Annotated in this window: 61 protein-coding genes, 1 pseudogene, 1 riboswitch and 1 other annotated feature (2 of these 64 cut by a window edge); of the genes and pseudogenes, 18 read left to right on the forward strand and 44 right to left on the reverse strand. The window is 38.1% G+C overall.

Annotated elements, in window-relative coordinates; genetic code table 11:
• Positions 1 to 579, forward strand: the 3' portion of a protein-coding gene (locus CBM15_RS11235; protein WP_087617581.1) for a Dph6-related ATP pyrophosphatase. The gene continues 120 nt to the left of window position 1, outside the view; the window shows 579 of its 699 coding nt (coding positions 121–699); its start codon lies off the left edge, out of view; it ends in the stop codon at positions 577 to 579.
• Between the two features lie 153 nt (positions 580 to 732).
• Positions 733 to 1,571 (forward strand): annotated as a pseudogene (locus tag CBM15_RS11240) (YitT family protein).
• A gap of 359 nt (positions 1,572 to 1,930) precedes the next feature.
• Here the strand turns inward: CBM15_RS11240 and CBM15_RS11245 are convergent.
• Positions 1,931 to 2,872 (reverse strand): MBL fold metallo-hydrolase, encoded by a 942-nt coding sequence (locus CBM15_RS11245; RefSeq protein WP_087617582.1) that lies wholly within the window; start codon positions 2,870 to 2,872, stop codon positions 1,931 to 1,933.
• A gap of 128 nt (positions 2,873 to 3,000) precedes the next feature.
• Positions 3,001 to 3,212, forward strand: a binding site (T-box leader).
• A gap of 71 nt (positions 3,213 to 3,283) precedes the next feature.
• On the opposite strand from CBM15_RS11245, the gene proC reads away from it, so the two are divergent.
• Positions 3,284 to 4,090 (forward strand): pyrroline-5-carboxylate reductase, encoded by an 807-nt coding sequence (gene proC / locus CBM15_RS11250; protein ID WP_008407861.1) that lies wholly within the window; start codon positions 3,284 to 3,286, stop codon positions 4,088 to 4,090.
• 98 nt (positions 4,091 to 4,188) lie between these two features.
• Here the strand turns inward: proC and CBM15_RS11255 are convergent, their stop codons facing one another.
• Positions 4,189 to 4,476, reverse strand: a complete 288-nt coding sequence (locus tag CBM15_RS11255; protein ID WP_087617583.1) for a 3-isopropylmalate dehydrogenase — start codon at positions 4,474 to 4,476, stop codon at positions 4,189 to 4,191.
• Between the two features lie 197 nt (positions 4,477 to 4,673).
• Here CBM15_RS11255 and CBM15_RS11260 point away from each other — a divergent pair, with 197 nt between their 5' ends.
• Together CBM15_RS11260 and CBM15_RS11265 are read left to right on the forward strand one after the other, a co-directional pair.
• Positions 4,674 to 5,228, forward strand: a complete 555-nt coding sequence (locus CBM15_RS11260; protein ID WP_087617584.1) for a nucleotidyltransferase family protein — start codon at positions 4,674 to 4,676, stop codon at positions 5,226 to 5,228.
• A gap of 265 nt (positions 5,229 to 5,493) precedes the next feature.
• Positions 5,494 to 5,979 (forward strand): cohesin, encoded by a 486-nt coding sequence (locus CBM15_RS11265; RefSeq protein ID WP_087617585.1) that lies wholly within the window; start codon positions 5,494 to 5,496, stop codon positions 5,977 to 5,979.
• Positions 5,980 to 6,212: 233 nt separating this feature from the next.
• On the opposite strand, the gene CBM15_RS11270 is transcribed toward CBM15_RS11265, so the two are convergent.
• The 25 genes from CBM15_RS11270 to CBM15_RS11395 all read right to left on the reverse strand — a co-directional run bounded on the left by CBM15_RS11270 (position 6,213) and on the right by CBM15_RS11395 (position 30,138).
• Positions 6,213 to 8,300 carry a transglycosylase domain-containing protein gene (locus tag CBM15_RS11270; protein WP_087617586.1) on the reverse strand — a complete coding sequence of 696 codons (2,088 nt, stop codon included), beginning with the start codon at positions 8,298 to 8,300 and terminating at the stop codon, positions 6,213 to 6,215.
• A 292-nt stretch (positions 8,301 to 8,592) separates the two neighbouring features.
• Entirely contained in the window at positions 8,593 to 8,970 is a 378-nt protein-coding gene (locus CBM15_RS11275; RefSeq protein ID WP_087617587.1) for a hypothetical protein, read from the reverse strand.
• 144 nt (positions 8,971 to 9,114) lie between these two features.
• Positions 9,115 to 9,276: a tRNA U-34 5-methylaminomethyl-2-thiouridine biosynthesis protein gene (locus tag CBM15_RS11280; RefSeq protein WP_087617588.1), complete on the reverse strand. Its 162-nt coding sequence runs from the start codon at positions 9,274 to 9,276 to the stop codon at positions 9,115 to 9,117.
• A 92-nt stretch (positions 9,277 to 9,368) separates the two neighbouring features.
• Positions 9,369 to 10,337, reverse strand: coding sequence for a hypothetical protein (locus CBM15_RS11285; RefSeq protein ID WP_087617589.1), 969 nt, complete (start codon positions 10,335 to 10,337; stop codon positions 9,369 to 9,371).
• Positions 10,338 to 10,418: 81 nt separating this feature from the next.
• Positions 10,419 to 10,742, reverse strand: coding sequence for a cupin domain-containing protein (locus tag CBM15_RS11290; RefSeq protein WP_239534807.1), 324 nt, complete (start codon positions 10,740 to 10,742; stop codon positions 10,419 to 10,421).
• Between the two features lie 377 nt (positions 10,743 to 11,119).
• Positions 11,120 to 11,815, reverse strand: a complete 696-nt coding sequence (locus CBM15_RS11295; protein WP_087617590.1) for an MraY family glycosyltransferase — start codon at positions 11,813 to 11,815, stop codon at positions 11,120 to 11,122.
• Positions 11,816 to 11,933: 118 nt separating this feature from the next.
• Entirely contained in the window at positions 11,934 to 12,215 is a 282-nt protein-coding gene (locus CBM15_RS11300) for a hypothetical protein (protein ID WP_087617591.1), read from the reverse strand.
• Between the two features lie 134 nt (positions 12,216 to 12,349).
• Positions 12,350 to 13,114, reverse strand: a complete 765-nt coding sequence (locus tag CBM15_RS11305; protein ID WP_239534806.1) for a hypothetical protein — start codon at positions 13,112 to 13,114, stop codon at positions 12,350 to 12,352.
• A 13-nt stretch (positions 13,115 to 13,127) separates the two neighbouring features.
• Complete coding sequence (locus tag CBM15_RS11310) at positions 13,128 to 13,457, reverse strand: histidine kinase (protein ID WP_087617593.1); 330 nt, start codon at positions 13,455 to 13,457, stop codon at positions 13,128 to 13,130.
• A 61-nt stretch (positions 13,458 to 13,518) separates the two neighbouring features.
• Positions 13,519 to 13,851, reverse strand: a complete 333-nt coding sequence (locus CBM15_RS11315) for a nitrite reductase (RefSeq protein ID WP_087617594.1) — start codon at positions 13,849 to 13,851, stop codon at positions 13,519 to 13,521.
• Positions 13,852 to 14,070: 219 nt separating this feature from the next.
• Positions 14,071 to 14,301 carry an acyl-phosphate glycerol 3-phosphate acyltransferase gene (locus CBM15_RS11320; RefSeq protein WP_087617595.1) on the reverse strand — a complete coding sequence of 77 codons (231 nt, stop codon included), beginning with the start codon at positions 14,299 to 14,301 and terminating at the stop codon, positions 14,071 to 14,073.
• 124 nt (positions 14,302 to 14,425) lie between these two features.
• The gene (gene rnz / locus CBM15_RS11325) at positions 14,426 to 15,367 is read right to left on the reverse strand and encodes a ribonuclease Z (RefSeq protein WP_087617596.1); all 942 of its coding nucleotides are present in this window, start codon (positions 15,365 to 15,367) and stop codon (positions 14,426 to 14,428) included.
• 253 nt (positions 15,368 to 15,620) lie between these two features.
• Positions 15,621 to 16,223 (reverse strand): alpha/beta hydrolase, encoded by a 603-nt coding sequence (locus tag CBM15_RS11330; RefSeq protein WP_087617597.1) that lies wholly within the window; start codon positions 16,221 to 16,223, stop codon positions 15,621 to 15,623.
• Between the two features lie 33 nt (positions 16,224 to 16,256).
• Complete coding sequence (locus CBM15_RS11335) at positions 16,257 to 17,240, reverse strand: ring-cleaving dioxygenase (protein ID WP_087617598.1); 984 nt, start codon at positions 17,238 to 17,240, stop codon at positions 16,257 to 16,259.
• Positions 17,241 to 17,316: 76 nt separating this feature from the next.
• Entirely contained in the window at positions 17,317 to 17,751 is a 435-nt protein-coding gene (locus tag CBM15_RS11340; protein WP_087617599.1) for a MarR family winged helix-turn-helix transcriptional regulator, read from the reverse strand.
• Positions 17,752 to 17,878: 127 nt separating this feature from the next.
• Positions 17,879 to 18,817: a TRM11 family SAM-dependent methyltransferase gene (locus CBM15_RS11345; RefSeq protein WP_087617600.1), complete on the reverse strand. Its 939-nt coding sequence runs from the start codon at positions 18,815 to 18,817 to the stop codon at positions 17,879 to 17,881.
• The gene (locus CBM15_RS11350) at positions 18,818 to 19,267 is read right to left on the reverse strand and encodes a protoporphyrinogen oxidase (RefSeq protein ID WP_087617601.1); all 450 of its coding nucleotides are present in this window, start codon (positions 19,265 to 19,267) and stop codon (positions 18,818 to 18,820) included.
• A gap of 118 nt (positions 19,268 to 19,385) precedes the next feature.
• Positions 19,386 to 20,870: an MFS transporter gene (locus CBM15_RS11355; protein WP_087617602.1), complete on the reverse strand. Its 1,485-nt coding sequence runs from the start codon at positions 20,868 to 20,870 to the stop codon at positions 19,386 to 19,388.
• Between the two features lie 156 nt (positions 20,871 to 21,026).
• Positions 21,027 to 22,259 (reverse strand): DNA polymerase IV, encoded by a 1,233-nt coding sequence (locus CBM15_RS11360; protein ID WP_087617603.1) that lies wholly within the window; start codon positions 22,257 to 22,259, stop codon positions 21,027 to 21,029.
• 29 nt (positions 22,260 to 22,288) lie between these two features.
• Positions 22,289 to 25,105, reverse strand: coding sequence for an ATP-binding protein (locus CBM15_RS11365; protein ID WP_087617604.1), 2,817 nt, complete (start codon positions 25,103 to 25,105; stop codon positions 22,289 to 22,291).
• On the reverse strand, positions 25,080 to 25,460 hold the full coding sequence (locus CBM15_RS11370; RefSeq protein WP_008407909.1) for a response regulator transcription factor: 381 nt from the start codon (positions 25,458 to 25,460) through the stop codon (positions 25,080 to 25,082). Before CBM15_RS11370 ends, CBM15_RS11365 begins: the two co-directional genes overlap by 26 nt.
• Before the next feature lie 17 nt (positions 25,461 to 25,477).
• Positions 25,478 to 27,115, reverse strand: coding sequence for a diguanylate cyclase (locus tag CBM15_RS11375; RefSeq protein ID WP_087617605.1), 1,638 nt, complete (start codon positions 27,113 to 27,115; stop codon positions 25,478 to 25,480).
• A 444-nt stretch (positions 27,116 to 27,559) separates the two neighbouring features.
• Positions 27,560 to 28,498 carry an ABC transporter permease gene (locus CBM15_RS11385; RefSeq protein ID WP_087617606.1) on the reverse strand — a complete coding sequence of 313 codons (939 nt, stop codon included), beginning with the start codon at positions 28,496 to 28,498 and terminating at the stop codon, positions 27,560 to 27,562.
• A complete protein-coding gene (locus CBM15_RS11390; protein WP_087617607.1) occupies positions 28,485 to 29,390 on the reverse strand; it encodes an ABC transporter ATP-binding protein in 906 nt (301 codons plus the stop codon). The genes CBM15_RS11385 and CBM15_RS11390 overlap by 14 nt, the downstream gene beginning before the upstream one ends.
• 196 nt (positions 29,391 to 29,586) lie before the next feature.
• The gene (locus CBM15_RS11395; RefSeq protein WP_008407924.1) at positions 29,587 to 30,138 is read right to left on the reverse strand and encodes a GNAT family N-acetyltransferase; all 552 of its coding nucleotides are present in this window, start codon (positions 30,136 to 30,138) and stop codon (positions 29,587 to 29,589) included.
• A gap of 214 nt (positions 30,139 to 30,352) precedes the next feature.
• Here CBM15_RS11395 and CBM15_RS11400 point away from each other — a divergent pair, with 214 nt between their 5' ends.
• Both CBM15_RS11400 and CBM15_RS11405 read left to right on the forward strand, forming a co-directional pair.
• The gene (locus tag CBM15_RS11400; RefSeq protein WP_087617608.1) at positions 30,353 to 31,624 is read left to right on the forward strand and encodes a helix-turn-helix domain-containing protein; all 1,272 of its coding nucleotides are present in this window, start codon (positions 30,353 to 30,355) and stop codon (positions 31,622 to 31,624) included.
• A gap of 11 nt (positions 31,625 to 31,635) precedes the next feature.
• Positions 31,636 to 32,844, forward strand: coding sequence for an MFS transporter (locus CBM15_RS11405; RefSeq protein ID WP_087617609.1), 1,209 nt, complete (start codon positions 31,636 to 31,638; stop codon positions 32,842 to 32,844).
• 212 nt (positions 32,845 to 33,056) lie between these two features.
• Here CBM15_RS11405 and CBM15_RS11410 read toward each other — a convergent pair whose 3' ends face one another.
• Together CBM15_RS11410 and CBM15_RS11415 are read right to left on the reverse strand one after the other, a co-directional pair.
• On the reverse strand, positions 33,057 to 34,394 hold the full coding sequence (locus tag CBM15_RS11410; protein WP_087617610.1) for an amino acid permease: 1,338 nt from the start codon (positions 34,392 to 34,394) through the stop codon (positions 33,057 to 33,059).
• A gap of 260 nt (positions 34,395 to 34,654) precedes the next feature.
• Positions 34,655 to 34,733: riboswitch (glycine riboswitch) on the reverse strand.
• 322 nt (positions 34,734 to 35,055) lie between these two features.
• Positions 35,056 to 35,580, reverse strand: coding sequence for a dehydrogenase (locus tag CBM15_RS11415; protein WP_087617611.1), 525 nt, complete (start codon positions 35,578 to 35,580; stop codon positions 35,056 to 35,058).
• A 212-nt stretch (positions 35,581 to 35,792) separates the two neighbouring features.
• Here CBM15_RS11415 and aspA point away from each other — a divergent pair, with 212 nt between their 5' ends.
• On the forward strand, positions 35,793 to 37,208 hold the full coding sequence (gene aspA / locus CBM15_RS11420) for an aspartate ammonia-lyase (protein ID WP_008406686.1): 1,416 nt from the start codon (positions 35,793 to 35,795) through the stop codon (positions 37,206 to 37,208).
• A gap of 48 nt (positions 37,209 to 37,256) precedes the next feature.
• Here the strand turns inward: aspA and CBM15_RS11425 are convergent, their stop codons facing one another.
• Genes CBM15_RS11425 through CBM15_RS11435 form a run of 3 tightly spaced genes read right to left on the reverse strand, consistent with a single transcriptional unit; the run spans position 37,257 to position 38,770 of the window.
• The gene (locus CBM15_RS11425; RefSeq protein WP_008406683.1) at positions 37,257 to 37,559 is read right to left on the reverse strand and encodes a hypothetical protein; all 303 of its coding nucleotides are present in this window, start codon (positions 37,557 to 37,559) and stop codon (positions 37,257 to 37,259) included.
• A gap of 17 nt (positions 37,560 to 37,576) precedes the next feature.
• Positions 37,577 to 38,248 carry a DUF771 domain-containing protein gene (locus CBM15_RS11430; RefSeq protein WP_087617612.1) on the reverse strand — a complete coding sequence of 224 codons (672 nt, stop codon included), beginning with the start codon at positions 38,246 to 38,248 and terminating at the stop codon, positions 37,577 to 37,579.
• Between the two features lie 54 nt (positions 38,249 to 38,302).
• Positions 38,303 to 38,770, reverse strand: a complete 468-nt coding sequence (locus tag CBM15_RS11435; protein ID WP_239534805.1) for an ATPase — start codon at positions 38,768 to 38,770, stop codon at positions 38,303 to 38,305.
• Between the two features lie 88 nt (positions 38,771 to 38,858).
• On the opposite strand from CBM15_RS11435, the gene pgeF reads away from it, so the two are divergent.
• Positions 38,859 to 39,620: a peptidoglycan editing factor PgeF gene (pgeF, locus tag CBM15_RS11440; protein ID WP_065216197.1), complete on the forward strand. Its 762-nt coding sequence runs from the start codon at positions 38,859 to 38,861 to the stop codon at positions 39,618 to 39,620.
• Between the two features lie 80 nt (positions 39,621 to 39,700).
• Here pgeF and CBM15_RS11445 read toward each other — a convergent pair whose 3' ends face one another.
• Complete coding sequence (locus tag CBM15_RS11445) at positions 39,701 to 40,096, reverse strand: VOC family protein (RefSeq protein WP_087617613.1); 396 nt, start codon at positions 40,094 to 40,096, stop codon at positions 39,701 to 39,703.
• 294 nt (positions 40,097 to 40,390) lie between these two features.
• On the opposite strand from CBM15_RS11445, the gene CBM15_RS11450 reads away from it, so the two are divergent.
• Genes CBM15_RS11450 through CBM15_RS11460 form a run of 3 tightly spaced genes read left to right on the forward strand, consistent with a single transcriptional unit; the run spans position 40,391 to position 41,637 of the window.
• Positions 40,391 to 40,726, forward strand: coding sequence for a PadR family transcriptional regulator (locus CBM15_RS11450; protein ID WP_087617614.1), 336 nt, complete (start codon positions 40,391 to 40,393; stop codon positions 40,724 to 40,726).
• Complete coding sequence (locus tag CBM15_RS11455) at positions 40,713 to 41,339, forward strand: permease prefix domain 1-containing protein (RefSeq protein ID WP_087617615.1); 627 nt, start codon at positions 40,713 to 40,715, stop codon at positions 41,337 to 41,339. The genes CBM15_RS11450 and CBM15_RS11455 overlap by 14 nt, the downstream gene beginning before the upstream one ends.
• A 7-nt stretch (positions 41,340 to 41,346) precedes the next feature.
• Positions 41,347 to 41,637: a hypothetical protein gene (locus CBM15_RS11460; RefSeq protein ID WP_087617616.1), complete on the forward strand. Its 291-nt coding sequence runs from the start codon at positions 41,347 to 41,349 to the stop codon at positions 41,635 to 41,637.
• 36 nt (positions 41,638 to 41,673) lie between these two features.
• Here CBM15_RS11460 and CBM15_RS11465 read toward each other — a convergent pair whose 3' ends face one another.
• The 5 genes from CBM15_RS11465 to CBM15_RS11480 form a co-directional block, all read right to left on the reverse strand.
• A complete protein-coding gene (locus tag CBM15_RS11465) occupies positions 41,674 to 42,480 on the reverse strand; it encodes an aldo/keto reductase (protein ID WP_087617617.1) in 807 nt (268 codons plus the stop codon).
• 179 nt (positions 42,481 to 42,659) lie between these two features.
• Positions 42,660 to 43,448, reverse strand: coding sequence for a GerAB/ArcD/ProY family transporter (locus CBM15_RS11470; RefSeq protein ID WP_239534804.1), 789 nt, complete (start codon positions 43,446 to 43,448; stop codon positions 42,660 to 42,662).
• Positions 43,409 to 43,612 carry a GerAB/ArcD/ProY family transporter gene (locus CBM15_RS19555; protein WP_239534803.1) on the reverse strand — a complete coding sequence of 68 codons (204 nt, stop codon included), beginning with the start codon at positions 43,610 to 43,612 and terminating at the stop codon, positions 43,409 to 43,411. The genes CBM15_RS11470 and CBM15_RS19555 overlap by 40 nt, the downstream gene beginning before the upstream one ends.
• Before the next feature lie 78 nt (positions 43,613 to 43,690).
• Complete coding sequence (locus CBM15_RS11475) at positions 43,691 to 44,887, reverse strand: Ger(x)C family spore germination protein (protein WP_239835836.1); 1,197 nt, start codon at positions 44,885 to 44,887, stop codon at positions 43,691 to 43,693.
• 11 nt (positions 44,888 to 44,898) lie between these two features.
• Positions 44,899 to 46,506 carry a spore germination protein gene (locus tag CBM15_RS11480; RefSeq protein WP_087617618.1) on the reverse strand — a complete coding sequence of 536 codons (1,608 nt, stop codon included), beginning with the start codon at positions 46,504 to 46,506 and terminating at the stop codon, positions 44,899 to 44,901.
• Positions 46,507 to 46,821: 315 nt separating this feature from the next.
• Here CBM15_RS11480 and CBM15_RS11485 point away from each other — a divergent pair, with 315 nt between their 5' ends.
• The 4 genes from CBM15_RS11485 to CBM15_RS11500 all read left to right on the forward strand — a co-directional run bounded on the left by CBM15_RS11485 (position 46,822) and on the right by CBM15_RS11500 (position 50,715).
• Positions 46,822 to 47,856, forward strand: a complete 1,035-nt coding sequence (locus CBM15_RS11485; RefSeq protein ID WP_087617619.1) for an ABC transporter permease — start codon at positions 46,822 to 46,824, stop codon at positions 47,854 to 47,856.
• 1 nt (position 47,857) lies between these two features.
• The gene (locus CBM15_RS11490) at positions 47,858 to 48,544 is read left to right on the forward strand and encodes an ABC transporter ATP-binding protein (protein ID WP_087617620.1); all 687 of its coding nucleotides are present in this window, start codon (positions 47,858 to 47,860) and stop codon (positions 48,542 to 48,544) included.
• Positions 48,545 to 48,658: 114 nt separating this feature from the next.
• Positions 48,659 to 49,339, forward strand: a complete 681-nt coding sequence (locus tag CBM15_RS11495; RefSeq protein ID WP_087617621.1) for a response regulator transcription factor — start codon at positions 48,659 to 48,661, stop codon at positions 49,337 to 49,339.
• The gene (locus CBM15_RS11500) at positions 49,336 to 50,715 is read left to right on the forward strand and encodes a sensor histidine kinase (protein WP_087617622.1); all 1,380 of its coding nucleotides are present in this window, start codon (positions 49,336 to 49,338) and stop codon (positions 50,713 to 50,715) included. The genes CBM15_RS11495 and CBM15_RS11500 overlap by 4 nt, the downstream gene beginning before the upstream one ends.
• Positions 50,716 to 50,812: 97 nt before the next feature.
• On the opposite strand, the gene CBM15_RS11505 is transcribed toward CBM15_RS11500, so the two are convergent.
• From CBM15_RS11505 to CBM15_RS11530, 6 genes are all read right to left on the reverse strand, one after another.
• The gene (locus CBM15_RS11505) at positions 50,813 to 51,808 is read right to left on the reverse strand and encodes an NAD(P)/FAD-dependent oxidoreductase (protein ID WP_087617623.1); all 996 of its coding nucleotides are present in this window, start codon (positions 51,806 to 51,808) and stop codon (positions 50,813 to 50,815) included.
• Positions 51,809 to 52,066: 258 nt separating this feature from the next.
• Complete coding sequence (locus tag CBM15_RS11510) at positions 52,067 to 54,460, reverse strand: heavy metal translocating P-type ATPase (RefSeq protein ID WP_087617624.1); 2,394 nt, start codon at positions 54,458 to 54,460, stop codon at positions 52,067 to 52,069.
• A 92-nt stretch (positions 54,461 to 54,552) separates the two neighbouring features.
• Positions 54,553 to 54,762 (reverse strand): copper chaperone CopZ, encoded by a 210-nt coding sequence (gene copZ, locus CBM15_RS11515; RefSeq protein ID WP_087617625.1) that lies wholly within the window; start codon positions 54,760 to 54,762, stop codon positions 54,553 to 54,555.
• Positions 54,763 to 54,775: 13 nt separating this feature from the next.
• On the reverse strand, positions 54,776 to 55,102 hold the full coding sequence (locus CBM15_RS11520) for a metal-sensitive transcriptional regulator (protein ID WP_008406650.1): 327 nt from the start codon (positions 55,100 to 55,102) through the stop codon (positions 54,776 to 54,778).
• A 100-nt stretch (positions 55,103 to 55,202) separates the two neighbouring features.
• The gene (locus CBM15_RS11525) at positions 55,203 to 55,991 is read right to left on the reverse strand and encodes a class I SAM-dependent methyltransferase (RefSeq protein WP_087617626.1); all 789 of its coding nucleotides are present in this window, start codon (positions 55,989 to 55,991) and stop codon (positions 55,203 to 55,205) included.
• Positions 55,979 to 56,413, reverse strand: coding sequence for a BrxA/BrxB family bacilliredoxin (locus CBM15_RS11530; RefSeq protein WP_008406646.1), 435 nt, complete (start codon positions 56,411 to 56,413; stop codon positions 55,979 to 55,981). Before CBM15_RS11530 ends, CBM15_RS11525 begins: the two co-directional genes overlap by 13 nt.
• Before the next feature lie 325 nt (positions 56,414 to 56,738).
• On the opposite strand from CBM15_RS11530, the gene CBM15_RS11535 reads away from it, so the two are divergent.
• Positions 56,739 to 56,906 carry an aspartyl-phosphate phosphatase Spo0E family protein gene (locus tag CBM15_RS11535; protein WP_087617627.1) on the forward strand — a complete coding sequence of 56 codons (168 nt, stop codon included), beginning with the start codon at positions 56,739 to 56,741 and terminating at the stop codon, positions 56,904 to 56,906.
• A 315-nt stretch (positions 56,907 to 57,221) separates the two neighbouring features.
• Positions 57,222 to 57,671, forward strand: the 5' portion of a protein-coding gene (locus CBM15_RS11540) for a TerC family protein (protein ID WP_087617628.1). Its footprint extends 318 nt past the window's final position; 450 of the gene's 768 nt are visible here — the first part of the coding sequence; it begins with the start codon at positions 57,222 to 57,224; its stop codon lies off the right edge, out of view.

Below are 57,671 nucleotides of genomic sequence, written 5' to 3' on the forward strand. Positions count from 1 at the left end.
GGTTTAATTATCGTACTCGAAGAAGATGGGACACGATCTCACTCTCATGGAATGACCATCGATTTCATAAAAGCACAAGCAGCGTCTATTGGCTTACCAATTTATTTAGCAGCAGCAAACTGGGAAAACTATGAAGCAACGTTTATTGATATGCTGCACAAAATGAAAACATTAGGAGTAGAAGCACTTGTTACAGGCGATCTCGATATGCCAGAGCACGGCTGCTGGCATGAAAAAGTGACAAACATTGCAAACTTAACGCTCGGAATGCCTTTATGGCAAGTGGATCATACAGAAATTGTGGAACGCTTCATTAATTTAGGTTTTAAAACAATCATTACTACGGTTAACTTAACACTCGGTATGTGTGAAGATGATTTAGGGAAAGTATTAACTTATGAATATGTGCAGGAACTAAAATCTCGGGGCATTGATCCTTGTGGTGAGGGTGGCGAGTTTCATACAACCGTTATTGATGGACCCATTTTTAAACAGCCGATCTCCTTTAGGCCGATTGAAATTATTCGAGAAAACAACTATGCGTTTTTACCGCTCCAATTAATTTATACAAATGATTGAGTAATGGCTCCTTGCAAGTTATAATATTGCAGGCACATTAAAATACCAAATAGCTGTTGGCGTTATCCAACTCCATAGGCACTCGATAAAATGGTTCCTCTTTGAAACAATATCGACTATGGCAAATTTCAGTTACAAACGGTGGAGTGAAATATGAAAAAATTTACAACTGATTTTATTATAATAATGGTTGGGGCATTTCTTTTTGCACTTGCTATCAACTTATTCGTTATTCCAAACGATTTAGGTGAAGGCGGTGTAACAGGTGTCACGATTATTCTTTATTATGTAATGGGATGGTCTCCTAGTCTTGTCAGCTTTGCTATCAATGCTGTCCTTTTAATAATCGGGTATCGATTTCTCAATAGGCAAACAACCATTTATACATTATCGCCATAATCTTCAATTCAATTTTCTTATATTTAACTGAATCTTGGACTATTCAATCAGATGAAATTATAATTAATGCCATTTTTGGTGGGATTTTTGTAGGTATTGGGATTGGCTTAATTATCCGCGTCGGTGGTACTACTGCCGGCACAACCATCCTAGCGAGAATAGCAAATAAATTCCTAGGCTGGAATATTAGCTACGCGCTACTCTTTTTCGATTTAATCGTCGCATTCTCATCTTATTTCATTATCGGCGCAGAAGCACTTATGCTCACGATTTTGATGCTTTACATCGGTACAAAGGTGATGGAATTTGTAATTGAAGGGGTGAATCCTCAAAAAGCGGTGACAATCATTTCGAAAAATCCGAATGCCATCGCAGATCAAGTAAGCTATAAAATGAACCGTGGTATAACAGTTCTTTCCGGGCACGGCTATTATACGAAGGAACAAAAGGAAATCCTCTATATCGTTATTAGCAGACAAGAAGTGATTAAGCTAAAAAATATCGTAAAAGAAGCAGATTCGGATGCCTTTATTGCAGTCCATGATGTACGGGATGTGTTTGGAAAAGGCTTTATTGAGCTATCCAAGTCTTAATACGATAAGGTTATTGGTCCCCGCCTAATAGCAAATATAAACCAATGTAGGGGCTGTCCAAAAAGTCGAAACTTTTTGGACAGTGCAAGCCTCGTGTAGTAATGTCCGCTTTAGACGGTGCTTCTGCGGTAGTTGGAACAAATTCTTACCATCTTCGGCGCAAAGGGAGTGTCCCAGAAATACTTCTCGGACACTCCCTTTTCTTATGGATTCTTATTAATACAGTTCGTCTTCGTCTTCCATGCAATGACCAGTGGCTATTTTTTGCTTTTCCGGCATCCATGAAAACGATCAGAAAAAACTAAAAATCGTTGGACTTATTGAAATAAAAAAAGTGTCAAAATCCTTCTCTGTCACACTCAGCATTTCCTATAATAATGAATCCCATCCCGCTCTTCAATCTCGACCATACCTTGATCAATCAAGTAATCAAACTGCCCTAATGTTTCCGATAGTGTCAGCCCTAATTGCTGCTGGTAAATGCGTTCAAATAATTGAGTAGTCATTTCAAAGTTTGTCTGCGGTGTTTGAAGCAGACCGTATACTTTTAAGGCGCGTTGTCTCTGTTTTTCCAACCGTTCATCAATGAGTGGTTCGATATTTGTCAGTTCTCCGCCATGACCAGCATACACTTTGGAGATCTCTAGATTTTTCAGGCGTTTAAGTGATTCATTATACTGAAGCAATGATTTAGGGCGTTCCATCGATAAATCAAGCGGTGGCTCGATTAATGGATTCGATGATGTGCGTTCCAGCAGTAAATCTCCACCGATACATTCCCGAGTAGTCTCGTCGACAAAAATCAGATGGCTTTGTGCATGTCCGGGTGTTTCATATACTTTCAATCCAGGATGACCTGGCACTTCATCGCCCTCTTTTAAATAACCAGTCAGCGGAATCGTACCGAATAGCTCGATTTCCCCTTTTACATGTAAAATCCGGTTTACGTATTTTTCCGGTACTCCTTGCTCGATTAAAAGCTTTTTGAAAAACTGCTCATGATACTGCAGAAATTCCGGCTCTTTTTTCATCCAGTAATCAACATATTGATGCCCTAACAGTTCCGCGCCGGGAAATGCGTCGATCCAACCGGCATGGTCCGGATGATGATGTGTCAAAACGACTTGTTCCACGTCTTTCAAGTCATAACCTGCACTGTGTAAACCCCATTTGATTGCTTCATATGCTTCTTCCGTCTTCGGACCTGCATCAAATAATGTCAGTGCATCCCCCTTTACTAGAAAAGCATTTACATCTCCCACTGCATATGGTGTCGGTATAACAATTTTATGTACTTCCATATTTTAATCCCCTTTGAATAGCTCGTAATGAATGACTATTCATTTATTTTAACTCTTTTTTCTTCATTCGTCACGTCAAAGGTTGACAGTTTTTCAATACAGCACTATAATTTTGGATAATTCAAAATTTACAGGCAATGAAAAAGCCAAGTAGATTATTTTAAGGTTATAGAGAGTGCCGTCTTTGCTGAAATCGGCATAACCCCCTGGAATAATTGAACCTCCTTTTGAGCCGTTATGACAACATAACCGTACCCTTTGCGATAAAAAGGCTGAAGCTGCACACATTATGTGTGAATAAAGGTGGTACCGCGGAGATCAATGCATTTTCGTCCTTACTTGTTTGTAGGGATGGAAATGCTTTTTTATGTTCCTTTAAGGAATCGGATTTAAAAATCGGAGGGATACTTTATGCAAAAAATTATTTTTATTGGCGCAGGCTCGATGGCAGAAGCACTCATTCATGGATGGATTAAAAAGAATGTCATCAACCCGCATGCCCTGTTTATATCCAATCGGTCGAATAAAGAACGTCTAAACGAACTGGTGGAAAGCTATGATGTCAACCTATTGGAGGACCATACACACTTGCGGGATGCAGACCTCGTTATTTTAGCAATGAAACCGAAAGATGCGCGTGCAGCTATGGAAGTCATCGCACCTCATCTAAGTGCTGATACCGCAATTTTATCGGTACTGGCTGGTGTCAGCATTGATACGATTGAACAGCATCTCGGCAGCCGCCCAATCGCTCGTGTAATGCCGAACACCTCCGCAACAATCGGCATGTCTGCATCCGGCATTGCATTCAATAACCATGTAACAGACGTGAAGCGTGCGCTTTATATTCAAATGTTAGAAGCGATTGGCATTGTCATCGAAGTGGAGGAAGAAAAGCTTCATGCAGTTACAGCCCTTTCCGGAAGTGGTCCTGCCTATTTATACTATTTGGTTGAAGCATTTGAACAGGCTGGTGCTGAGTTTGGTCTATCAAAGGAAATTGTACGGGAACTGATGGTACAGACGATTGCTGGTTCCGCGGAAATGCTGAAATCCGGTAATTTGGAACCTTCCCTATTGCGCAAAAAAGTAACAAGTCCAGGAGGAACGACTGAAGCCGGGATCAAAGCACTTGAATCGATGTCCTTTAACGAAGCGATTGTGAACTGTGTTCGAAGTGCCGAAAACCGCTCAAGGGAACTGGCGCGCGAGGAATAAAAATACCCACTAGTTTGACTAGTGGGTTACTTTTCCTGGGAAATAATTCATATGACGATTGCCTTTATAATAAACAGTAATTATTTTTAAGTTTGAATTTAAAAAATACTGTTAAATTTTTTAATTATAGTAACTAAAATAGCAAGAAGAAATACAATAAGGCTATTTATTAGTAAATAGCCGGCAAGATTTAACCCGTAGAATATAGCAAAGGCATCATTAATAAATAATGTTAATGCAATGCCTAGTCCGCCAAATACACCTGCCAGCAGTAATATTATTAATGCGGCAGAGTACAGACTTTTCTCTTTTTTGAAGACTATAAATCCAATAACATTTGCAATAATGATTAAAAAGATCATTAATATGATGTAAAAATTACCCATTAAACTCCCCTCCATATACATACTTTACCAGTTAAACTGAAAACTTGTTAAGAATTTCCCATAATGAAATCAATCTGACTTCTAGTGCTTCTCTAAGGCAAAACATTCTAAGCATTAAGTTTGTATAAACTTATATGAGGAATAGCAAGTTCAAAATACAAAGGATATAATAGCAGTTAAAAAGGAGATGATTACTTTTGGATTACGAATTAGAGTTAACGAACATTATAAAAACAGACCAACTTTTGATGTCAATTTTAAAAACCGTGCAAGAATTACAATTAAATGATTGCTGGGTCGCAGCGGGTGTTATTCGAAATAAAGTTTGGGATTACTTACATAATGTACAAACAGAAATAAATGATATTGATGTAATATATTTTGACGAGTTGAATAGTTCAATAGAGTCTGAAAAAGCATTAGAATCCAAGTTGAAAAAGAGTATGCCTCATCTACCGTGGTCCGTAAAAAACCAGGCAAGAATGCATTTAAAAAACAGAATTTCTCCCTATTCATCATCATCTGAAGGTGTTGCTCATTTCCCTGAAACACCTACAGCAGTAGCCGTTCGTTTATATAACAATCAGATAGAAATCTTAGCTCCTTATGGCTTAAATGATTTATTTGAAGGACTAGTTAGACCTACGCCTCCATTTAATCAAGACTCCAAATTACATCCTATTTATTCAAATCGAGTACAAAGTAAAAATTGGGGTTCTATTTGGAATACATTAAAAATTGATTCGGAATAAAAGTCAGCAAAGCGTCATTTGGCAGCCTTCAAAAAAAAATCCGTAAGTAAACTGAACATACCAATAGCAAAAACAACTAAGCTACATACAAGCGTCATAACGATACGAGCGCTGATCCTTTTGATAGAATCGCGCCCGGTGATCAATTTTATTTTTATTCTTTTCATGCTTTCACCTATCTAACAAAAATATCACTAAAAATTTTGTCAATCATTTCTTGATATAATTCCATTCATCATCTCTCATATTAAGGAGCGAGGAGATGATGACATTGTCAAATAAGAAAAATAACGAAAGCAATCAGGCAAGTAATGATCAATCGAAGCTAGGTACTCTTTACGAGATCGCGAAAGAATTTTCACCCATCCTATCAACCGATGCTAAATCCAAAATCGAAGAAATTGCAAAAGAGTTCTTCCCTGCAAATAATCAAACAAATCGAATGTCCAATGCGGTTGCTTCAAAAAAATCACAACCAAAAAGCCAGGAAGAAATTGCAAAAGAGTTCCTCCCTGCAAATAATCAAACAAATCGAATGTCTAATGCGTTTGCTTCAATGAAATCACAACCGAAAAGCCAGGAAGAAATTGCGAAAGAATTCCTCCCTGCAAACGATCAAACAAATCGAATGTCCAATGCGTTTGCTCCAATGAAATCACAACAGAAGAACCAAGAAGAGATTGCAAAAGAATTCCTCCCTACTAAAGACAAAACATTTAAGCATGATAATGGTGCGAATTTTGATAAGTAGAAAACCTAAGTCTTGATAAATTTATTAGCAAAGCCTGTGAGATTTTTTCACGGGCTTCTTCACTTTAGATTAAAAAAATTTTTAAACTCAACCTTTTTTCAATAATGCTGGGATGGAATCCCTCTCTTCGGCTAAATGAATACTTGCTTAGAAAAAATGGCTACAAAAGTCGTACAACAGATTATATCTAGTAATGTAGGAGTTCCCTCTTAATAAACCTCGATTATTTCAAATTACTCTTTTTCCTCCTTTTTGTTCTCCTTTTCCTTGTCTTTCTTCTCTTTATCCATCTCTTTCTTCTCTTTTTCCTTCTCTTTCTTCTCCTTTTCCTTCTCTTTCTTCTCTTTTTTCTCTATCTCTTTTTCTTTCTTCCTCTGCTCTTCCTCTTTCTTCGCCTGTTCTTTTAGCTGTTTGCCTAGTAGAGCTAAGTTAAATTCTTTTTGGTTAAATTCCGTCATAGATTCAGACAAAATTTCTTTGAAAATCTTTGTGACAGTAGATCCGCCAGTTCCCAACAAATAATGATTTTCATCTGTTTGATCATATCCCATCCAAACTGCCCCAACAATTTCTGGCGTATATCCAACAAACCAATGATCCTTCGCGCCCCCTGAATTCGCAAAAGAAAGCTCTGTCGTGCCCGTTTTACCGGCTACTTCCCATCCTGGCACTTGAGCATTCTTTGCTGAACCTTCTTCAACCACGCCCTTAAGCATATAAGTTATTTCTTGAGCGACTAGGGGCTTCGTAACACTCGTCTCATTATGATGCCACTTAGCAATGACCTCGCCATCTGCATCTTCAATTTTTTGTATAGAGTGTGCTTCTACCATTACACCATCATTAGGAAATGTGGAATATGCCTGAGCCATTGATAAAGGAGATATGCCTTCATTCATACCACCAAGTGCTAAACCTAAATTATGATCCTCTTCTTTTAGTTTAATACCAAAACGCTCAACAGCATTTATACCGTATTTCAATCCCATTTTATTTAATAACCATACCGGTGGGATGTTGTATGAATTCACCAATGCTTCATACATCGTTACTTCACCATGGAATCGTTTGTCATAGTTCATTGGTTGATACCCGTCAATATTAATAGGTGAATCTTGTAACTTATCATAGATTTCGTATCCTTGCTCCAAAGCAGAAGTATACGCCGCCAATGGTTTCATAGTTGACGCAGGCTGACGTTTTAATTGAGTAGCTCGATTAAATCCTCTAAAAATATGTTCCCCTCTTCCTCCAATTAGTGCGCTGATTCCTCCTGTTGAGGGATTGATGAAGATTGCTCCACTCTGGATTAACTGGTCGGATTGCCCTTCAGGAAACATTTCATTATCTTTATATACCTGTTCAACTGCATTTTGTATTGCAGGATTTAATTCTGTATAAATATGAAGTCCGCCCGAAAGTACTTCATTTTCTGTAAGCCCGTATTGTTCGACCGCTTCCTCAATAATATGGTCTACATAATAAGGATATTTCCCCTTATAATCATCAATCTTTTTGCCCTCTAATACGATAGGTTGTTCTTTTGCTTTTTTCGCATCGTTTTGAGTTATGTAACCTTCCTTTTCCATTAATGCTAGAACAAGGTCTCTCCGTTGAACTGATTTATTCATATCTTTTAATGGTGACAAAACTGACGGTGCTTTAATCAACCCCGCAAGCATAGCCGACTCACCTAATGTTAATTCACTAACATCTTTGCCGAAATACGTTTGCGAAGCACGCTGCACGCCCCAGGCTCCTTCACCAAAATATATCTGATTTAAGTACCGTTCTATTATTTCGTTTTTATCGTATGTTCGCTCAATTTTCTTCGTCAATATGAGTTCTTTTAACTTTCTCGTATATGTACGTTCTTGTGTTAGAAAGACATTTTTAGCTAACTGCTGTGTAATCGTACTTCCTCCCGCCACAATTTCTCCACTCATCATATTTTGAGTCATTGCACGAACAATTCCTATAACATTAATTCCACCATGCTTGTAAAACTTCTGGTCTTCCGTTGCAATTACAGCATGAATAAGATTTTCCGGAATCTGTTCAATATTGACTCCATCTATTTTGGAACCGGTAACTTTACTAGCTACCTCTCCATTTTGATCATAAATAATCGTTGGCTGCGGCGTAGGTTCTTCTAGTTTACTGACATCGCTTGCCCAAACAAAAATATTAAATATGAGGAAACAGCCTAATAAAAATACTGAACCCATTGCTATAACCTTCACCATTATTTTTTTATTTTTAACCTTACTCCATATCCGCCCGTTTATTTTTTGTTGCTGTCTTCTTTCCGTTCTTCTCACGTTTTATTCCACCTTCTAGTCTGACGAATCAGCTTCTGCATAAAGGTTATTGTTAGATATGAAATATACATAGTCAATAGGGATTTTGTAATCTGCTACTTTATCCTCTCTCAAACTTAGTGCAGTTCATAACATTTCTCCTACATTTTATGCCCTTAAATGTAAAATGGGCGCTAATTCTTGTTTAAGAATCTCGCCCAATCGATTAAAATGCTTATTAAAGTAAAGCATACCTGAATATATTTTTCTGATAAAAGGATAAGCTCTATCATGAACGTTGTATGAGAAGTTTTTACATCCTTACGTCTCTACTAATTATTTTATTAGTATTAGGATTAATATAGATGCCAATCGGCCCCAGAAATCTATCTCGAGATGTATTAAATATTACTTTCATGACTTTCATTGGATTATTATCTGGTTGTACTTCATCATTAACGCTGAGCTGTTCCTCAGTTACTTTCGCATCTTTCCAATTCCCCATCACGGTTTCTTTATCCGTATCGCTCAAACTTGCCCAAGCAATTTCCCGCATTTCCATATATACTTTCTCTAATTCAATTACAGTTTCTGTTGGCTCTTTTAATGTTGCTACGTGATTTTCATTAGTACAACCTAAACAGATGAAGCTTAACAAAAGGACAAAGATAAATAAAAATAAGTTTTTCATTTGCCACCTCGCCGATATTTCAAAATCTAAGCATGCAAAATATCTCTATCAAAATATGGAATGAAATCACCAAACTAGATTGTCCCCTTAAAATAGGCGCATTTCTAAATTATGAAATACGAATGTGTCGTACCAGTTATGTACTTATATAGTTTCTTCTTTTGGTCTACTTCTACCGATTATGTATCCTAAAATGATGCCCATTAAAAACATGAAAAACCTTTCCAATGAAAAGTCATCCGTAAAATACCCCCATATTAGCCAGCCTGCTATAGACCCCATTATTAAACCAAGTATATTTTTCACTCTCTACCTCCTGAAATTTTATTGTACTTTTTTATAGAATTGCGTCCGATTGTGGAAATCACTTTTAAACTAAATCTCACAAATAAATTTCTTTACTTAGAATACAATTCTAAAAATAACAATTGGAATTCTCGAATATTATTTTTAACACTAGCTCTAGAATAAAAGTGGTAAATATAGTTATCTTTCTCCCAATGTACCATCCAGCTCCTATATTTGGTATTTTGGCGACACAAAATAATTTCATTAACAGGAATGTTTAAAATAGACCCTCTTACTTTTTTGATATTCCAGCTCTGCCTTGTTCCAATATTATGGCCTGTAAACTGAGGGAGCGGATCTGATAATTCTCTAGGGGCAATCCACAGCCAAAATCCGTTTGTAAAATCTTCTTGAGAACGATATAAAAAATGATGCTCTGATCCAGTTTCATTTTCTTTATAACCTATTGAGTCTAAAAAAAATTCATTATATGTTGTAGGCATATTAATTCTCAGACTCTCTTCAATTCGTATTTTCTGGTTAGCCTCATACCAAGTTACACGAGAAACTTCGTCATCTGTATCCCATTTCGATTTGTTATAACGAGCGGTATAACTACAGGACGTATAAGACTGTTCACCTATAGTGCGAATGGAATCGTTATCAACTGCTTTTAAACTTTGTAATATCATTAAAATTTCTTTTTCATCAAAAATACCCGCTATTACAGACAGTTCAATATTAGTGAACCATCTACAAAAACTAGCAGCTTGATTCCCTTTGTAATCGATACCAATAAAACCGACAATACCTTCTATTTCAAAAGACTTCCCTTGGTGTATTAAATTTGTATCTGCTGTAATTACGGGTATCGCCCAATCATAAAAAAATTGTTTAATTCGCAGGACTTTTCCTTTACTATGTATTTCATATCGAATTGAAGAACGTTGCTTATTGGTTTCTTTTTTTAATGTAATATTTTTGAGGTTATACGATTCAGGTAATGTTGGCATTAATATTACGAAATTAGTATATTTTTGAGCTTCTTGTACTTCGTCAATTAATAGTTCAATGATCACTTATCCCTCCCTAATTCATTTTTACATAAAGAAACGAATTATAAACCATTCATAAGTCCAATATTGAGCTTGCAATTTTACTTAATAATAATCAAGTATAAAATGGTCCATATTATATTTGTAACTCTGCTGATTGTATAACAATAGCAGTGAAACCTTTTGACTACCACAAACGTGACTTTCTCCTTTTTCCCAAAAGACAGCTTCACCCTTTTGCATTTTAACCTTCTCGTCACTTTCCCCCTGAACCCAACCTTCTCCCTCAATCACGATAAACAATCGTGGAACAGGTGCTTCATGACGACCTACTAAACCGTTAGCTTCGACATACATAAATCCGAAATTTGTGGGCGTTTCAGTTTTTATAACTTTATTATAGGCAGTGAAAATAGAATTATAATTCAAAACTGGTTTCGCTTTATCTTTCGTAAATTTAATAGTTGCAAGATTTCCCACTTAAGAATTTAAATTTGTTATTTCGATAAAACATTATCCAAGAGTGCTTTACATTATTTATAATCTCTTTGATTTATTTCTTATCTTAATTTCTTTATTTCTTCCGTCTGTTCCAGAATATTATTGTTCATTCTTCTTATTAAATCATATATAGCAAAGAGGCCAACGAAAAATAATATAGCGAATAGTATACCCATCAGTTACCTTCTTTCTTTTTTTCTTCAGTTTTATATTCTTTAAAATTACATAGGATTATTTGTACAAAATTTTAACCCTAGAAAATAAATAAGCGCTGATTCCAATTTCAGAATCGCGCCAAATGAATTTTAAATAAATCGATACTTACGGGAGAATTGGGAAATAGCCAAAATAACAGTTGCCCCAACTACCAAATACCAAATTATATTAAAGGGAATTACAAACATCAGTAAACCAAACAAAACAGCTACTGAAGCGCTAATGATCATTGACTGTGCGCTATTTAATCTATTTTGTAAGAAAAGATAAATTACTAACGGTAATGCCAAAGTAAAAATTGGAATGTAAATTGTGACAAAAGAAAGCTTAAGTAAAGACAGTGATAGCACTGCAATTACAAAACCTATAGATGTAGTAAAGGTTCTTCCTAAAAATTTTTTTCCTGAAATAAAAGCACACAACATAATAGTTAACACAGCAAATAGTCCGGAAATTGAAGCAAATGTATACCCCATCAACAGAGCCGCAATGGAAAGACAAAGTAATGAAATACATGGCAACAGCAAGATTAATGGTTGTTGCTCTTTTTCGATATTCATCACATTAGTAAACCCTACTAGGAATAATAAAGAAAATGGAATCGCTAATAATCCTAATTCAATTTGATTAATATAACTAACCTCTAGATCACCAAACAAAACAATGATTAATGATGCGCTAATTTGCCCAACTATTAACCAAATGCCTGAAAAATTAAATTTTTGAGTAAGCTTCGTTGTCATTACGATCAAAACCAAACCTACTAACAGCGTTAAATATAACAAACTTCCCCCACCTCATTATGCACTGGAATAGTAAATCCAAATAAGCCTTTTATTTAAGTATAATAATCGGTCACCGCCTATATCCTACCATAAAAAACTAATTCTTCAAATACTGCATTCACTTAAAATATTCCCTATATGCATTAATGAAAGCTTCAGGTGAGGATTTCACAATATACGTATATACACCTTGCAGCGTATGTAAATAAAGGATCCCTCCCTGCTTTGCAATTTTTCGGTATGAAAAATCCATTACAATTTTAATCGGAAATTCTCTATTTTGTGTAACGACTTTATCATTGTATAAATAAATGATCCGGTCATGTACAATTTCAAACTGTTCAGTACTTGTCACGGTTCTTTCTACTTTAATATAAGGATGTTGAGCGATCAAATTCATGTGAACCTCCTAAAGCAAAGACTTATTGATTATATTAGCACAAACAGATTATTTATTTAGTGAAACGGATACACCTTCACTTTATTAAGTAAAAAGGCGAAATTCATCATCATGAATTCCGCCGATAGTTGGTTTTAAAATTTCTCCACACCAAAATATTCAGTTAAAGGTTGCTGTCTCCCTTTTTCATGCCATTCTTCATATTTGCTAAATACCTTTTTTACGTCGCCTTCGTTGCGACATTCTACTAAAAAATGAATTGCAGCGGTGCTTCTCCAATAATTCAGCATAATTGAAGCTAACGATGTCTGATTATAACTACCTATTCCAAAATCATCTAATGAAAAATCGCCATACTTTGGCTTAAATATTTTAATCATCAAGTTTTTAATTTTTCTTAATTCTGTATATCGATGTTCCGTTAATGTCATTCTTTGAGAGAGATATTCACACATTCCTTCTTCAAACCAAATACTATTATGGCGCTCTTCTTCAAACTCATCAGGAAAGAGTTCAATATGATGTGTAAGTTCATGTGCTAATATACAAAAAACATCATCGATCGTCAGTGATTGGAAATAATTATTTATGTACTGAATTTCATCATTATGCTCCAGTTCCTCACCATCCAATTGGGAAAGGTAAAATGCCTTCCATTCGCTAACACTTGGCGACATATAAATTGTTTCCCGATTAGTATAGGCGGGCACAGGAACTTGTGAAAATACGGTAATAGCATTCTTACTACTTGTCCAAACGATTGATTTGGGTAACTCTATGAGCTCAAATTGGTTAATTAACAATTCTTTATACGTCTTTAATTTTTTATTCAATAAATCGATTTCGTCTTTATAGTTTTCATAATCCGGAATACTTTCAAAAGCATAAATTTGTTTCATCATTTCCCACCTCTCACCCTTCTTGATCAGCCTTATTTTTACGATGTAGCTCTGAAAGATCTCTAATATAATATAATGAATAGTCATCTCTAATGTCGACTTCATAAAAGTAATAGGTTTCCGTAACTACATCTTTAACTTCTATTTCAAACAACCCCATTCCTCTTCGGTAATTATTTTCTACTAAAATGATATTTTCCCGATCAATCCCATAGTTAGTTTCCATGTAGTCTTCCACATAATTGAATACAACCGCGCCTCGAGATTTAATATTAAAATAATTGAATGCAACAATAACAACTACTATACAAAATAATAGATTAAAGAGAATTATTTTTTTCATGTGCCTTTCCTCCGTATAAATTTATTCTTTAACAACCAGTTCACAAGGTAAATTTAAATAATCATTTATTACGTAGTCGGGCCACTTCTTCTAACATTAAAATAAACTTTACTCGCTCTTTTTCACAACGAATTAATCTATTTACACGCATAGAACTTTGTAAGTACTTTCTAATTTTTAAGCTTAAATAAAATGAACGCTGATGCTCCTCCATTTTATATACTTCAGTAAACCAAGAATAGCCTTTTAATTTTTCTAAATTCTTTTCTATTTTTTCTGTATTTAAGCCTTTACCACCACTAAAATCAAAGAAATTCACACCTGATACGATACTTGAAATTATAGTAAGCAAAATTCCTAAAAATATTACAAATCCTCTACCGAACTTATTCAAAATAATCCTCCTTTATACAAGGTTAGGCCTATATTAGCATATTTCAGTCCCTACCCTCGTTGGATATCGGGATATATTGGAAATCCATCTAATGGATTGCAGTTACTTCGAGTTATTAGAGAGTAGATAATAAAAAACACTCAGTTCAAAAAATAACTGAGTGTTTTGGAATGTAATCAAAAAAAATAGTTGTTTTCTCATTTTGTGAACTGGAACCTTTTACAATGTTCCATTCTTAATCCGCTTCACAATACTGAATGTCGTATAGAGTGAAATCGGGCCTAATACAGCCGCAATGATCAGCCACGTCGTTAAGCCGTCTGTCGCCTTCAGCATTTCCAAGTTTGTTCGTATGTACACAACGACCCCAAATAACAGAATATAGCTCATGACATTTGGAAAAATAACTAGCAATCGTAATAGTTTCGGTGAAATTGTCGGTTGCTGCATCATTCATCCCCCTTTTCTCCATTATAGCGGAATATTTCTGTAATTGAACAAAATTCTCTTAAAAAAGTAAAGAAGCATATAGTAAACATTCATCCCGTTTACTATACACCTCCATTAAATTCATCTATTCAATTTCCAGCAATTCGTTTTTCCGCCACTCATATTGGCTGAAATCATTTGCTAAGTAACTGTTTTGGAAGATCGCTTTTGCTTCTTCCAAAAACGGAATCAGATCATGCTTCAAAAAACGGGCGCTTATATGATTCAACAGCAAATGTCTCGCTTGTGCCTCTTTGGCTATTTTTGCCGCTTCTGTATTTGTCGCATGCCCGTACTTGCCCGCCAGTTCAATTGTGGAATGGTCAAAGGTTGCTTCGTGTACGACAACATCTGCATTTTGTGCTAAACGGATACTGTTCTCGCAATACTTTGTATCCCCTAAAATTGCAACAGTGAACCCTGGCTGTGGTGGTGACGTTACATCACTGCTTTTGACAACAGTGCTATCTTCCAACTGTACTGAATGACCTGCTTTTAATTGGCCTAATAACGGACCTTTTGGCACACCTAATGCTAAAGCCTTGTCGATCAGCAGCTCGCCCTGCATCGGCTTTTGTTCAACCCGGTAGCCGAAACATGGGACAACGTGCTGAAGGGGCAGTGCACGTACCGTAAACTTCTCATCTTCAAATACGATTCCATCTTTTACTTCGACAAATTCAATCGGATACGTTAAATGGGTTTTCGATAATTGTAATGTTTGCTCAATCCATTGTTGTAATCCGGCCGGCCCGTAAATCGTGAGCATGTCCTCCCCGCCTAAAAAGGAACGGGAACTCAAAAAACCGGGCAGCCCGAATATATGGTCGCCGTGTAAATGAGTAATAAAGATTTTATCAATTCTGCGCGGTTTAATCGTTGTATGCAATATTTGGTGCTGTGTCGCTTCCCCACAGTCAAACAGCCAAATGGAGCCCCGTTCTTCCAACAGTTTGAATGCAATGGAACTCGTATTGCGCTCTTTTGACGGCATCCCTGCACCGGTACCTAAAAATTGGATTTGCATGTCATTTCCTCCTAACACGAGTTTAGTTTGCCTCATGTAGAAGCTTTTTACTATCGTTGTATTTATTATAGGTTGCAAATAAATTTATGAAAAGCTTAAAGTGGAACCACTGGGTACAGAATATACAGGCCGAGTATGTACAAATAGCTAATTGTACAAATTGACTCTCCAATTACGCCTTAATTATGATTTATCATATAAAAAGAAGAGACCCTTTCCTTAAACCGGAAAGGGCCTTTTGAACAATCTTTAATTAAAACGTGCGCTCATACCAAGCCTTCGCTTTTTGTACTTCATTCATCGTAAGCTGGTGACCGTTCGATTCCCATTCCAGCGTTACATTCGCCCCTGCATCCGCCAAATAGCGTTCAAGATCAATCGCTTCTTGCTGCGGGCAAATCGGGTCATTCACTCCAGCCGCGATAAACACATGTGTGCCGTCTTGTTTCGCAACCGTTGCTTCATGATTCGGGACCATTGGATGATGCAAAATCGCACCTTTTAATGCATGTTCATATTCAAACAACAGGTTCGCTGCGATATTGGCACCATTTGAATAACCGATCGCAATGATGTTTTGACGGTCAAACCCGTATTCTGCTGCTTTCTTGCCGATAAATTCATACAGCTCTTTCGTACGGAAAGCGAGGTCTTCCATATCAAACACACCTTCAGCTAAACGACGGAAAAATCGTGGCATTCCATGTTCTAAAATATTGCCCCGTACACTTAAAACCGATGCTTCCGGATCAATGATTTCTGTCAGTGCAAGCAAACTGTTCTCATCCCCGCCTGTCCCGTGCAGCAGTAAAAATACCGGCTTGTCTTCTTTCCCTTTGTTGAAAATATAGTTCATCGGACATTCTCCATTCTCATTTTGATAGTCGAATTACTCGTATTCCTTCTCGATTGTTTTTGTTGAGCGAACTGTATCAATCGGACGCACAACACTTTCAATATATTCTCGTTTGCTTTCCAAAAATGGCGGCAATGAAAGGATTTCCCCTACTGTTTCATACGGCTCGTCGCCCATGAATCCCGGTCCATCCGTTGCCCATTCAAATAAAATACCTGGTGCTACACGTGCATAGAGCGATTCAAAGAAGAAGCGGTCCACATAGCCTGATGTACCGAACCCGAAGCTTTCAAGACGTCCGATCCATTCACGTAATACGGCTGTATTTTCTACTCGGAACGCGGCATGGTGAACTGTACCGAAACCTTGACGGCCAGGCTGTAATACTGTATTGTGCTCGACAATAACCGATGCCCCGTTACCGCCTTCACCTACTTCAAATAAGTGCAGTGAATCTTCTTTACCTGTTTCACGCATTACTAATACCTTCTCAAGTACTTCCTTGAAATAATCAAAGTTCGAAACGCGTACATGAATCGGACCTAAGCCTGTAATCGCAAACTCTAATGGAATCGGACCTTTTTGCCAAGGTGTACCTGAAGCGATCCCTTCATTGTTTTCATCTGAAATGAGCATGTATTGCTGGTCATCAAAATCGACAAATGATAATGTTTGTTTACCGAATAATGGTTTGATTCCTTCATGCTGTACTTTCAGACGGTCAAAACGTTTTACCCAATAATCCAGTGCCGCATCATTTGGCACACGGAATGCTGTTTTGTATATTTCATCCGTACCGTGACGTCCTTTCGGGATGCCCGGAAAATCAAAGAATGTCATATCTGTTCCTGCAGACCCTTTATCATCCGCGAAAAACAGGTGGTATGTTTGAATATCATCCTGGTTGACTGTTTTTTTTACTAGTCGCATTCCTAATACATATGTGAAAAATTCATAGTTTTTTTCTGCACTGCTTGTAATCGCTGTTACGTGGTGAATCCCTTTAATATGGTTCATCTGTATAGCCTCCATTTTCTCAATATCGAGATTTTAGTTTAAGAAAAATGCACCGGTTACGATGCTTTTAATTACGTTAAAATTTAGTTGCATGATGTCCCACACGCTTTAAATAGTCTGTAAAGTTTTGCAGCTCTTCATCCGATAACACATCAAAAATCGATGCAATCTTCTCTTCATGTGAAGGGAAAATCGATTCAATCATCTGTTTTCCTTCATCCGTTAACGATACAAATGTAACACGGCGGTCTGTCGGACAGGCAACCCGTGCAACGAGATTTTTCTTCTCCAGTTTATCGACGACATACGTAATGCTGCTGCTAGCGATCAATACTTTTTTACCGATGATTTGGATAGGCTGATCTCCTTTATGATAAAGCAATTCCATTACGGCAAATTCCGTTAAATTCAGATCATGCTGCTGGATATCTTTTTTCGTCGCTTCTTGGATAGAAGTTTGTGCCCGATGTAAAACAGTAAATGCTTTTAATTGCTTGTCATATTTACTCATAAAGTACCTCCTCCCTGTTATTACGAATTCGTTTATCTTTAATTCGAGATAAATATACCATGTATAAAATGCAGTGTCAAATAAAAAACGTTCCAATCCAGGTATTCACTGAATTGAAACGTTTCTTCTATTCACATATTAAAACTTGCCGTTCGAATTTTCCTTTTTTTAATATGGCTCTGTCGATAATCGTTAAACCGGCTTCGTGGATTTTATCATCCATCGATTCGATTGTCACAATGATGACCCTTTTTGCGATACGGCGGGCATTCGTAATAATGCTTTGCTGTAATTCACTCGTAATATGCGTAAATAAATTGTACGGCATATCAATAATTGCGACGTCATAGCCTTCATTTGCCTCTTCAATTGGACCGATTTCTACATTCGGTTCATATCCAAAGTAGCGGAGATTAATTTGGGACCCCCAAACAACACGTTTATTGATATCGCGCCCTTTAATCGCAATCCCCATACTCATCGCTTCCACAAGCACCGTACCGATACCGCAGCAAGGATCAATCACCTTTAGTCCGTCCGGAAACGGTACCGCAATATTGACAATCGCTCGTGCATCCCTTGTACTCAGTGCTGTTGAATACATTTCAGGCTTCTTCATATGCTTCAGCCAAACTGCTTCACCGTATGTAAGCTCTCCTAAATAATAGTGCTCCTCATGGCAGACAAGACCCAATACTACGTCCGGCTTTTCCAAATCCGGTTCGGCATTGATTGCCGAGCTGACACGAATCATATAGTCGTTTCGCATCGAGCGATTCAGTTTTGGCTGAATTCCATCATCACTATTGTTTAAACAATGAATTTTAAACGTCTTTTCTCCAAGCTCCAGCTGTGACGCCATTTCTACTATCTGTTCTACTGAACTCGCTTCATAGAAAACGGCCAAACGTGAACGCATATACGGACTACGACTCGGCTCTATTTTTTCTTGACTAATTAGAACATTTCCTTCCACGTGAAAGTTAAAAAATGTGCGCATTTCCAAACGTGAAAGTTCATATTCATCTCTTTGCCAAGTAAAACTATATAAATATTTTTGCGTCATTTATTTCTCGACTGTCGTTATTAATTGCGCAACAAATTGATAAAGCATTTCACAAACTTCCGTAATCGTCATCTTCTCATGGAAGCCCTCAATGCAGTCAACCGCAATGTTCAGTTCCCAAAGTCCTTCTTGACCAGAGAACGCTGCACTGCTGCTTCCTAATGCAGATTTCACATTGTCTTTCAAATATTGACGAATTACTTCACCATGTTTCTTTTGCAGTTTTAAGCCGAATAATGCCGTATATAGATTAAATGCATCATCAAATTCAAGTGCTACCGCATCGATTCGAATATCATTGAATTGAGTACATTCCACATAAATAAATTCCCCTTGGTTGTCCTTTAAATAGTGGATCGGTGTTGATGCAAAAGCGTTACTTTCGGCTGTAATTGTATCTTCTGTTTCTTTACTGCATCGTTCTAAAACTTCTAAATGTAATTGTACCATGATTATAATTCCTTTCGATTCCATATTCGCCCATAAAAAATCACCTAGTCCAGTATACATGACTATCGTTTAAAGCGCATTAGAAAGAAATTTCTTTCAAAACGAAAAAACCGTGTATTTATGAATGATGCATTTTTTCTTTATGCTGAACTTTTACAAATGCGGCACCTGATTTCATAAATGAAAAAAGAACAACGATACAGAAACTGAATAATAATGTCCCTGTAAAGACAAAGCCGGATGTTCCCACTAAATCAAGTGCACCTAATAGTGAAGACCCTGCAACTACCCCAATGGAGAAGAACGCGTAAAAATAACCATATGCTTTGCCGCGAGTTTGTTCAGTCGTTGCATCAATTAACAGGGCATTGATAGAAGGGAATAAAAATGCAAACCCGATCCCGTAAATTGCGAGTATTGCATACAGCCAGGACATTTCTGTTGCCAGGCCAATGCCAATCTGAGCAAGTCCGAGTAATAGCACTCCGACAAACAATGTCACTTGCGGATTTAAATAATCGAAAATTTTGTTCGTCGGTAATATAAAGATCAAGACAGCGACAATTCCGAATACACTTAGTAATGTACCGGATACACGGGAGTCATACCCTAAATCCTGCACGTAAATCGGCAATAAATACGCAAGAACACCTTGTGAAAACATAAGGAAAAATGCGCCGCCATACGCTTTTAAAATACCGCTGTTCCAATTGAACTTTTCGGTGGCCTGTTTCTTGTCGCGTTTTGGTAACGGTGATTTACGTAAAAACAAGAACAAGCCTATCAATAAAACAATGCCAAACAGCGCAACAATTCCAAGCACATTCGGCACGGAAACTTTACTCGCTAAAATTCCGCTTGAAGCCGGACCGACAATCGCCGCAATGCCGACAAACGAGCCTGTAACCGCGCTTCCACTCCCCTGTTCGCTGGATGCACGCATATTCGCAAGTAATGTAAAGGCAGCCGGAGTGATAAACCCGCTACTGAACCCATGAATACATCGAACGATTAAAAGGACCGTCGCATTATCAACAAGCTGGTAGCATAATAACGAAATTGCAGACGTAAACAGGCCAAATACTAAAATGTGAAATGGCCCAATTTTATCAGTAAAAATACCGGAGAAAATATTGCCGAACGTATTCGTAAATGAATAAAGACCGACAACAATCCCCGCAACAAACGTTGTCGCCCCGACCGACAATGCATAAGTGCTCATAATCGGCAGCTGGACGAACAGATCGAAAAAGGAAAAGAAAATGATCGCATAAACGAGCCAATGTTTCGGAAACGGCTTTGTATGTAATGTCGGCTGCATTTTTTTCAGTTGATAGTCGAACAGAAAATTGCCGAATGGGATAAATGCAACTAACACGCTTAAAAATGACCAGCCGATATGCCATTGAATGCGCAGTTGCACGATGACGATTGCGAGAAAATAAGCTATAAAAATACCGCCGTGTACACTGCCGTTTACCGTCACAAATTGAGGTAAATCCGCGAAATACTTAAGCGGCATGGAAATAAGTAGTAATGTAATGAGCGAAATCCCATCGAGTAAGCCCATTATTCGTAAAAATCGGATAGGATGTATACGCATAGTGTCCTCCTGAAGCATAATATCAATCCTATTATAACATGGGTCTTTCGTAGTTACCTAACTAAATGAAAATTATTCTCACAATACAATGTATGCGTTTAGGAGAATTTAAACATTACAAGCTGTATTAAAGTTTATCTTTAATACAGCTTGCGTTTAATTCGTATGATCTTCCAGAAAATCCTTGCTGAAGCTTGTTTTCGATGCGTAACTTTTTGATTTCACCCGGACACCACGTTTAATGGCCCCTTTTCCGAATTTCTTCTCAATGTTATCGACTAGTTCCAAAATAGGCTCGTCTTTAATATGCTGTTCAAAATTAAAAAGACTGAGCTGCTGGGTCAATTCGGATTGATCGACAACATTAGATACGGTAATGCCGATAAGTCGGACAGGTGTCTCATCCCAGTTTTCGGTAAACAGCTTCCAGGCGATTTCAAATATTTCATCGGCCTGACTGACTGCATTCCGCAATGTTTTACTGCGTGAAGCATTTTGCCAGTCAAAATTGCGTATTTGTATGGTCACCGTTGTCCCTGCCAAATACTTCACTTTCAGACGCTCAGCGACACTTCTGCTCAGCTTTTCGAACGTTTCTTTCAAAATATAATATTCCGTCTCATCCCTTGGAAGCGTCGTCGAATTGCCGACGCTTTTCGTATCAAATATCGCATTGGGATCAACCGGCCGCGAATCAATGCCGTTTGCACGTTTAATCAGGCGAGCCCCGTTTTTCCCTAAATTCCGGATTAACAGCCGTTCATCCGCTTGTGCCAAATCACCAATCGTAAAAATTTGGAGTCCATTCAGCTTCTTCGCTGTTTTTTCCCCTACACCGTGCATTGTCACAACTTCCTGCGGCCACAAAAGCTCCGGTAGCTCGCGAATTCTGAGGATTGTGATTCCGAGCGGCTTTTTCATGTTCGATGCCGTTTTTGCTAGGAACTTGTTAGGGGCAATACCAATGGAGCATGGTAGATCGAGCTCATGTAAAATGCGCTCCTGAATCTCTTCGGCCAACTGGAGCGGATGCTGTGATTTGGAGCGTTCTGTTACATCCAAATAGCCTTCATCAATCGATACAGGCTCCACTAAATCGGTATAGCTTCGTAATATTGAAAAAATCGCTGCACTTGCTGCCCGGTATTTTGGAAAATCGGGAGGTAATAACAGGAGTTCCGGACATTTGCGCTTTGCTTCCCCGACATTCATCGTTGTATAAATCCCTTTCGCTCGGGCCTCATAAGAGCTTGTCACAATAATGCCGCGCCGTTCCTTTACATTCCCCGCTACGGCAATCGGTTTCCCTTTCAGACTTGGATTATGCGCCTGTTCAACAGATGCATAAAAACTGTTCATATCCAAATGAAATATGATTCTCGCTGCCATTTCCCCACCTCCTTTACCTAGCAGATCCTTTATTGATCTTTCACAAATTTTAATAAAAGTGTTGAAAGTTCTTCTGGCGGATAGGGCTTTGTAAAATACTCTTCAACATTGTATTTATCCATGTTGACGCTTGATTTGTCCAATGCTGAGGAAATAATAATTGGGATTTCCTTTGTATTTTTATGATTTCTTAAAGCTTCGACCAAATCCCATCCATCCATATTTTCTCCCATAATTAAATCGATGACAATACCTACTAATGGAATTTGGATGGCATCATCATAGGCACGTTTCAGGTCATCATGATAAATGATGGTAAAACCTTTGCTTTTCAGCTCTTCAGTAAGTAATAACGCTAAACTCAAATCATCTTCAACAATCATTACCGTACGATTTGATATCGTTTTTTCTTCAGTCAGCTCATTTCGGTTTTCTACTATTTCTTGGTCATACAATGGCAATGTGAAGAAAATAGTCGTCCCTATACCTTCCTCCGATTCAAGCCATATGTCCCCTTTATGCTTGGATATAATTTCTTTACTTAACGCAAGTCCTAAACCGGTCCCACCGATTTTGCGTCGCGAACTGTTGTCCACGCGCTTAAATTTTTGGAATAATGACGGAATTGCACTTTCAGGAATTCCAATTCCGCGATCTTGAATGGAAACTTGCACCATCTCATTTATATTTTGCATGCTAATTATTATTTCGCCGCCATTAGGGGAGAATTTTATCGCATTGCCGATTAAATTGAACAAGAGCTGGATGATACGCTCTTCATCTGCATTAACAATTGCATTTGTCGATTCATCAACAAAACGGATATTATGATGCGGATCAATCTGGAAGTTTTTCAGCACATCCTCGATTAAGGCAGTTAATGAAATCTTATTCATTGAATACACTTGTTGCCCAGATTCGATTCGTTGGATATCTAAAAAATCATTAATTAAGTTTGTTAGTCGCTTTGCTTCTTTATGAATCGTTTCGATATATTTTTTCTGACGTTCCGGCTTTATTTCTTTTGCCAAAAGCAGTTCTGTAAATCCTAACACACTTGAGAGCGGCGTACGTAATTCATGGCTTACCGTACTTACAAGCTCGGACTTCATCATATCCACTTCATATTCGCTCGTAATATCGCGATGAACAAACATCGTTCCTACTTTTTCATCACCTTCAAATACACTTGTTGCATAAACCTCCACAAAAACCGGACTGCGACCATCTTGTTGAATGGAATAGCGCATCGTTCTCGTATTCGTAAACTCCTCAATAATCGCGATTTTCAGGAAGTAAACGAGCTCATCCGACTCTTGAGCAATTTTCTGGAAATGCTTCAGCCATAGTTGTTGTGGTACTTTATCATCGATTTCTTCAAAAGGATATCGAATTATATTAAATAATGCTTTATTAAGCAGCAGTACTTCCCCATATTTTGATACAAACTGAATTCCTTCATTGGTTGTATCGATGATGGTCTGATTCAGTTTTCTTGAACGTTCCACTTCTTCATACATGAATATTCGTTCGAACGCAATGGAAGCTTGGTTCATATGTCCATTGATGTCGGTTAACTCCTTGCTCGAGAAACTCCGCCCTTCTCTTGTAGCCATTAAAATAGCGACAAGTTTCTTCTCGGAATTCATAATACAAGTGTACAAGTCATAGTCATTATAAGTCGTATTCGCGATATTGCTTGCCGATTTCACCTCACGACAAATGACAAATGTCTTTTCTTCCTCGAGTCGCGCAATCTTGTCAATTTCCAGATGTTTAATTAAGCGTTCCGTCGTTTCTTTCGCCAATCCTTTTGATACAAATTCACCGCTGTCGATTAAATACATCAAGCTCGAATCGAATTCATAAATACTACGTAAATAGTTGTGTAGATCCTCTATCAGCTTCTCTTTATCCAACGTAAAAGTCAGTACATGATTCAGTTCATTATACTGCTGTAAATGGCTTAAGGATTGCTGTAATTGTTCCTGATTGCCTTGAAGTTCATCCTGCTGTGCCATTAACTCTTCATTTTGCGTTGTCAGCACTTCTTCCTTCTCTTGAATCGAACGGGTCATATTATAGAAGGAAGTAGCCAATACCCCGAGCTCATCTTCTTTATTTTTTAATGGCGAAATGTCAACATAGTCCCCAGTTGCAAAAGCATCCGTTGCGGTCGTCAATTTTTCGATTGGAGAAATCAGATTTTGGATAACCCGTTTCAAAATAATTCCAATGATTATAAATACGATAATAAACAGAAAAATACAAAGAACGGTTAAAAACTTAATTTGATCAAGCGTCCGGTTAAAATGATCGTTTACAACCATATCCGTTTCTGTCGTATAACTTTTTGTATATGCAATAAAACTGTTTACTGATTCATTCGCACCGCTATTTGATAATTCACGCAGCGCTTCATAATTATCTGCTTCCACATAGGAAACGGCTTTCGGCAATATTTCATTCCGATAAGTCACAATAAATTGATTTAACTCTTCATAAAGAAGGTTTTCCTCGCTAGATAGAGGCAATTCACCAAATTTTTGCAGCTCCACCTCAAATTCAGACATTTGATCATATAAAATGTTCAGTTCATTTTCGTCTTTAAATGCATAATAGCCTCTTGCACGGAAAAATATATCATTGAAGCTTTCATTCATTTTCCGAACGAGCTGCTCTTTCTCGCTAATCGCTTCCCGCTCGCTGATTAGCCGCTCATTTGTAATATTCGTATAAATGAAAAATGCCCCTACAATAATGGTAAATAAAATTATGATGGACCAAAGCATACGGACAAATTGATTACGTATGTTTTTCTTAAATGTCGGAATCAGTCTTGGCATTTATGAGCTCCTCTACAAATGAAATCAGCTTTATCGGGCTGAATGGCTTGGAAATGAAATATTGTGCGCCTTTATCCAATGCCAGCTGGCGGTCGGATTCCTGTGATTTTGCTGTCAGCATAACGATCGTTGTATTCGCCTTATACTCATCCGAAAGCTTTTCTATTACTTCCAATCCGGTAAAGTGTGGCATCATATAATCCAGGATAATGAGATCATAGTTATTTTCCTTCATTTTTTCCAAAGCCTCTAAGCCATTTTCAGCTTCATCAATCGTAAAATCAAAACTTTCCAATGTATCGCAAATAAGCATTCTTAAAATTTCTTCATCATCTACTACTAAAATTTTATTCATCGTTGAATTCCTTTCTTTTACCGAGCTTTTAAAAATAATTGGTTGGCTAATTGAAGCATTCGGTTTGTTACATCCGCGATATTAAATGGCTTTACGATGAAATCATCCGCCCCGTTCGCAAGAGCCTCCAATACATATTCCTCGTCATTGCGGCCCGTCAGCATCGAAACAATGACATCGTTTGAAGAATACTCTTCGCGGATTTTTTTCAATACATTCATCCCATCCATTTGCGGCATCATGCCATCTAGTAAAATAATATATTTTGTATTTTTCTCATACCAATTCGACTCCAAAAATTTCACGCCATTTTCAAAGGCAGCAACTTCCATCGTAAATTCTTCCGGTATTTGCAGTTTATTAAAATAGTTCGTCACTAAGTTTCGAATTATCGCTACATCATCAATTACAATAAGCTTCAATTTCTGCTTCTTGCTGATTTGTTCTTCTTTTGTAAATAGAACCGTTTGATTTCTTCCGGATGTCTTTGCTTTATACAGTGCCTGATCAGCCTGTTCAATTAATGCCTTCGGGTGTTTATTTTGATGATTAATTTCCGCAATTCCTGAAGAAAACGTAATATTAAACGATTGTTCATTCCCTTTAAACGGCTGTTTTCCAACAATCGTACGCAAGCGTTCCATAATACTGAAAGCTGTATTTTTTGACGTATTTGGCATAACAAGAACAAATTCTTCTCCACCAAATCGGAAAAGAATATCTTCCTCCCGTTTTGCCGACATGATCAAGTTCGAAAAGCCTTTTAATACTTCATCACCAACGATGTGGCCATATGTATCATTTATATTCTTAAAGAAATCGATGTCAGCAATCGCAATCGAAAATTGTTCGCCTCTTTTTTCAAATTGCTCCATTAGAAATTCCAGCTGGGTATTCATATATTTCCGGTTATAAAGTTGTGTCAGTTCGTCTGTCATAATCGAAAGTTCAAGCGCCTGCTTAAAAACTAGACGGTTTCTTACATATGAAATTAAAATATCGGCATCCAGAGGTTTCTTTATAAAATCAAGCGCACCCAGATCGTATGCCTTTGCACGGTTTTCTTTACTGTCATCTACGCTCATTATTGTAACAAACATATGATTGGACTTGATTTTATTAATATTCTCCAGTATGGAAAATCCGTTGATATCCGGTAATTTGATATCTAAAAATACGAGGGCCGGATTCAGCTCATAAATCAGCTCTAAACCCCTTTTCCCATTATGGGCAACAATGACCATAAAACCTTTTGATTCTAAAATATTTTTAATATACGAAGCAAACACAATATCATCGTCAATTACTAGTATAAAGTTATTTTGTTTCGACCTCTTTATAAAAGGTAGATCATTTTCTTCGGTGGAATTGCGCTTCACATTTTTTTCAAAAAAGCTTACGGTTTCTTCAATTTGAAATAAAAATGCTTTCCAGTTTTCTTTTTCCCAACGTTTGCTGCTTTTTTCTTCTAATTGTTCAAGCTTTGATGCCGCAATTTCAGATAACCCTTCCATCCCAATTGAGCCAGCAGTCCCTTTTAAATTATGAAGAAATGTATAGATTTCCTGTTCCTCAACAGTATTTTGCTGTTCCCAATTTTGAATTGTTTCAGTAATTCGATCACACATCATAATTTTATATTTATCGTTTAACACCCATTCATCCCCTAAAATCAAATGACTTAATCTTTAGTATAAAGGCAGAAATGAAATTTGCTATATCCTTATGAAAATATTTGTTTATTTTCCATAAAAACCGCAAAAAAAAATGTTTTGCAAAGTTCCCGCAAAACATCTTTTGATATTTGAAACGTAATAAGTAAATTTTTTTTACAGCTCTTTTAAGCGATGTTGCCAATAATATTTAAATACTTCGAGCGATGATTTTTTTTATGGTAAATTGAAATACTTATCGTTTGTTATCCAGCACAGGTCGGTAGCGGAGGAAATCCACCTGTTCCTCACCATACCGGCTTAACTTCAGCCTTTTTAAAATAAACAAACTCCCCCCATTTCCTAAATCTAATTTGATAAAGGAATGGGAAATTTTATAAATAATATTTTTTCGCTATATTGTTTTTTCAAGAATTTTTTTCTGCTCTATGCCGTCACATCACGCTTCATAAAGTAACCGAACGTAATTGCCAAGAAAATAACTGCATATACAATATTGACAACTAACGAGAATGTAAACGTTAATCCTTCAATCATTGGCATACTTCCCGGTGCATAATATGATAAATCATTGGCAAACCAAATGTATTTCGCGAAATCATATTGGGCGATAAACATTGTCGCCGTTGAACCCATTAGTAAAATGAACAGCGATAAACTTACCGCTAACGTACTTGAACCAAAAATTGTACCGATCATGAACGCAAATATAATTGTCATAATTGTAGAACCGAGTGAATAAAGTGTCGTTTCAATAAAGGTATTTTTCACCGTTTCCTGCACGATTTGCCCATCAACAATCGATAACGCTATCGAACTATCCGTACCGAATAAAGCCATCCCGATAATTAATGCGACAACGATTCCAGCGGCAAAGAGTACAATACCATAAAGAATGGACGCAACGAGTTTCGAAAGTAAAATTTTCCATCTTGATACAGGTCGCGTCAGCAACATTTTAATCGTACCAGTACCGAACTCAGAAGATACGATACCTGCCGCAATCACTACTGTAAAAATTCCCGTCACCATGATCGTCAATGATAAAGATAAATCCATATGTTCTGTAAATGTCATGGCATTTGCTGCTGGCAAATCATTGGCGATACGGTATTCGGCCATAGCAATTTCTTCCTTGAAATATTGCTCATCTTCCTGCGTTATATCTTCCGAAGCAAGCATTTCTTTCGGATACGCCATCATTTCTTCGTTTGCTGCTATACGCGCCTCTTTAGTACTTGAATCCACATCGTAATATTTGTTCATACCAGCCACAAATACGATTAACACGATTAAAAGCCCGCACATAATCCAAGCATTTTTTTGCGACCACATTTTGATCCATTCATTTTTAACGTATTGCATCGATAGCACCTCCACCTGTCATCTCGATAAATTGATCTTCAAGACGTTTTTGAATCGGCTGGATCGTATAAAGATCGATACCGGATTCAACGAATTTACGAACAAGCGCAGGCACTTCTTCTTTTGTCAGATTTACTACATAGCCGCCGTTTTCTTTTGTTAACGGCTCTTCGAACATTGCCTGAAGCTGGTCCGGCTGTCCGACTTCAATATAATATTGTGCTGCCGCGACATGTTGCAGTTCGCGAATATCAATCAGCTCGCCATTTTGAATAATCGCGATCCGATCTACCATTAACTCGATTTCCGATAAAAGGTGGCTCGATACAACGATTGCCACATTATCCTCTACCGCAATTTTGCGTAAGTACATCCGGAATTCACGGATACCAGCCGGATCCAGACCATTCGTCGGCTCATCCAAAATCAGAAACTTTGGACGGTGCAGCATCGCCTGTGCCAGTCCGAGACGTTGACGCATCCCTAACGAGTACGTTTTTACTTTTTCATGAATACGATTTTGCAGACCTACTTGTGCTACGACTTCATCAATACGCTGTTTCGTTACCCCTTTATGCATACGGGCAAAGTGCTGCAAGTTTTTGTACCCTGACATATATTTGTACATTTCCGGGTTTTCAACGATTACACCGATATTACTGATCGCTTCTTCATAATTTGTCGACAGTTGTTTCCCATCGATGATTACTTCTCCTTTTGAAGGATACATTAACCCCGTCATCATTCGGATCGTCGTCGTTTTACCCGCCCCGTTCGGACCTAAAAAGCCCGTTATTTGACCTGGATAAAAGTCAAGATTCAAATCTTTAATAATGTGTTTGCCTTTAATCGTTTTATTCAGATTTTTGATTTCCACAATTGGCTGTGACAATTGTCCACACCTGCTTTCTGCTTTTTCTTCTATTACAAGCACTTTTTCGTGTGCCTAAATGTTTATGTATTGGCATTAATGTCTTCACATGTAATAGATTCTAATTACTATACTTGATGAGTATGGAAAAAGTTTCATTATTTATAATTTTTACGACAAAAAACCTCATCAGTTACTTCTGATGAGGCAAAATCAGTTATTTATATTCTCCAACCCATTCGTCTTTTAACAAACCATACACCGCATGATCGACATAATGATTGTACAGCCACTCTGCCTGACGGATTGTCCCTTCATGCATAAAGCCTAGTCGCTCTGCAATATGACGGCTTTTCGTATTGTTGACGGCTGCATGAATTTCGACTTTCCCAAGCTTATATTCATTGAAGGCGATATCAATGATGCCTTTTACAGCGCGTGTCATAATTCCTTCACCTTGGAATTCTTCATCTAAAAAATAGCCGATCTCGCATTTTTTCAGAGACCAGTTAATCGTATTAATCGATACTTTCCCGACAAATTGTCCTTTATAAAAAATCGCTGTATCGAGACCTTCACGTTTTGCAAATTTTGATAAATTCATTGCGGCAAAATCGCGTGTATCTTCGACAGTTTTTGTATTATCTACCCACCCAAGCCATTCGCGTAAATAATCGCGTGAACGGTCAATGAAAGCAAAGATTTCTTCTGCATCATTTTGTGTAATCAATTTTAATTGAATTTCATTATCTACTTCGTAAAAGAACATTACTATCTCTCCAATCTAAGCTCCCATATAAAACAATAAACCCTTTTTTATTTTCTTATCATATAGAGCTATTTCAGAATATGCAATTAAAATATCTAATCCTTTAATGATTTGTGTAAGTTTACCATTTTCACAGCGTTAATTGTGCTTTTTTTAAAGAAAATTCGCAATATTCCCGGTTCGTATTTTGGTAAACTAACTATGAGGTGTTTTTATGGAAAACAATGAACATGCTTGGGGAAAGCTATTAAAATATTATCGTCAAAAAAAGAAGCGGAAACAAGATGACGTAGCATTCGGCATTTGTACCCCTTCCTATTTAAGCCGAATTGAAAACGGACTTGTTATAGCAGAACATTCGATGTATGAGCAGCTGTTTGGAAACTTAGGCATCGATTTCAACCAGCTCGAACAACAATTGAAAAACCAAACCGCTTTTTTGGAGCAGCTATACGGAAAACTATTATCAAATACCGAGCTAACATCCGATGAAATTAAACAATTAACCGTGATCCAAAACGATGAGCAGCCATTTGAACAACAGCTGATGGCAAAGCTTGTGTATGCACGTTTCCTGTACTCAATAAAAGAAGATGATGATGCAAGAACAATACTCAATGAAGTCGAGCCGCTCGTCAACTGGAAAAAAGATCGGATCACGCAGCTATTCGTAGCGATTACAGCGTTCGGCCATCTTTCTTTTCACGAATTTGAACAGTTATCCCTTAAAGAAGCGGAAAATCAATTTGCGCAATATTTATCGAATGCCCACCTGTTTGAGCTGGCTAACTACCATTATCATATCGCTTTTGCGAATCACCGAAGCTACAAGTTGCACAAAGCCCTTGAACATATTGAACTGGCACAGCAATTTTTTACCCACCAGTATAAACCGTTGTTTCAGTTGAAACTTTACTCAATGAAAGGTGTAATTTTTAATGATTTGCACCGATTCCGTGAAGCTATTCAGGAATTTGAAGCAGGACTTGAATTACTGTCAAATGTCCAGTCCATCCAAACACCGATGCAATGGAGCTCACTGCATAACAACATCGCTTACTGTTATGAATGCCAGGAAAATTTCCCGGAAGCGTCCAAACATTATGAACTGGCGAATCAATACGACGAAGACTTGCATTCGGCGATCAACTGGATGCGTACATGCTTTGTACAAAAGGATTTCGATCAGCTGAAAACACTTTTTAGTCGCTATGAAGAGATTCGGTTTACTGTCCCCCATCATATTTATCAGCGGAGGCTATTGCAGTATGCGGTTGATACAGCACATACGATCCGCGGATTGAAATTACTGGAGGATGAAGCTTTTACCCATTTCAATGAACAGCAGTATTATTCGCTAATTCTGTTCTATGCTCCATTATGGGGACAGTTTTATGAGCAGCTCCACGCCTATAAACAGGCAAGTCACTGCTACAGGCAGGCATTGGAAGCGAGTGAAAAAGTTCGTCAACGAATGAGCAGCTAAGGGGTGATGAGATGGCGTTACGTAAAGAATATTTCTATTTATGGTTTGGGTTTGGCGCATCAAAATTGGGCAGCTGGATTTACTTGATCGCTCTCAATTTATCGGTTTGGCATTTGACCGAATCCCCGGCTGCGGTTGCGGGTATCTATATCATTGGCCCGATTGCCCGAATTTTGTGCAGTTTTTTTGCAGGCTCGATCGTAGACAGGGCCAATAAAAGAATCATCTTAATTACTTGTGATGTTTTCCGCGCAGGTCTCGTCTGTACGATGCCGCTGCTTTCGGAAATCTGGCTTATATACAGTTTTATCTTTTTGGCAAATGTCGCCGTCTGTTTTGCCAATCCGAGCAGCACATTTATGATTACAAAACTTGTATTGCCAAATGATCGTCTTCGGTTTAATGCGATCAACAGCATGTTAGGTTCGGGAAGCTTTATGATTGGACCTGCTTTAAGCGGTGCCATTATCGCCATGAGCAGTACTGCTGCGGCAATGTGGGTGAATGGTGTCATGCTGCTGTTCAGTGCGTTCATGATGTATTTATTGCCGAATGTTGAGCAGAAATCGGCAGGTACCGCTACTGTACTGACACCCGCTGTCATCCGGGAAGATTTTTCGATTGTCTGGACTTTCATTTCGCAACGAAAAGCGGTACTGCAGTTCTTTATTTTATATTCAACAGCTTTAATGATCTGCTATTCGCTTGATTCTCAGGAAATGTCGTTTTTGAAGGATTTTCATCAAGTAACGGATTCAGTTTACGGAATCATTGTGGGTATCACGGGAATCGGTGCCATTGTCGGCGGCTATTTGGCTGCCCGATTCGTCAATAATCTGTCACTCGTCTCATACATTGGCATCGGGTTTACATGTACGTTACTATCCTATTTCACATTTTATTTCTCGCCTAATTTAACGATTGCGGTCGCTGCTTTTATATTGCTCGGTCTGTTTATGGCATTCAGCAATGCGGGCTACGCGACCTTTTACCAGCAGACAATTCCGACTGAAATGATGGGACGGTTCGGCAGTTCACTTGGCCTGATAGAAAGCGTAATGCAAATTATCTTAACCTTGATCATTGGATATTTGGCGGAAATCTATACGATTCAGCTGACAACTAGCCTCTTTGCCTTTATCGGTGTTGTCATCGCATGTATCGTCTATTTCCACCTGTTACACAATAAATCACTGTTTGTACAGGAGGAGCTAACATGATTACGTATGAAACAATTTGCTACTGCTGTAAAAAACCATTTTTATTAATAGAAGGAACGGTAAAATACCGGAATTACAAACGGAATATGCAGGGAAAATTTTCCTGTGATTCATGTGACAATAAAATCTTTTCAGAGGCAAGAAGCCAATTTTTACGGAAAATAAACTAATAGAAAAAACCGGGCTTCCTCGATGGAAACCCGGTTTACTGTTTATTTTTTTCGAACCTTATAAAGAACAAACAGCAGTATAAACCATAACGGTGTTAACAGCAGTGATGTTCTCGTTGATTCGGAAATAGCCATAATGACTAGTAAAAATAAGAAGAATGCCAATACTAAATAGTTGATGAAGGGTGTTAATGGCGCTTTGAAAACTGAAGTTTTATGTAATTCCGGATGACGCTTTTTGTAAATGATATGCGAAATCAGAATAATGCTCCAAACCCAAATAAAACAAATCGCACTAATTGTTGTCACGATACTGAATGCATCGTCCGGCATGAAGTAGCTAAGCAATGCCCCAATCGAAACTACGACCGCAGAAAATATCAGACCATTTTGCGGCACCGCATTTTTGTTTAATTTACCGTATGCTTTTGGTGCTTGTTTATTATTACTTAAACTGTACAGCATACGGCTCGTTGAGAACATCCCGCTATTTCCTGCAGAAGCAGCTGATGTCAGCACAACAAAGTTAATTAAACCTGCTGCAATCGGAATACCTACCAATGCGAAAACCTGAACGAATGGTGAACTTGCAGCGCTTAATGTATCCCAAGGATTGATTGTTAAAATGACGAATAATGCCCCTACATAAAACAGCAGAATACGTACGGGAATTTTATTGATGGCAGATGGGATATTCTTTTTCGGGTTTGCCGTTTCAGCAGCAGCTACCCCTACTAATTCAACCCCAACGAATGCAAAGACAACCATCTGGAACGCCATTAAAAATCCAAATGCCCCATTCGGGAATAACCCTCCGTGCTCCCATAGGTTCGATACGGCAACTTTGCCTGTATCTGTTTCAAAACCAATGATCAACAATATAATTCCAATTGCAATCAATGCAACAATTGTGATGATTTTAATCAACGCAAACCAAAACTCCAGCTCTCCGAACAGTTTGACCGTCAATAAATTCAAAATAAGTAAAACTACTAAACATGCGATAGCCGGTACCCATTGCGGGATGTCGAACCAGTATTGCGTGTACATGCCGACAGCGATTATATCCGCCATTGCTGTCATAATCCAGCAGAACCAGTATGTCCAGCCGGTAATATAGCCTGCCCAATCCCCTAAGTATTCAGTGGCGAACTCGGTAAACGATGCATAGCCGCCTTTTGATAAAAGCATTTCGCCAAGTGCACGCATGACGAAAAATAGTGCGATTCCAACGATTAAGTATGCAAAGATAATAGAAGGTCCTGCAAGTGAGATCGCTTTACCTGACCCTAAAAACAACCCCGTTCCGATTGTTCCTCCAATCGCTATTAACTGAACGTGTCGATTTTTCAGATCGCGCTTTAATTCTTGTTGTTCCAAAACGATTCCTCCAAAGGATAAGTATTTTGTCTGTTTACACAGCGCAAAATAATAAGTACTTCATCGCGGTCCATCAAGTAATTTTTTCTGGAAAATTAAAACAGGGACTGATTATGTGCCAGTCCCTGTGTCTAAGAATAATCGATCTCGCCTCTGCGAAATCGCGTCCAGATTTCAAAAAATCTGTGACATCTATCGAGGGCTTTTCTTCTTCAAACAGTGGATGCTACATACACCAATTTTTAAGGAAAAGCGTCTCTCATTACTCTTCTGTCCTTTTGCCTGAGATTATGAACCCTTCGGCGACGCGGTATTCGCGCTCTCTCCAGAAACTGCTCCCGCCAGTAGTTTTATCCACGACGATCAACGCTTGATATGTATGCAATTAGTTGCCTATAGGTCATCTGGCATCTTCCAGTTTCCTATAGCTCGCGTTCAATACTATTATTGTACAATAATCATACTACCAATTTTCTGCCCGCCTTACAATGGATATTCGTAGTCGGTTATTATGTATATAGCAATTTAACCTTATTCCCAACATAATGTTTTCTTCTTACAGAAGATTTATGACTAAAAAAATATTACACCGAAAATTCAATATTTTCAGTGTAATATTTTATATAGAGGAATTGGTAGCCCCTCGTAATTCTGTTTTCGTTTACTGCAGTTTTTCCTGTACTGTTGAATCTTCTTCGTATGTTGTTCGATTGATATCGATCAGCTTACCTTTTGTTGTGTCTGTCTTTTTCATTTTGACAACATACGTATTGTCTAATGCAATGTCTGTGCAGGCGATGTCTTTCTCGCGAATATCTTCAGGGTAATTTAAAGTAATAACTAATGTATCCCCGTCTTTTTCGATTTTTTCAATTTCTCTTCCACAGCCATCTGAATATCCTGTGACAAACAGCACTTCCTCTGATTCAAAATCGATGGGCGGAATCGTTTCAAAACCAAAAATATCGGCCCACGTCGTATAAAGCTTTTCATCCTGCACGATTGAAATACTCGTACCAACTTCAGGAGGAATCGAATCTAAATGAAACTGTAATTCATATTCAACTTGATTTTCTTCCTGAACAGGGTCGGTCGAATTGGATGAGGTTGCTTGTTCTTTCGTATTACATGCTGTAAGTAGAAAGATCAGTCCCATGACAAGCATGCAACTAAAACATTTTTTCAATGTCCATCACCTCGTTTCTTACGTAATTAGTCGGATGAAAAATAAAAAAGTTACGATATTCCCACATTTTATCTGTTACTATTGGTTAATTTAAACTTACAAGATTACGTTAAATAAACTAATAATTCAGCAAGTAAGCTTTTATCATAAAATGGCGTATAATGTAGTTGTTTATCCAACTATTACACCATTCTCTTGGAGGGTTTGTACAAATGAGTACACGTATTGAAAAAGACTTTTTAGGCACATTAGAAATTCCAAAGGACGTTTATTACGGCGTTCAAACAACTCGTGCATTAGAAAATTTCCCGATTACTAAAATGACAATGCACCCTGAATTAATTCGTGCATTTGCCATCGTAAAGAAAAGTTCGGCACTTGCAAATGCCGCTATCGGTAAATTGGATCCGGTAATTGCCAATGCAATTGCACAAGCATCAGATGACATTATTTCAGGACTATTACATGACCAGTTTGTTGTAGATCCAATTCAGGGCGGAGCAGGCACTTCAATGAACATGAATGCCAATGAAGTAATTGCTAACCGTGCACTGGAAATTTTAGGGGAAGAAAAAGGTACTTATTCAATCATTAGTCCTAACAGCCATGTCAATATGGCGCAGTCAACAAATGATGCATTCCCATCGGCTATCCATATCGCAACAGTTTCTACATTAGATAATCTAATTATTGCAATGGAAATGATGCGTGATAGCTTTATCAAAAAATCAGTAGAATTCGATTCAATCGTTAAAATGGGACGTACACATTTACAAGATGCTGTACCCGTTCGTTTAGGTCAGGAATTTGGTGCTTACGCTGCCGTTGTTTCTCGTGATATTGCTCGCATCAAAAAAGCGCAGCAAACAATGCTGCAAATCAATATTGGCGCAACTGCAATCGGTACAGGCTTAAATGCAGATCCGGAATATATGAAATTAGCTGTGGAAAACATTGCGGTTTACAGTGGCTTCCCGTTCATTAAAGTAGACAATTTAATCGACGGTACACAAAATACCGATACGTATGCAGAAGTATCATCAATGCTAAAAATCGCTATGATGAATATGTCGAAAATCTGTAATGACTTACGCTTAATGGCATCAGGTCCAAAAGCCGGATTTGCAGAAATTCGCTTACCGGAACGCCAGCCAGGTTCTTCTATTATGCCAGGTAAAGTAAACCCGGTTATGCCGGAAGTAATTAACCAAATTGCTTTCCAAGTGATCGGTAACGACGTGACGATCTCACTTGCATCAGAAGCAGGTCAATTTGAGCTTAACGTAATGGAACCGGTTCTAGTATTTAATCTGCTTCAGTCGATTGAAATTATGACGAACGGTTTCACAGTATTTACAAAATACTGCCTGGACCATATCGAAGCGAATGAAGCGCGTCTGCATGATTTTGTTGAGCGTTCAATCGGTGTAATTACAGCACTGGCTCCACATTTAGGGTATGAGCGTTCAAGTCAAATTGCGCGTGAAGCACTGCATAGCGGCAAATCTGTACGCGAACTTTGCTTAATGTACAACTATTTCACACTTGAGCAGCTTGATATTATCTTAAATCCATTCGAATTAACGCAACCCGGTATCGCTGGTGAACGCGCATTTGAAAAACAATAATCTAAAACGAAAGCTCCGCCGGGATATTTTCCCTGCGGAGCTTTTTCATTAAATATAGAGCACTTCTTTTGCGAGTGAAATCGCACGCTTGCTAACTTCCAATTTGTCGCCGTCCGCATTTAGCTTCACGACTCCATTTGGCTCATCAAAAATGGATTTCAGCTGTGCTTTCGGTTTGACACCGACCATCATCGGTCCTTTTTCGGGCTCACCTGTACGCAGTTTTTCCTGCTCTCGTGTGACACCTTGTTCTTCCCCGATTTTCGGGAAAGCTGTTGTTTGTTGCTGTAAATTTCGGGGACGTGTCTGGTTATTTAAACTCGAACTCCCTGTGCCAACAGAACGTATCATGAATGATCCCCCTTCAATTATCTTTTCTTACTCTTTCGTATATCAATATCCGCGTAGATTTCAACTTCCAGTAGTGCCTGATTCGCGAGCTGATCTGCTTCACCATTTAGTTTGCGGTCAATATGTTGATATTCCGGTCGAATGCCAAGCTTCTGAAGCTTCACATCGATTTTATCTGCCCACGTTGACAGAACACTATCCGTTACGCCCCATTCGCCGTTCATTTCATTAATGACGACTTGTGAATCACCGTAAATCTTTATTTTTTGGTGATGCACGCCCATTTCCTCAAGCTGCTCTACAGCAAGATTCAGTGCCGCATATTCCGCTTCATTGTTTGATGTTAAATACTCCGCCAGCTGATTCGTCCGCAAGCGATAGTTTTTTCCGTTCTGTTTATAATAGACGACTATCCCTAAACCGGCCAGCTTTTCTTCTCTATTAAAACCGCCATCAAAATAGACTTCCACTTCGGTAGGTTCTGTTTCGAGAGATTTCAAATATTTTTTTAGCTCTTTTAATGTCCATGTACTGTCATGTTCATCTGTCATCACAATATTTTTTGTACGGCCCGTGTTTTCCATATCCAGTACAAGCGTATAGGCATGCGCTGCAGGAATTGCCTCACTTCGCCATGTAATTTCCTGCTTGGCCTTTGTGATATATTGCCATTCAATCGTCAATTCCAATCGGCTCTCCCCTTCCATTTTTCGTTTGCTGCAAATCTTCTATAAGGTAAAACTTCATTCAGTGGGGGGTTTTTCATCTCCACTGATTGTTAGTTGAACCAATTCGCCCTGCTCAATTTTAGAGGCGGGAATCGTACTACCTGTTAATACGGGATAAAACCAGTTAATACAAAGTGTACTAACCATTATGCCAACTATAAACGGTGGTGATACAAAAAATAAAAAATCTGAGCTGCCGATCGGTACTTTTATCAGCAATCCGAAAATGATAGGCTGCAGAATGCAAAAGATAAAACTTGTTAAGTAAAGTGCACGTTTGCTGTAATTTTTACGCATGAGGTACAGCACATAATACCAGGGAATCACGACAAAAAAATAAATCGGCAAAACATAAATAATTATGGACAGAGCAGTACCGAATGTGATCGATTCATTAATATAAGGCAATGAAAATGCAATAAAAACCATGACCGCCATGACATAAGGTAAAAAACCGGTTAAAATGATTTGCCAACTCTTCATCACATTCCCCCTACTTCCAATCATTATACCAAACACTATTTGCCTATACAAAATTTGCATTTACGGGTATAGTACAGGGGGTGATAAAATGAAGGTAAAATTTTATGAAAATAATGAAAAACGCGTACTAGGTATTACATTAAAAGATCCAGCATTAGCCGAGGACAATAATATGGCACTCCATGTTTGCAAAAACGAAGCTGATATTATCGAAAACCGCCAACAGCTTGCCTCACTGCTGCAAACCGAATTATCAGAGTTTGTATGCGCCAATCAAACACATAGTGCCAACTTCTTCCGTGTGGAAAAATCGGAAATCGGCAAAGGAGCAACCGACAACACAACTGCTGTTCATGATACCGACGCATTGTATACGTACGAACCGAACGTTGTGATTTCAAGCTTTACCGCAGATTGTGTACCGGTCTTATTTTATAATGAAAAAACAAATGTCATCGGGGCTGTGCACTCTGGATGGCAAGGGACGATTAAAGAAATTACATTGAAGTTGCTTCAACATTTACAACAAGAGGAAAATTGCGATTTACGTGATTTGAAAGTAATGATCGGGCCAGCAATCAGCCAAGAGAAATTCGAAGTGGATGCCGATGTCCAGGAAAAATTCAAAGCACTCGGTTATGCGGACGAATTTATGTACTGGAATGAAGAAACGAGCAAATTCCATATCGACAACCAATTAACCGTGAAAACACAGTGCATGCTTGCAGGTGTGCCTGAAGAAAACATTTCGATTGACCGAATGTGCACATTTTTGGATGAGGACGGATTCTCCCATCGCCAGGACCGCTCAACCGGCAGGCACTTGAGCTTTATTATGCGAAAAGAATAGATTTCGTTAATAAGTGTGTGAAAAGGAATACCTAACATTCAGTAGGTATTCCTTTTTTCATGAGTCTAAAACCGGCATAATCATGGTGCTACAAGTTCAACCTTGATTCTATCCGGATCTTCAAAAAAAACAGCGTAATAATTTTCCCCTCCTGCATAGGGATGTTTATCAGTATAAAGGATATTAACGCCTTTACTTGTTAACTTTCTTGTCATCTCATCTACTTGTTGACGCGAACTTGCATGGAAAGCCAAATGATTTAGACCTACCCGGCATCTATGATAAGGAATATCCATAAACCGTTCTTCTGCTTGCACGAAAACGATATAGGTCTCTCCGATTTTCCAACTCTGTCCACTTTCCCACGATTGATAAGATTCATATCCCAATTCTTCTAACAACCATCCCCAAAAGTTAATGGAAGTTTTTAAATCTGAAACATATAGTTCAATATGATGAATAAGCCCTTTTGACAATGGATGACTTCCTTTCTATCTACCAAATAATCCTAATCGATATTTTAGATGAGGTAAGTTTTGTATAGTTTTTGTAATAACAAGAATTTCTGGTCATACTTCATTTTTACACTCTCTATTGCGGCTGAGTATTCACTCTCTTACCTATTTTATTCTCTATACCTTAACATAAATATCCATTTTATATTATTCATACTGACAGAATAGAATTATTCGTCAAACAGGTTTCCATTTATACATTGTAATACGATGTACATTGGATTAATATGTATTTAAAGGCGGTGATTGTAAAAAATGGAGAAAGAAATGATGAAAGGGAGTATCGATATTTTACTGTTATCCCTACTGGCAGAACAGGATCGGTACGGCTATGAAATGACAAAGCAGCTTCGTGTTTTAAGCGATGAAGCCTACTCGATGAATGAAGGAACGTTATATCCGGCATTAAAGCGTTTAGAACAGCATCGTTTTGTGACCAGTTACTGGCAAGATGAAACTTCCGGAAAACGCCGGAAATACTATGCCATTACGGATATTGGACGTGAAAAATTAAAGCAAAAGTTATCAAGCTGGGAGCAATTGACCCGTTTAATCAAACGAACGGCAGGTGGGTTATATGGAAATCGTTAAACAATATGTTGAAAAAATTATAGCGAATTTGCCAATCAATGATGATGAACGTACATTGATGAATGAAGAATTTGAAAATCATATTTTGGAACATATCGATGAATTACGAATGGTTGGCTATACAGAACAACAAGCCATTCAGCTCGCTTTGCAGTCGTTTGGTGAAGCGCATCACATTGAAAAAGAAATGAAGAAAGTGTTGTTTCCGCATTATAAATGGATCCGCTTTTGCGCGGTGATTGTATTTACAACGTTTACACTATGTTTGAGCTCCCACTTTATTACAAAATGGCTGGAGCCACGTAACGACTCACCTATTTCCACCGATGTTATTTTGTCGCTGCTTTTTCTCTGTACAGTCGTTTTCGGAATATGGGAGCTACTATATAACGAAGCGAAAAAGGCCTACAAAACAAAATGGCTGAATGTGGCCACGATTTTTATCGTACCGACATTCGTATATGAAATGATTGTCTATTGGCAATTCCAGCCGGATACATTAGAGGATTGGTTACTTCATGATGAACTATTAATTCCTTTATACGTAATCTTTTATGTTGTCGGACGCCAATTATATACGTATAGTATTGGCGAACGAAAAATTAGGGGGTAAAAAGGCAATGGGAATCGCATTATTAATCATAGTTGTTGTCGCAGCAATTGGCCGGGCGGTAACAAAAAATCAATCTAAAAGAAGAAATCGGATCGTATGGGGTATCCTGGTCATGATTGTGTTAAACCCGTTTGTTTCTTGGCTAATTGGTATTTGTTTCGCAATTTTTGCCGGGGAAGGCTTTGCAGGAATGGGCGTGATGGTCATACTGTTTATTGCAATGTTTTTCATTGGTGCTTTTATTTTGATTAGTGGCCTGTTAACAAAGGCAGATACAGAACAAGCGTCTCCAAAATAGGAGACGCGTTAAATGATTTAAAATCGTAGTGATTAATTAAAGGTTTTCAATTTTTTCCACATCCGCATCAGTTAGTTCGAAATCGAAAAGATCCAGATTCGCTGCCTGATTCTCACGGTTGTGTGATTTCGGAATAACGACAACACCGCGCTCGATTTGATATTTCAATAAAACTTGTGCACCCGATTTATCATAGGCTTTGCCGATTTCATCCAACACTTCTTCTTGATGTGCTTCAGTTTTCATCGGTCCCCATGCAACAGGTGTAATGCCCTCGTCTTTTAATAAAGCAAGAAGGTCTTCGTTCTTTTCTTTTAAGTTGATTTGTATTTGATTAACTGCTGGCTTCACTTTCGCGAATTCTTTCAATTCATCCAGATGATTTTTTCTAAAGTTTGAAACGCCGATTGCTTTCAATTTACCTGCTTCGTAATATTCTTCAAAAACTTCCCAAGTGTTTTTAAACTGTTCCTTGTCCTCGATTGGTGCATGAATCAGAAGCAGGTCCAAATAGTCTGTTCGGAAATTTTTTAGACTGTTATCGATTGCTGCTCGAGTCGACTCCTTTGAAGATACATATTCTTCTCTCGCCGGAATTTTCGTTGTAATGAACAACTCTTCTCGGGGTACTGTACTTTCTGCTAAAATTCCCCCGACAAGCTCTTCGTTTCTATAACTAATCGCTGCGTCTATTGATCGATATCCTAACTCAAGTGCTGTTACGAGCTCAGGAATTTCATTTGTTAACGCTCCGTTATAGTCGTTATTTTCTTTACCATACGTATTTGTACCTGTACCAACAATCGGCATTTTTATTCCATTATTAAGTGTGATGTATTCCATATTTTTGGTACTCCCCTTTTATTCTTAAATTATTTTACTGATTAAGTATATCATAACAAAATATAGAATCTTCAGAAATCGATCCAGTAGACATAAATCGTACTCAAATAAAAAGGAGCACTGTTCCCCGTCGGAAGCGCGCTCAATTATTGGTGATGTGCCTGCATCAATTCTCCCACTTAAGGTTCTTCAGGTACTTTCTTTAATTGTTTTCTTCGGATGGCATACACTACTATCAGTAAAATAGGTAAGAATACACCAATTGTATAGGAGAACATTAAACCTATTGTAGTATCCCACCGCTGCTGGTAAATGACATCAGGGAAAATTACAATCGAAATGACTACCGCAATGATTCCAAAAGGTATCGTTAACGGGCGGTAATCCTTTAAATTGAATATTTGCGCGAAACCTAAAACAGTAACATAAAAATAAATGGTTGCCTTATAATAAAGTGCGATAATCCAAAGTGTGCCCATTAATGCCTCAATCCGTTGTATAAATTCACCGATGTTAATCCTTTTAGCCAATACATAGCCCGGATACAGCTCTATTCCAGTATTATAAGCCCCTAATACTGCTACACATAAAAACGTAAAAATAATAATGACAATTCCACCTAATAAGTTCCCAATCAAAAAGAACTTTTTAGCTTTAAGGCCTGTGTTAACAAAGGCAGGAAAAATCATTAATAACACAATAGCATTGACCGAAGTTACTTCTATAAAAGATAAAGATGTTTGAACAATTTTTTTAGGTTCGGCTTCAAATACTGGTTGCAAGTTATCTAAATTTACTTGCGGAGAAATGAAAAATACTAAAAAAAGAAAAAATATCAAGCAAAATAGAATTAATACTTCTGCAGAACGTGCAATTGTTTCTAATCCTAATCGGACGCCCATCACAATAATAATTGCCAATAGGATATTTAGTTCGGAAACCATTGTGCGATTAAGCAGAATAACCATATTACGATTAATCCAATTGCTGTGCCGAGGGTTGCAACAATCCAAGCATCTTGTTTTGTTTCGGAAGCTAATAATGACGGAACAATTAAGATACTTGTACCAACTGAAAACAACACGACTAAAACCATAAATTGATATGGATTTATTTTAATATCCTGCATCATGCCTTACCCACCTTCCACTGAGGGATCTTTTGAACAAACAACTCTTTTTCAAGCACTCCTTTTATTTTTACATGGCGATTATTCCTTAAGCTTTTCTAAAAATGAACTATTCACCGTCCCTGTAAGGCGAATTTTCATATCTACTTTAACATTCACTGTTAAGTCAGAAAATTCCTCGTCCCAATTTTCTTTTATCTTATTCCACTCTTCCGGGTTGGCGCGATGGATAGCTTCACCAAATCCAAATATGTCTGATTGGTATTCTTCTTGTAGCACATCGATTGTCTCATTTATTATTCTTGTCGCTTCTTTTTCATAATTTTTCTCAAGCTCCTGTATGGCTTCCGGATTCTTTAAATCAATTTTACATCTAACTTCGCCTACCTTCCCCTCGGCTTTCGTATGGATATTTACTTCGGGTTTTCCATGGACTATATTTCCCTCGACTTTAGAATGGAAGTTAGTCACTTCAATGGTAGATTTCCCTTCGTTAGGACAAGATATTGATGTTACGGTTGATTTAACTGAATTGGTTATACCGCTATACCCCCTACTATCTTGTTCAGTTAACCAGCCCATCAGCCGATCTTCTTTAAATACGGCTAAATTATCATATTGGATTTGAGCTGGCTTAGAAATGGATTCTATATTTTGTTGGGTGGATCCTATTTGTTTATTGCCTGTCAACTGAATCCCCGTTAATACAGCTTCTTTTCCGTCACTTATAAGATTGACTATCAATTCATCTAAAGTAACACCAGTCGTACCTGCCCAAGCCTTTTCCGATACTTTTAGACCTGCAAACATCTTACTGGCAGGGATGCTTTCCAAATCTGTTGTGACATTCAGAATTTCTCTGGCGGTTACATCCTTAGCAACAACAACATAGAAGTCAGGTCGAAGTTCCCAATCCCTAGCGAGTAAATCCAAAGATTCACCTATTCCTTCCTTAGCCAATTCTTCACCAATGATCAGCATTTGAAGGTGTCCGGGATATATTTTCCTAGGCGAGACTTTTGTCATTCTACGAAGTGCTTCATAAACTGTTTCCCCATTCTCTGTAAAAAGTGTGACTGTTGCACCCCCTGTCCCGTCTTTCATGGAAACGGCAGAAGGTACAACTACTTGTGCGGTTACCTCGTATTCATCTTCACCCTCCACTTTATCAATACCCAATGCCAGTGTAATTGCGAGCTCGTTTAACTCCCTCTTATCCCAGCACCCCGTAAGAATGAAATTAAGGATTATGAGAATAAACATGTACTTTTTCAACATTTAAGTCCCTTTCATTCCTTATTTTTTGGTGGTGCTGGCTTTGCAGTGGATGGATTTTGTTCCCTAACTCTATTTTTTTGACTGATTAGATGGGGTCGGGTCAACAAGCTCCAGAGCGGAAATACAATAAACGTATCCTTTTGATCGGAAACATTAAATGGTGCAACCGGTGACATATAAGGTATCCCAAACGAGCGTAAACTGCATAAATGTAAAATTAAAGCGATTAATCCAATAGTAATTCCATAGAGACCAAATGATGCTGCTAAAGCCATAAATGCAAAGCGGAGTATCCTTGTAGCAATCGCCATATCGTAAGAAGGTGAAACAAAACTGGATATAGCCGTAATTGAAACAATGATTACCATCATGGCTGAAATTATTCCTGCCTCCACAGCAGCTGTACCTATAACAAATGCCCCAACAATGGACATTGCTGAACCAATCGCACGAGGCATCCTTACACCAGCTTCGCGTAATATTTCAAACGTTATTTCCATTATTAGTGCCTCAACAAATGCTGGAAATGGAACACCTTCTCGCTGAGCTGCAAGACTGATAAGGAGTGCAGGTGGTAGCATCGTTTGATGAAACGTCGTGATTGCAATAAATAATGCAGGTGCCAGCAATGTAATTGTAAATGATAAAAAACGTAGGAGCCGAACAAGACTCCCTATAAGCGTCCGAACATAGTAGTCTTCCGGAGATTGAAAAAACTGTATGAATAATGCTGGAACAATGAGCACAAAGGGGGTTCCATCTACAATGATCGCTATGCGTCCCTCGAGTAGTGCAGCGGCTACTACATCCGGTCTTTCTGTATTAAAGACAGTAGGAAAAGGTGTATATGGCGTATCCTGAATTAATTCCTCGATATTTCCGCTTTCCAGAATTCCATCTATCATTATTCGATCCATTCGTAAATTGACTTCTTTTACTATTTCATCATTTGCAATGCCATTGATATAGGCTATGGCAACATTTGTTTTCGTTCGTGTACCAATCTTTTTTGACTCAATCCAAAAGTTAGGATCTTTAATTTTCCTGCGGATCAGCGCTGTATTGACACGTAAATTTTCGGTAAAACCTTCGCGCGGACCTCTAACTACTGTCTGCGCCACTGGTTCCGTAACCCCACGCTCAACCCATTGCCTGTTGGAAATAGTTAAGCCATGATTATAGCCATCGATTAAAATAATCGTATCCCCTGACAAAAGGTCCGTAAATAGTACATCAAAGTCTGCTATTTCTTTAATATCCCCTACTGTCATAGCGACATCTTTTAATACGGTGATAAGATTTTTCTGAGGAAGTGTCTTTCCCAGTAATTCAATCTCCTTTATATCCAGCATCAGCGTTTCCAGAATAAAGTTTTGTAAAGAAGTTGTATCGGTTAATCCGTCCGTATATATAATTCCGGCTTTTATCGTTCCTTCTTTACCAATTAGAATATCGCGAATGACAATATCCGAACTGGTTCCAAGAGCATCTTTTATAAATTGTAAGTTCTGTTGAAGATTTGTTTTTATCAGATCATTTTCAATGTCATCCACTTCCTGAATCTGAGTAGCGGGAGAGGAACTAACTTCACGAAATTTTTCCTTTTTCTTAAACCACATCGTATCCCTCTCCTCTTCTTCATTCAACCATTTATAATTATCAATTGGTAATTTATATTATAGACATAATTTAAGTCTATGTTAGAGTATGAACGATTTGGTTATTTTTTATACGAATGATACAACGGGCAAGGGGTTTGTAAAACGGAGCCATAGGAAGTTATTTCTGCAAATTTAAACATCTCGAGCCTGATAACTGTGACCGTTCTTTTAAAAACAGTTCAAATGAACCCGAAATGTAATTTACTGTTCATCCCCCGTTCATATTCAATTTATAAACTATGGATGTAAAGAACAGATCGGAGGAAAGTAAAAATGAATATTGCGTGGAAAGAAATCAAGAAAAATAAAGTGAGATTTTTAATTTTAGGTTCCATTATTTTTCTAGTTAGTTTATTAACATTTATAATATCTGGTTTGGCAAATGGATTATCGCAAGACAATGCTTCTTTAATTCAAGATTTACCAGATGGTCAATTTTATATGAATAAAGATGGAGATGAAACTTATAATCTGTCAAAAATAGATAGTAGTATACAGGATAAAATAATAAACAACGAAAAAGATGCTGTGGCATTTTCAATTCAAATGGGTTTCTTAACTAACAAAACTGACAAACAACAGAGCGTAGCCTTTGTTACATCCAATGATTCAGAACTATTTGAGAAGGTGGAAGATGGGGAGATTATATTAGATCGCTCAATGGAGGACAAAGGGATAAAGGTTGGAGATACGTTAACGAATAATCAATTCAGTGGCGAATTTAAAGTAAAGGGTTTTGTCGACCAAAAGAAATTCAGTCATGCCCCGGTTGCATTTATAAACACTAAGAATTTCCAGGAAATGTATCGGGTTATGGAAATGCAACTGATATTCATACCGGGAGGAGATTCTTCACAACAATTCACAGGCTTGCAATCCTTTACGAACAAGGATTTCCTCAATACCATTCCAAGCTATAATGCAGAACAGATGTCATTAAATATGATTGTTTGGTTTTTAGTTGTAATTAGCGGAATGTTATTTGCCATCTTTTTTTACATGATGAATATTCAAAAAGTCGGTTTATATGGGATTTTAAAGGCAATCGGTATGAAAACAAGCAGGCTGTTCAAAATCATGTGGTCACAAATGCTCTTTATAACGGTCGTTTCGCTTATATTGTCCATTTCTTTCAGCCAAGTATTTAATATGATTGCACCTGAGGGAATGCCTTTTTATTTAACATTTGAAAAAACCGCCCAATTATCTATAGTTTTCCTGCTAATCGGTTTTATCGGAGCTACACTCTCTGGAATACAAATCAAAAAAATCGAACCATTACATGCGATACAACAAGGAGAGGCTTAATATGACAATATTCACACTAGAAGATGTTAGGAAAACATTTGTTACTGGTGAAGTAGAGGAAGAAATACTAAAAGGAATCAACCTTACGCTTAAAGAAGGAGAGGTAACAGCATTAGTAGGTGCATCAGGTTCTGGTAAAAGTACGCTCCTTACTATAGCTGCAGGATTACAACCTGTATCTGATGGGCAAGTTATATTCGATGGAAATAATATGACTGCCATGAGTTCTGAACAGGTTCGAAAAATTCGGGCTAGCAAATTTGGCTTTGTCTTTCAATTTGCTCATCTTGTTCCTTTTCTCACAGTTGAAGAACAGTTAATGTTAATGCTGGATGTTTCTGAATCAAACTTAAGCAAACTGGAAAAACATGCAGAAGTTAATAACATTCTACAACTAGTTGAAATGAATCATAGGAAGCATGCTTACCCCTCTTCCTTATCGGGGGGAGAAAAACAACGGATCGCCATTGCCCGAGCAATCATCCATAAACCGAAAGTTCTCTTTGCAGATGAACCAACTGCCAGTCTTGATTCAAGGAAGTCCAGAGATGTTATGCTGTTAATTCAAGATTTAACTAAAACGTTGAATATCGCTACATTAATGGTTACCCATGATGAGGAATTACTTTTATATGTAGACCATGTGATTAAAATGAGTGATGGAATGGTTTTGCAAAGTAAAGAGTAGATTCTAATAGATGAATAATGTAGCAGAACATAAATGAACAGCCTGGACGTGTATGGCTGTTCATTTGTTAGTTCATTAAATAGACGAAATTTCTATAAAACAGGAGAAAATAGAATGACAACAATTTTAATTGTAGATGACGATATCAATATATTACAGCTTGTAAACATCCACTTGTCCGAAGCAGGTTTCAAAGTTTTCCAAGCAAAAGACGGGACTGAAGCATTAGGGATTCTTAATCGAGAAGTATGTGATTTAGCAGTAGTGGATGTAATGATGCCTTTTATGGATGGTTATGCCCTAACAAGGGTGATTCGAAAAAAATACGATATTCCCGTTATCCTTTTAACTGCCAAAAATCAAATTGAAGATAAAGAAGTAGGATATAAATCTGGTACGGATGATTATCTAGTCAAGCCGTTTGAACCAAAAGAATTAAATTTTAGAATTGAAGCCTTACTGCGTCGATATGATAAGCAATCCGATGAATCAATTATTCGTTTAGGAAGTACAACTATTAATAAAAAAAGCTATGAGGTTCTGATTGGTGACCGGACGATTCTCTTACCCTTAAAGGAATTCGAACTTCTGTATTTCCTTGCTTTAAATCCTATGCAAGTATTTTCTCGTGATCACCTAATCGAACATATCTGGGGTGTGGATTACGAAGGAGATGAACGGACAGTAGATGTTCATGTCAAACGATTAAGAGAACGTTTTTCTAAATTGACAGATGATTTTCATATTAAGACAGTGCGTGGGGTTGGCTATTCATTGGAGGCAAACAGAAGATGAGATCTCTTTATGTGAAGTTTGTTGTGTTCACCATTGGAATTATGATTTTTAGTGGAATTTTAGCTTTTTTAATCTCGAATACGTATTATCAGCAAAAATTAAAACCATTTAATGACCAGAAAAACACAACAATTGCATTAAACATTGCTGAATTTACCGGGAACCAACCTGATTTAGATCTCAAAGATTATTTTGAAAACATTTCGTCAATTGGTTATCAAATTTTCCTCGTTGACAATTCAGGTAATGAATTTTATTTTGGTGCACCCTTTAGGGAAAAGACATTGTCTCATTCCACCAAAGAACAAGTAATAAACGGTGATATCTTTCATGGTATTTTAAATTTCCCTCAGGAGACATTTGTTACAGGATTTTTTGCAAACGAATTGAAAAATACGATTGGTGTTCCATTGACACATAACGAGAAAAAGTATGCGCTTTTCATTAGACCGGATATTAAGCTATTATTTAACGAAATGCATATTTTATTCGGATGGCTGCTGGCTTTGGCGATTATGCTGAGTATCATAATGGTCATTTTTATAACTAAATATTTAGTTCATCCAATCTCAAAACTTACATCTGCAACAAAATCACTCTCAAACGGAAATTACAATGTTGATCTTGATATTACCCGTCATGATGAATTAGGTGAACTTTCACATAGTTTTTTACGGATGGCCAGTAAACTGGAGCAGATGGATGAAATGAGGAAAGAGTTTATTTCGAATATTTCTCATGATATCCAGTCGCCTTTATCTAATATAAAAGGATATGCAAACCTTTTGAAAAGCGAATCCATGAGTCCGGAAGATAAAAGCAATTACATTTCGATTATCAACGGAGAGATTAAAAGACTGTCTACATTAACAAGACAGCTATTACTTCTTGCTTCGTTAGACCGAGATGAGGATATTATGAAAAGAAAGTCAGTTAATATCGGAAAGCAAATTAAGGAACTTATACGGAGCAATCAGTGGCAGATTGGAGAAAAAGGTATTACGCTCGGGTTCACATTACCGGATGTAGAAATTACTGGGGACCCATCCTTACTTAATGCGGTCTGGGACAATCTGTTAACCAATGCCATCAAATATAATAAACCGAATGGCATTATTGAAATATCCATTAAAGAACAAGGAAAATCGGTGTTGGTAATCTTTGAAGATTCGGGTATAGGTTTGAATGATAAAGAGAAAGAAAGAATTTTTGACCGCTTTTATCGAGTAGATACTGCACGGTCTCGTTCAGTTGATGGAACAGGACTGGGACTTTCAATAGTTGCTGCTATCGTTACATTACATGGTGGAATCATTCATGTGAATAGTATTGAAACCCAAGGAACGAGCTTTGTCGTAGAATTGCCTGTCAGGTAGTAACAGTAAAAAAAGGGTTCACTATCAATTCATATGTGAATTTGATAGTGAATCCACTTCCCTGTTATACATTCCAATCATACCGGATAAACAAATATTATTTATTGAAAAGGTCGGTGCTGTGCGGTACATGCTTTTTTGCTGACGGATCAATAAACAACCGTGCCGCACTAATGGCAACCGGCGCTTCACCGAAACCAGTTGCAATCAATTTCACTTTTCCATCGTAAGTTGATACATCACCAACAGCATAGATTCCCTCGATATTTGTTTCCATTTTAGAGTTTACAATAATGGAATTTTTCTCGATTTCTAATCCCCACTCCTTGATTGGACCTAATGACGATTTAAATCCATAGTTTACAATTATGTCATCAACGTCAAGTGTTTCTTTATCTCCTTCTGCATTCCGGATGATAATTTGTTTAATGCCGTTTTCATCGCCAAACAACTCATCCGGCATATAAGGTGTTTTGATATCTACACTTGATTTGAACAGATTTTCAACACTGTACTCATGCGCTCGGAATTGATCTCGTCTATGGACAATTGTAACTTTGTCAGCAATAGATTCAAGCATAAGCGACCAGTCAATAGCTGAGTCTCCTCCGCCGAAAATGACTACATTCTTTCCCTTAAAATCATTTATATCGCTGATGAAATAATGAAGATTTTTGCCCTCATAGTATTCTGCTCCTTCAACTTCCAACTGTCTTGGCTGGAATGCACCAAGACCTGCTGTAATAATGATTGTTTTTGAATAATGGATTTCTTCGTTCGTTGTCAGCTTAAATATTCCGTCATCCAACTTTTTAATCGTTTCGACACTTTGTCCAGTTACTACTGTTTGGTCAAACGCTGACATTTGTTCTTTCAGATTATTGACAAGTTCCTGCGCCCGCACCTTCGGAAATCCTGCGATATCATAAATATATTTATCAGGATAAAGTGCAGCAAGCTGCCCACCTAATTGTGGAAGACTTTCAATCAGTTTAACTTCAAGCTGGCGCATGCCGCCGTAGAATGCCGTAAACATCCCCGCAGGACCTCCGCCGATAATCGTGACATCATATACCTTTGAATCTTCCTTCATATTGATGGCTCCTATCATTATTGGTTTATTTCTAATAAAGATGGATTGAAAAATTAAAGTCCATTATTTTCAATTCCATTTAACACTTCGATTGTAAGTTTCCACTATAATAATTTTCAAAACCTATACTGTGTATCTATGTTGGTATATTCTTATTAAATTTAAACTTCGAAATGGATCGTCATTCCCAATCATCCTGTAAATCCTCTTAGTCCTATTATGAATGGTTAGCCTTCTTTATTCAGGAAGTCGGTATTTTTACAATTTTACACGCTGCAGTCTCAATGCATTCAACACAACCGAAACGGAGCTGAATGCCATTGCTGCGCCTGCTACCCAAGGTGCGAGGAAACCGAGTGCAGCGATTGGAATACCGATGACATTGTAGGCAAACGCCCAAAACAGGTTTTGTTTAATATTCGTCATCGTTTTACGGCTCATTAAAATCGCATCGGCAATACTGTTCAAATCTCCGCGAATCAATGTAATATCGGCCGCCTCCATCGCAACATCCGTTCCTGTGCCGATTGCCATCCCAATATCAGCTACCGCAAGGGCCGGTGCGTCGTTGATCCCGTCACCAACCATCGCAACATTTCGTCCTTGTTGCTTCAAGTTCTCAATTTGCTGTGCCTTTTGTTCCGGCAGCACTTCAGCAATGACTTCATCAATGCCCACTTCTGCTGCAATCGCTTTAGCCGTTCGTTCATTATCACCTGTAAGCATAATCACTTTCAGACCAAGTGCATGCAGACGTCTTACCGCTTCAGCAGATGTTTCTTTTACCGTATCTGCAACGGCAATAATTGCAGCGAATTGGTTGTTAATTGCTACTAGCATCGCCGTTTTCCCTTGCTGTTCCAATGAAATCAATTGCTGTTCGATCGATTCTTCAATACTAATTTGTCGATCCCGCATCAGTTTTCTCGTACCTACAGCTACTTCTACATTATCCACTTGCGCTTCAATACCAAGCCCTGGTAGTGCCTGGAAGCTTGAAACAGCCGATAGCTTAATCCCGCGCTCTAATACACCTTCAACAATTGCTTCTGCCAATGGATGCTCAGACTGTTTTTCTGCAGAAGCAACAATGCGCAGGACATTATTTTCTTCTAAATCACTGAACAGTACAACATCTGTCAAAACCGGTTTCCCGTTTGTAACCGTTCCTGTTTTATCGACAACGACAGTATCTACAAAACCAGTCTGTTCAAGGTGTTCCCCGCCTTTAAATAAAATGCCAAACTGTGCCGCACGTCCTGAACCGGCCATAATTGACGTTGGTGTCGCCAAGCCAAGCGCACATGGGCATGCGATGACAAGTACCGCAATTGTCGCCTCAAATGCCTGAATGAATTCTCCTCCGATCAGCCACCACAAAATGAACGTCACAATGGCAATTCCCACTACTATTGGTACAAATATATTGGAAATCTTATCGGCAAGACGCTGAATCGGTGCTTTGGAACCTTGTGCCGACTCGACGATTTTAATGATTTGCGACAGTGCTGTTTCACTGCCAACCTTTAATGCCTTCATTTCCAGTGCACCGTTTTTGTTCAGTGTTGCACCATAAACGAAATCGCCTATGTTTTTTTCTACCGGCAAACTTTCGCCCGTCAGCATCGATTCATCCACCGCAGAAGTTCCGGAAACGACTTCTCCATCCACTGGAATTTTTTCACCCGGTTTCACGCGGACAATATCATTGATGCGCACTTCTTCAAGCGGCACCGCCTGTTCGACACCAGCACGAATCACAAGCGCTGATTTTGCCTGCATGCCCATCAATTGTTTGATTGCCTGCGAAGACTTGCCTTTTGCACGCGTTTCAAACAGTTTCCCTAATAAAATCAACGTAATCAGCACCGCGCTCGTTTCAAAATACAAGTGTGGCATATGACCGCTCGGATGGGCGAGCATTTGATAAATACTGTAAAAATAGGCCGCACTCGTTCCCATCACTACGAGCACATCCATGTTTGCCGCACCACTGCGTAATGATTTGTATGCACCTACGTAAAACTGCCACCCAATAATAAATTGAACGGGTGTTGCTAATGCGAGCTGTACCCAAGGATTCATGAGCATATCAGGCACGTATAAAAAACTCGTAAACGAAAAATGTGCAACCATCGTCCATAACAGAGGTAATGATAAAATGGCCGCCGCGGTAAATTTAATTGTTTGCCGTTGGATCGCCTTTTCCCGATGGTCAACCGGATCGCCCTCAACGACTGGTTGTGCACCATAACCGATCTTTTCAATCCGCGCAATAATATCGGACATCGATACTTGAGAAGGATTAAATTCTATCGTCGCTTTTTCCAATGCCAAGTTCACATTTGCCGAAGCAATACCGTCCATTTTCCCGAGCACCTTTTCGATTCTTGCCGAACACGCCGCACACGTCATTCCATCGATTGTAAAGTCGACTTTCTCTTTTACGACATCATAACCGAGCGCTTGGATCTTTTGCTCAATATCCTGTGCTTTGATGACCGTTTCATCATACTGAATCGCTGCTTTTTCAACCGCTAGATTGACATTCGCCGATTCGATCCCTTCCATCTTGTTCAGGCCTTTTTCAATTCTTGCCGAACATGCCGCACACGTCATACCTGTTACTTGCAATGTCAGTTCTTTTGTCATGTTCTCACCTCTTTATACCTCAAGGGGGTATGGAATTTTGTAAAAAGAGAGGTTCTCTAAATTAGAGAACCTAAATCATTTGTAAACATCAATCATTCAACAACGTCGTAACCTTGTTCATCAATTGTTTCTTTGATCTGCTCAACAGTAAGGGCATCTTCGTTATACGCAACCGATACTTTTTTCTCAGCAAGATCCACTTTTACTTCCTGTACACCAACTAATGCGCCAACACTGGTTTCTACAGATTTCACACAATGACCGCAAGACATACCATTCACATTTAACGTTACATTTACCATACTCGAACACTCCTTATTTTTTCATCATTTTTTGAATAGTTACGACAAGCTCGTCCAATACTTCAGTATCGCCTTCATTTAGACGATCCACGACACAGCCTTTTAAATGACCTTCCAGCAATATCTTCGCGACACTATTTAATGCCGATTGCGTTGCGGATAATTGTGTAATCACATCATCGCAATACACATCTTTATCAATCATGCCTTTGATTCCGCGAATTTGCCCTTCGATTCGATTTAATCTTGTCGTTAAATCTTTTTTTATCGGTTCAGGATGATGACTTTTACGACAGCTCACTTCATGAGTTTCCAATAATCCATCATTTTCATGAATCATTCAATCAATCCCCCTTACTTAATTTTACATTACCATACCTATAAGGGGTATGTAAAGCGTTAAGAAAAACGCTGAAGTCCTTGTAAAAAGAACTTCAACGCTATTTTATTTCGTACACACCATAATGAAACTTGGCTGTTAACCGCACATCACGCTGGAACTGGTACTTTTCAAACCAGTCCGATTTATAATGGGCCTTTAACACCACCCGGCTTTTCGCAACACGCTTAGCTTCAGCCACCCATTCATCAGTTAACGTTAAGTGCTTTCCGGCAAAACGCAACGCTTCAAAATTTGTCGATTCTTCAATGATTTCCTCGAACATCGGGTCCATGTAGACAACATCAAAGCTGTCATCTTCTTGCTTCTTTAAATATTCTAGAGCAGTAGTATGAACAACTTGGATATTTCGCATGCATGCAGTTAACGGAAGTTCTGTCGTGTCATAATTTTGCATCCCAGTTTTCACAATAAATGCGACATTTTGATCCGCTTCCACACCGATTACTTTCCCTTTTTCGCCAACTGCAAAGGTCGCCAATAAACTATCGGCCCCGATGCCAAGAGTGCAATCCAAAAACGTATCCCCTTTTCGAAGTGCACAAGCAGTAAGCAATGGATCATCTTCACCGCGAGCCACACGCTTCAAACGAAAAGCGGCAGAGTTTGGATGAAAAAAGAAAGGCGCCTCAGCACCTTTCGCATAGTATTCGAAACGGTTTTTTCCCGCAACAACGACATTGGCATCGTACACTTCGGAAAGCTTACGAACCGAACGTTTTTGGCGCGGAATGATTTTTGCCTGCAGCACCTGACTTGCGAATTCAGCTAATTGAAGTGATTGCTCGTCCGGTCTACCTGCAGTAGTGACAATTGTTACTCGGCACATACTTGTTTTAACACATCTGATAAATGATCACGAATTTGTTCCATTGGATGACCTTCGATTTGATCCCGTGGAATGAAATAAGCTAATTGACCATCTTTTAAAACTGCCATTGATGGTGAGCTTGGCGGAACTTCATCAAAGTATCCGCGCATTGCTGCAGTCGCTTCAGGATCTTGACCGGCAAATACGGTTACTAGCTGATCTGGTTTCACATCTGCAACTGCTTCACGGGCAGCCGGACGTGCCAAACCTGCAGCACAACCGCAAACAGAATTGATTACAACTAAAGCTGTCCCTTTTGTTTCAGCCATAAATTCATGGACGCTATCTGCCGTTGTTAATTGTGTAAAGCCTGCGCTTTCAAGTTCCGTACGCATTGGCTGTGTTACCTGACGCATGTATTCATCATAAGCATTTGTCATTTTTCATAACCTCTTTCTGTTTATATGTATTCACAACGCTCATTATATCAAGGTTGTTAGCAGTTGTACAAAAATTGGATTTCTGGGATTTGCGAATTTTATCCTTCCCGATGTCTCTCCTTAAAATTCATACATTTTAAGTTTAGTCAAATATAAAGCTTTCTATTTAAACATTAATTTTTTGTTTTTTACAAATTATTGAATTTTCCATTTTTAGCATGTTTCGACATTTATCTTGTTTAAAATAAGATAGGATTAAACAGTTGTCATTTTATATTAACAAAAGTTTAAAAACTACCAACTATTATTGAAAGGAAATTTATCGATGAAATTTTTACTATTAAAAAAGGTACTAAAATTAAGAATTGAGACAAAAAGAAAAATTATGTACAAAAAAGCAAGGGATTTAGGTTTCACTCACCCGGAAGTCGTCAATTGCAGTCAGGAATTGGATGAATTGCTTAATAAGTATTCGGATATTGCCGCCTTATAAAAGAAGGATTACATAATGCTTCACTTCGAATTATTAACTGGACATAGCTCATTGACTGCTAATGGGCTATGTGCCTGTGTGTATTATATGATCCACGTTTTTATTCATAATCACCCCTTTTTATTCCCCCTTTAAAATATGAAAATTCCTTTCCCTAAAAATCCTTATAGTGAACTAACATATTTCCAGCATTCATAAAATGGACATTTACTAAGCTTTGATGGAGACATATTTAATTTTAAAGAGGTTATACTCTACGTAAATGGGAATATAATTTTTGTTAGCATTAATTTAGTGAAGTTAGGGGGAATGTAATTGGATATCTCTTTATTACTAGAGTATGGTTGGGTATTATTATTGTTAATTGGCTTAGAAGGTTTGCTTGCAGCAGACAATGCCCTCGTTTTGGCAATTATGGTTAAACATTTACCTGAAAAAGAAAGACGAAAGGCACTATTTTATGGTCTTGCAGGTGCTTTCATTTTCCGGTTCGCTTCTTTATTTATTATAACGTTTCTTGTAGATGTATGGCAGGTTCAGGCTATTGGTGCCCTATATCTATTATTTATAGCAATTAATCACATTGTCAGGAAACTCTACTTTAAAAATAAAGGACCAAAAAAGGAAAAAGAACAGAAAAAATCTGGATTTTGGGGTACGGTTATAAAAGTCGAGTTGGCGGATATTGCATTTGCGGTTGATTCGATATTAGCAGCAGTAGCTCTTGCAATGACACTGCCTAATACGAATTTACCACAGATTGGT

The organism is Solibacillus kalamii (assembly GCF_002174535.1).
GTDB lineage: Bacteria > Bacillota > Bacilli > Bacillales_A > Planococcaceae > Solibacillus > Solibacillus silvestris.

What these genes read in the sequence shown, in the direction of transcription:
- CBM15_RS11245 (WP_087617582.1), bottom strand. Translation starts at nt 2,872, where the DNA reads ATGGAAGTACATAAAATTGTTATACCGACACCATATGCAGTGGGAGAT.
- proC (WP_008407861.1), top strand. Translation starts at nt 3,284, where the DNA reads ATGCAAAAAATTATTTTTATTGGCGCAGGCTCGATGGCAGAAGCACTC.
- CBM15_RS11255 (WP_087617583.1), bottom strand. Translation starts at nt 4,476, where the DNA reads ATGGGTAATTTTTACATCATATTAATGATCTTTTTAATCATTATTGCA.
- CBM15_RS11265 (WP_087617585.1), top strand. Translation starts at nt 5,494, where the DNA reads ATGACATTGTCAAATAAGAAAAATAACGAAAGCAATCAGGCAAGTAAT.
- CBM15_RS11275 (WP_087617587.1), bottom strand. Translation starts at nt 8,970, where the DNA reads ATGAAAAACTTATTTTTATTTATCTTTGTCCTTTTGTTAAGCTTCATC.
- CBM15_RS11300 (WP_087617591.1), bottom strand. Translation starts at nt 12,215, where the DNA reads ATGAATTTGATCGCTCAACATCCTTATATTAAAGTAGAAAGAACCGTG.
- CBM15_RS11305 (WP_239534806.1), bottom strand. Translation starts at nt 13,114, where the DNA reads ATGAAACAAATTTATGCTTTTGAAAGTATTCCGGATTATGAAAACTAT.
- CBM15_RS11310 (WP_087617593.1), bottom strand. Translation starts at nt 13,457, where the DNA reads ATGAAAAAAATAATTCTCTTTAATCTATTATTTTGTATAGTAGTTGTT.
- CBM15_RS11320 (WP_087617595.1), bottom strand. Translation starts at nt 14,301, where the DNA reads ATGCAGCAACCGACAATTTCACCGAAACTATTACGATTGCTAGTTATT.
- rnz (WP_087617596.1), bottom strand. Translation starts at nt 15,367, where the DNA reads ATGCAAATCCAATTTTTAGGTACCGGTGCAGGGATGCCGTCAAAAGAG.
- CBM15_RS11330 (WP_087617597.1), bottom strand. Translation starts at nt 16,223, where the DNA reads ATGAACTATATTTTCAACAAAGGGAAAGAAGACAAGCCGGTATTTTTA.
- CBM15_RS11335 (WP_087617598.1), bottom strand. Translation starts at nt 17,240, where the DNA reads ATGAACCATATTAAAGGGATTCACCACGTAACAGCGATTACAAGCAGT.
- CBM15_RS11340 (WP_087617599.1), bottom strand. Translation starts at nt 17,751, where the DNA reads ATGAGTAAATATGACAAGCAATTAAAAGCATTTACTGTTTTACATCGG.
- CBM15_RS11345 (WP_087617600.1), bottom strand. Translation starts at nt 18,817, where the DNA reads ATGACGCAAAAATATTTATATAGTTTTACTTGGCAAAGAGATGAATAT.
- CBM15_RS11350 (WP_087617601.1), bottom strand. Translation starts at nt 19,267, where the DNA reads ATGGTACAATTACATTTAGAAGTTTTAGAACGATGCAGTAAAGAAACA.
- CBM15_RS11355 (WP_087617602.1), bottom strand. Translation starts at nt 20,870, where the DNA reads ATGCGTATACATCCTATCCGATTTTTACGAATAATGGGCTTACTCGAT.
- CBM15_RS11360 (WP_087617603.1), bottom strand. Translation starts at nt 22,259, where the DNA reads ATGGCAGCGAGAATCATATTTCATTTGGATATGAACAGTTTTTATGCA.
- CBM15_RS11365 (WP_087617604.1), bottom strand. Translation starts at nt 25,105, where the DNA reads ATGCCAAGACTGATTCCGACATTTAAGAAAAACATACGTAATCAATTT.
- CBM15_RS11370 (WP_008407909.1), bottom strand. Translation starts at nt 25,460, where the DNA reads ATGAATAAAATTTTAGTAGTAGATGATGAAGAAATTTTAAGAATGCTT.
- CBM15_RS11385 (WP_087617606.1), bottom strand. Translation starts at nt 28,498, where the DNA reads ATGCAATACGTTAAAAATGAATGGATCAAAATGTGGTCGCAAAAAAAT.
- CBM15_RS11395 (WP_008407924.1), bottom strand. Translation starts at nt 30,138, where the DNA reads ATGTTCTTTTACGAAGTAGATAATGAAATTCAATTAAAATTGATTACA.
- CBM15_RS11400 (WP_087617608.1), top strand. Translation starts at nt 30,353, where the DNA reads ATGGAAAACAATGAACATGCTTGGGGAAAGCTATTAAAATATTATCGT.
- CBM15_RS11405 (WP_087617609.1), top strand. Translation starts at nt 31,636, where the DNA reads ATGGCGTTACGTAAAGAATATTTCTATTTATGGTTTGGGTTTGGCGCA.
- aspA (WP_008406686.1), top strand. Translation starts at nt 35,793, where the DNA reads ATGAGTACACGTATTGAAAAAGACTTTTTAGGCACATTAGAAATTCCA.
- CBM15_RS11425 (WP_008406683.1), bottom strand. Translation starts at nt 37,559, where the DNA reads ATGATACGTTCTGTTGGCACAGGGAGTTCGAGTTTAAATAACCAGACA.
- CBM15_RS11435 (WP_239534805.1), bottom strand. Translation starts at nt 38,770, where the DNA reads ATGAAGAGTTGGCAAATCATTTTAACCGGTTTTTTACCTTATGTCATG.
- pgeF (WP_065216197.1), top strand. Translation starts at nt 38,859, where the DNA reads ATGAAGGTAAAATTTTATGAAAATAATGAAAAACGCGTACTAGGTATT.
- CBM15_RS11450 (WP_087617614.1), top strand. Translation starts at nt 40,391, where the DNA reads ATGGAGAAAGAAATGATGAAAGGGAGTATCGATATTTTACTGTTATCC.
- CBM15_RS11455 (WP_087617615.1), top strand. Translation starts at nt 40,713, where the DNA reads ATGGAAATCGTTAAACAATATGTTGAAAAAATTATAGCGAATTTGCCA.
- CBM15_RS11460 (WP_087617616.1), top strand. Translation starts at nt 41,347, where the DNA reads ATGGGAATCGCATTATTAATCATAGTTGTTGTCGCAGCAATTGGCCGG.
- CBM15_RS11465 (WP_087617617.1), bottom strand. Translation starts at nt 42,480, where the DNA reads ATGGAATACATCACACTTAATAATGGAATAAAAATGCCGATTGTTGGT.
- CBM15_RS11470 (WP_239534804.1), bottom strand. Translation starts at nt 43,448, where the DNA reads ATGGTTATTCTGCTTAATCGCACAATGGTTTCCGAACTAAATATCCTA.
- CBM15_RS19555 (WP_239534803.1), bottom strand. Translation starts at nt 43,612, where the DNA reads ATGATGCAGGATATTAAAATAAATCCATATCAATTTATGGTTTTAGTC.
- CBM15_RS11475 (WP_239835836.1), bottom strand. Translation starts at nt 44,887, where the DNA reads ATGTTGAAAAAGTACATGTTTATTCTCATAATCCTTAATTTCATTCTT.
- CBM15_RS11480 (WP_087617618.1), bottom strand. Translation starts at nt 46,506, where the DNA reads ATGTGGTTTAAGAAAAAGGAAAAATTTCGTGAAGTTAGTTCCTCTCCC.
- CBM15_RS11485 (WP_087617619.1), top strand. Translation starts at nt 46,822, where the DNA reads ATGAATATTGCGTGGAAAGAAATCAAGAAAAATAAAGTGAGATTTTTA.
- CBM15_RS11490 (WP_087617620.1), top strand. Translation starts at nt 47,858, where the DNA reads ATGACAATATTCACACTAGAAGATGTTAGGAAAACATTTGTTACTGGT.
- CBM15_RS11495 (WP_087617621.1), top strand. Translation starts at nt 48,659, where the DNA reads ATGACAACAATTTTAATTGTAGATGACGATATCAATATATTACAGCTT.
- CBM15_RS11500 (WP_087617622.1), top strand. Translation starts at nt 49,336, where the DNA reads ATGAGATCTCTTTATGTGAAGTTTGTTGTGTTCACCATTGGAATTATG.
- CBM15_RS11505 (WP_087617623.1), bottom strand. Translation starts at nt 51,808, where the DNA reads ATGAAGGAAGATTCAAAGGTATATGATGTCACGATTATCGGCGGAGGT.
- CBM15_RS11510 (WP_087617624.1), bottom strand. Translation starts at nt 54,460, where the DNA reads ATGACAAAAGAACTGACATTGCAAGTAACAGGTATGACGTGTGCGGCA.
- copZ (WP_087617625.1), bottom strand. Translation starts at nt 54,762, where the DNA reads ATGGTAAATGTAACGTTAAATGTGAATGGTATGTCTTGCGGTCATTGT.
- CBM15_RS11520 (WP_008406650.1), bottom strand. Translation starts at nt 55,102, where the DNA reads ATGATTCATGAAAATGATGGATTATTGGAAACTCATGAAGTGAGCTGT.
- CBM15_RS11525 (WP_087617626.1), bottom strand. Translation starts at nt 55,991, where the DNA reads ATGTGCCGAGTAACAATTGTCACTACTGCAGGTAGACCGGACGAGCAA.
- CBM15_RS11530 (WP_008406646.1), bottom strand. Translation starts at nt 56,413, where the DNA reads ATGACAAATGCTTATGATGAATACATGCGTCAGGTAACACAGCCAATG.
- CBM15_RS11535 (WP_087617627.1), top strand. Translation starts at nt 56,739, where the DNA reads ATGAAATTTTTACTATTAAAAAAGGTACTAAAATTAAGAATTGAGACA.